Below are 53,877 nucleotides of genomic sequence, written 5' to 3' on the forward strand. Positions count from 1 at the left end.
CCTCGCCCGTGTTCGGGTTCATCACGTCGCCGTAGCGGCCCGAAGCGCCCACATACACGGCGCCGTCGATGAAATGGCTGATCTCTCGCACTACACTCGGGCTCCTGGCCTTGCGGACGTTCCGGCTACGCCGCCCCGCGATGGCCGTCCAATGACGTTGGAGGTCCGCGCTATTCCCGGCCGGAATTCTAGCTCCCGACGACAAGAGGCGCCGAGAGACGGCGCAGCGAGGCGACCAGGCTCAGCGCCGCAAGCCGGCTGGTTGCGGGATTCTCTTCACTGGGCTCGCATTCGATCTCGAGCGTGAACCGCGCGCTGTCGGCCTCGACGGCGAGCCGATGGACGTTCCGCATTCGCGCCGGATCCGCCCAGAGTTCGTATGTCGTCGCGTCCGGTCCGATGCCCGCGAGCGCCAGCGCGGCCACGACATTGGCGTTTGCCGGGAAGAGCCGGGCGCCCTCGCCCGCACTGCCCGCGAAGAGCTGCAACGGCACGGCCAGGCCCGACAGATCGAGGCCTTGCTCACGCACATAGGCGGACATCGCCAGCGAGCCCGGCGGCTTGCTGCTGACGAGTTCCACCGACCTGAGATCGCCCTCGGCGGCCGCGCGCAACGCATCGAGCCCTCCGATCGCGCCGCTGGCGAGGACAATGGCGGCATCCGACCGCCCGGCCAGATCGACAAGGTCCGGATGCCGTAGCAGCGCCGCGCCGCTCAGCGTCAGGAGCGTGCGGCCCAGCGCCAGCGCGGGTTCGACGATCTCGCGGAACGCGGCCGCCGGCGCGCAGTCCACGACGACGTCGCAGGTGTGCGCGATGTCCCGGGGGGTGAGGATCCGAGGCGCGCCCGACAGCCTCGAGCAACAGGCCGAGGCGCTCTGCGCGCGCCTGGACGCCACAGCCTCGAGGCGCAGGCCCGGCAGTCCGGCGTCGAGGGCGCGCGCGACGGCCATGCCCACGGCGCCGAGACCAACGACCCCTACCGTCCGCTCCATCGGCGTCCTCCAGGCCGGGCAACTTAGGGGCGTCGTCACCCCACGGATAATTATATTCGCTTCCCCCATTATTCCTGACAGCGATATCGTTCGCACGCCGCCACGCTGGCGGGACCTTGGGGTGATCGCAGATGTCTCTCGTGCCGCTCGACCGCCGGATCACGCGCAAGCTGCGGCTGCGGCACCTGGAGCTGATCTCGGCCATCTACGACTACGGGGGCATCCTCAAGGCCTCCCAGAAGATGAACCTGACGCAGCCGGCCGTCACGAAGTCGCTGCAGGACATCGAGGAGACGCTGGGCCTCCAGCTCTTCGTGCGCAGCAGCCGCGGCCTTGCGCCCACGCACTATGGCGAGATCTTCGTGCGGCACGCCAAGACGGTGCTGGCCCAGCTCCGGCACTCGGCGGAGGAGCTCGAAAACGTGCGCGAGGGGTTCGGCGGCCATGTCACCGTCGGCACCCTGCTCGCCGCCTCGTCCGGGCTCCTGCCCCGGGCGGTGATCGAACTCAAGCGCAAGCGCCCCAACGTCGCGGTCACGGTCTTCGATGGCACCTACGACATCCTGATCCCGCGCTTGCGGATGGGCGACCTCGACATGGTGCTCGGACGCCTGCCGGAAGGACCACAGAGCGAAGGCCTGCTCTACGAGGAGTTCTACCTGGAACGGACCTGCCTCGCGGTTCGCAGCGGCCACCCGCTGACCTCACGCGCGCGGCTGAAGCTCCATGAGCTTCTCCACGAGCCCTGGCTGCTTCCGGTGCCGGAGTCCCAGTTGCGGCGGCAGTTGGAGCGGCTCTTCGCCGCCGAGAAGCTGCGCCTGCCGCAGAACATCGTGGAGTCGATGTCGGCGCTGACGAACCGCGTCCTGCTCGAGAAGTCGGACGTCATCGGCGTGTTGCCCTATCATGTCGTCCGCAGCGAAGTGCTGGACGGACGGCTCGCGATCCTCCCGGTCCGCCTCCCGGGCACGGAGAGCCCGGTGGGCGCGATCATGCGGGCGCCAGGCGACCTGCGGCCCTCCGCCGCCGCGCTCCTGGAGGACCTTCGCAGTGTGGGCCGGGACATGGCGACCGACGCCTGCGAGTGATCGCAGTCATATTCCGATCCGTAATATTGAAGCGCATTAAATCGAATCGGACCTTATGTGCCGCCTTGCTACGCTCCCGTCCGGGTCGTCAGGAATGAACGCCTGGGCCCCAAGGCGAACAGGTCCGAGGGAGTTGGCGTGTGAAGTACGACAAGAAGGACGCCAAGGACTTCGCCCGCGCACACCTGCGCGGCATCTGGGCCGCGGCCCTGACCCCGTTCGGCGATGACCTGCGGATAGACGAATCGGGCTTCCGGCGGAACATCCGCCACTGGACGCGCGACCTCGGCATCGACGGGCTCTTCATCTCCGGCAAGCAGGGCGAATTCTTCTCGATGTCGGTCGAGGAGCGCAAGCGAACCTTCGAGATCGCGGTGGAGGCGACGTCGGGCGTGGCCGGGACGATCATGTCGTGCTCGGATCAGAACCTGGACACGGTGCTGGAGCTGGCGCGCCACGCGCAGGACATCGGCGCGGACTTCATCGTGGTGCATGCCCCGGTCCTGCACTTCGTCTCGCCGCCGGACGACACCGTCTACGAGTACTACCGCCATCTCAGCGAGGCGCTCGACATCGGCATCGCGATGTGGAGCCACCCCGACAGCGGCTACCTCATGACCCCGGAGCTCTGCGCCCGGCTTGCCGACCTGCCGAACATCGTGGCGATCAAGTACAGCGTGCCGCGCGAGATGTACGCGCGCCTCACACAGCTCGCCGGCGACCGGCTCATCGTGAGCACGTCCTCCGAGGAGGAGTGGCTGGACAACATCGTGGAGTTGAACTGGCAGGTCTATCTCTGCTCGACACCGCCCTATCTGCTCCAGACCGCGGCCGACCGGAGGATGCGTCAGTACACCGACCTCGCCATGCGCGGCGAGGTCGGCCGGGCCCGCGAGGTCAGCGCGAGCCTCGATCCCGTGCGCCGCGCCCTGCGCTCGACACGGCCGGGCGGGAAGTCGCACGCGCACCAGAAATACTGGCAGGAACTGCTCGGCCAGGTGGGCGGGCCGGTTCGTCGGCCGCTGCTCGGGCTGACGCCCGAGGAGAAGGCGGCGACGCGCGCCGCGTTCGAGGCCTGTGGGCTGACACCCGCCGCGACGTCCGTGGCGGGCTGACACGAGACCAAGGGGGAATCCGAAATGGTGGCCGGTCTAGGAAAGCCGTTCTCGTTCCAGGGATGGATCGACGCCAACGCCCATCTCCTGAAGCCGCCCGTGGCCAACAAGCTGGTGTTCGAGGACACCGGCATGATCGTCCAGGTGATCGGGGGCCCCAACCAGCGGGTCGATTTTCACGACGATCCGGTCGAGGAATTCTTCTACCAGCTCAAGGGCGACATGATCCTCAAGGTGATCGACGACGGGCGGATCGTCGACGTGCCCATCCGCGAGGGCGAGGTCTTCATGCTGCCGCCTCGCGTGCGGCACTCGCCGCAACGCCCTGTCCCCGGCTCGATCGGCCTCGTGGTCGAAGGGACCCGGGCGCCCGGCGCCCGCGACGGGTTCGAGTGGTTCTGCTTCGAGTGCAGCGGCCTGGTCCATCGCGTCGAACTGGAGATCAGGGACATCGTCGAGGATCTGCCGCCCCTCTACGATGCGTTCTATGCCGACGAGGCGAAGCGGACCTGCCCCTCGTGCGGCGCGCTGCATCCCGGCAAGACTCCGCCTCCGGGATGGGTGAAGATCTGACCCGCGTCGTTGTTCGGAGGGCGCTGTGGGATTCCGGGACGTCTTCAGCCGACCGGTGACTCTCCTGGTCGTGGTGCATGCGGAGACGAGCGGACAGGTCCTGCGCAACGTGGAGCGCGCGCTGAGCGCCGGCGCGGACGGCGTCTTCCTGATCAATCATGCGATCGCCGATGATGCGCTCGTGGCCGCCTATCGCGCGGCCCGCGCGCGCTTTGCGGACGCCTGGATCGGCCTCAGCTTCATGCGCCTGTCGGCGACGAGCTCCCTCGGCCTGGTTCCCGCCGACGCCTCGGGGCTGTGGGTCTCCGACGCCGGAACGCACGAAGTCGCTCCGCAGCCGCCGGCGGTCACGGGGTTCGCGGACGCGCGGGCGGCGGCCGGATGGGGCGGCCTCTACTTCGGCGGCGTGGCGTTCAAGCATCAGCGGCCCGTCAGCGATCCGGCCGCGGCCGCCCGCGCCGCCGCACCCTTCGTCGACGTCGTCACCACGAGCGGATCGGCCACCGGGTCCGCTGCACCCCTCGACAAGGTGGCCAGCATGAAGGCGGCCATCGGGCCGCATCCGCTGGCCCTGGCCAGCGGCGTGTCGGCGGAGAACTTCGAGCTGTATCGGCCGCATGTCGATTGCGTGCTGGCGGCCAGCAGCGTGAGCGACAGCGAGGCCGAACTCAGCCCGACCCGCCTCTCCGAACTGGTCGCCGCGATGCGTTAGCGCGGGGACCGCCGCAAGCCGGGCCTCAGAACGGGAAGAACATGGGGATGGCGACCATGGCGGCGGCCCAGGTGACGAGGTTCAGGGGCAGGCCGACGCGGACGAAGTCCATGTAGCTGTAGCCGGCCATGTTGAAGACCAGCACGTTGGTCTGATAGCCGAACGGCGTGGCGAAGGCCGCCGATGCGGCCATCATGACGGTCACAAGGAAGGGCCGCGCATCGACGCCCAGGCTCTCGGACACCGCCACGGCGATCGGGGTCATCAGGACCGCCACCGTCGCGTTGGACAGGAGCTCGGTGGCGAACAGGGTGACGCCGTAGAGCACCGCCAGGGCGCCGAACGGGCCGAGCGGCCGGATGAAGCCGATGAGCTGGTCCGCGCCCGCCTTGGCGAGCCCGGTGAGTTCCATGGCCGTGCCGATCACCACCATGCCGGCGATCAGGAGCAGGATCTCCGGGCGCAGGCCGGAATAGGCCTCGTCCGGCGTGATGACCTTCAGGAGGATCAGCAGCACGGCGCCGGCGAAGGCGGCGGCGGCGATCGGCGCCCAGCCCAGGGCCGCCGCACCGATGACGCCCAGGAAGACGCCGAGCGAGATCAGCGCCGGCCGCAGGCGGAATCGCCGGTCGGCGGCGCTGTAGAGCGCCACGTCGCCGAGGCTCGCATCGCCCGAGCCGTCGGGCTGGTTGCGCGCTTCGCCGAGCGGCGCGGGCGCGCCGTGGCCGCCGGCGCCCGCCTCGGCGGACGCCGCGCCGGCTTCCTCGGCGGTGGCGGACCGGCGAAGCTGGCGCGCGCCCACGACATAGAGCCACAGGCCGCCGACGGAGGCGATGACGAGGCCGACGGGCGTGATCTCGAAGAGGGTGAAGACCGGCTGGCCGGCGTTGCGGGCCATGTCGTTGACGAGCAGGTTCGTCGACGTGCCGATCAGCGTCAGCAGGCCGCCCATGACGGTCACATGGCTCAGCGGCATGAGGAAGCGCTTGGGAGACAGGCCGAGCGAGCGGGCGACGTCACGGATGACCGGCGCGGCGAGCACCACCACCGGCGTATTGTTCAGGAAGCCGCCGACCGAGCCGCACAGCCCGATCACCATCCAGATGCCCAGCGCGCCGATCCGCGAGGAGAGCCGGGTCGCCTGGCGGATCATCAGGCCGAGCAGGCCCGACAGTTCGATGGCGTAGGCGATGACGAACAGGCCGGCGAGCGTCAGGATGGCGGGGCTGGCGAATGCGCCCTGCACCTCCACCGGACGCACCACCCCCAGGACGAGCAGGACGGCGGCGCCGAGCAGGGCGACGACGTCCGCGCGCATCCGCCCGTGGATCATCAGTCCGACGACGCACACCAGGACCACGAGGGCGACGATCTGATCGAAGGTCATGACGCCTTGCACGCGATGGATTGCTTGCGGGTCAACTGACATCCTCGTGGGGTCGCGCCGACGGCGAGACGGATGCTAGGGTCCGGGGATGCGTGCGAGGCCCGCCTTCTCCCGCCTCTCCGTCGCCCTCCTGGCGACCGCGCAGGTCCTGGCGGCCTGCCAGCGTCCGCCGCCGGCGCCGCCGGCGGAACCGCCGCCCGCAGCAGCCCCGGCGGTCGCGCCGGCGCCGCTTGTTCCTGCGGTCATGGACCGCGCCGAGTTGCTCCGCGCCCTGGACCGAGCTGCGTCCGCCTACGCCGCGGGCCGGCCGGACGGCGCCGCAGACCTTTCGGACCGCCGCTTCGTCGTGCGACAGGTGTTCGGCTGCGGCGGGCCCGCGGCCGCAGCGACGCCCGGCCTCGCCCGCTGGACCTGGACCCGCGACCGCAAGGCGATCGAGATCTCCCTCGCGCCCGCGGACTGGGCGGCGCATGACGGGTTCACCGGCAAGAGCGAAGGATGGGAAGCGGTCGAGGGTTTCTGGATCGCCCGCCCCTGGCTGCGCGAGGAGGGCTGTCCTCCGACCACAGTGACGGATGCGCCGGCCGTGGCGGCGGCAGCGCCCAACGCGGGAGACGCCAAGGCGCCGGCGCATGCGCCACCCGCCGATCCGCCCGCGCCGACCGCCGACCGCCAGGTCGCCGGGCTTGCCGCCGTATTCGCACAGGGCGGGTCGCGGCTGGGCCGGCGGGACGGCAAGCCGTTCGCCTTCACGCGCCGCGCCGAGGGCGACACGCCGCTGAAGCCGCCGACGGGCGGCTATCGCCTCGTCATCGAGGGCCGGCTCTCGGCATTCTCGGACGGCGGCGCGATCCGCTGCCACGCCCCTTCGCCCGACGTGCGCCCGGTCTGCATCGCAGCCGCCGAGGTCGACCGCGTGGCGTTCGAGGAGGCCGACGGCAAACTCCTGCGCGAGTGGCGGCCGGGATAGCCGCAGCCCATGGCCCGGTCGGCGCCACGCCTCGCCGCCGACACACCTCCCATGTGCCCGGACACGCGCCGGCAACACTGCCGCCGCACCGCCGACCTATCCCCCGGCGCGCGGGCCGGACGGGCCGGTCTGGGGACGCCTGGTGCGGAAAGCGGCTCGATCTTCAAGTTCCGTCGCGCTGGCCGCGGCGGTGGCGCTGCACGCCCTGCTCGCGGGCCTGCTGGTCTCCAGGATCGCCCCGCAGGAGGCCGAGTCTCCGACCATGACGGTGACGCTCGTCCGGCTGCCGCCGCGCGCCAGGCCGCCTGCGCCGCCGCCCACGCCGACTTCCGCCCGCGCGACGGTCGCATCGCCGGCCGCGGCGCCCCATCCGTCGCGAACAGCCGCCCGGCAGGCGGACTCGCGCATCGACTGGCGCGTGCGCCCGTCCGAAGGGGTGGTTGCGGAGAACGCGCCCGCAGCGCTGCGCGGCAAGCTGGGTTGCCGCCATGCCGACCTGCTGGCCCTGACAAAGGCCGAACGGACCGCCTGCCACGAGGCGCTGGCGAAGGGATCGGAAACCGCTCCGACCTATGCCGTGGTCAGCCCGAAGCTCGAGAAGGCGTTCGACGGGACGTTCGAATGTCCCAAGGGCGACGTCTGGTGCGAGTACCGGATCGGCAAGGCGCCCTACCCCGGCCTGCTCGCCCCAAGGAAGCCGCCCCGCGACAAGTCCTGGGACGGCAACTGACCGGCCTCAGCCGCCGCCCAGCCGCGCGGTGCGTTCCAGCGTGAGATCCGCCGCGTAGAGATAGCGCAGGCGCCACTCCTGCCGCGAGTTCAGGCGGGGCTTGGGCGACCCGGTGCGATTGAGTTCCGGCAGCGGAGACGCCCAGGGCGCCATAGTCCGCAGCGCGGCTTTCAGATCCGGCAGCGCCACGAGCCGATCGACCGCGATCGCACCCTGGCGGTCGGTGATGTACCAGGCCTGCGGCCGGAAGATGTGGTCGACCCCGTAAGGCCAGTCCGCGGCCTCCAGGTGGTCCAGGGCCTCGTCCACGTCGCGGAACGCGGCATAGATCGACCGGAAGGGTTCGGAGACGCGGTTGTCGCGGCTGCCGGCGGCGCGGGCGTAGGCGTAGGCCGACCGGAAGCGGTCGATCGGATCGCGCACGACGGCGAGGCTGGGGACGCCCTTCGTCAGTTCGAGGGCGACGGCGCGGTAGTAGCGGATGGTGGCGTGCTGCACCTGCTCGCCGTAGAGCGCGTGGCTGACCGCCATCCCCGCCGCCTTCGGCACATGGATGAACAGGAGACCCCGGCCCCGGAACAGATCCAGGCGCCGGCTGCGCCGCGGCCCCAGCGGCGGACGCAGGCCCATGTCGCAGAGCCGCTCCGCGACGTCGCCGTTCAGTTGCACGCCGAGGGCGCGCTTCACCAGCTCCCGCCCGGCCGTCCGGCGGTGCAGGAGCGTCAGGGGACCGGCTCGCGTCGGAAGGCCGGCGACAGCGGCGGATGGCTCGGCGAGGGGCGACGCGAGCGCTTCGCCTGGACGATGGCGTCGACCACGGCTTCAGCGGCGCGTTCGGAGCACGGGCGCTGTTCCAGAGCGAAGGTGTGGGCGAAAGCCGCCTGCTGCCGGGCGCGATGGTCCGGGAACGTCCGCAGCGCGTGGTCCACCAGCGCCAGCACGTCGTCCCCGTGGCGGCCGACCGGCCCCAGGCGCACATGGGCCGCGTTCGGATCGCCGGGGTCGAGCCCCTGGCCGGCATCCAGGAAGGCGCACGGCCGCGGCGTCTCGATGAACTCGTAGACCTGGCTGCTCACGTCGCCGAGGTAGACGTCCGCGGCGCGCGGATAGGTCATGTCGCAGCTCCGCGCGCTGCCCAGGTCGACGTGGACGTTCGGCAGGCCGGCGAACGGTGCGACCTGCGCCGCCAGCCCGCGGACGCGCTGGGCCAGCCGCAGGTGCGGCGCGAAGATGAGGTTGAAGCGGGTCTGGTGCGCGAAGGCATGCAGTACGTCGAGCCCGCAGCGGTCCCACGACCCCAGTTCGGGATCGAAGTGCGGGTTGTAGAGGACGGTCGGACGGGGCTCGGCGAAGAGCGCCGGCCGGCCAGCCCCGCCCGCCCCCGCGGCCTCGAACTTCGGGTAGCCCACGACGCGGTAGCGCCCAGGCCGGATCAGCCGCTCGCGCAGCATCCGGTCTTCCTGCTTCGCACCCGCGACGAGCGCGTAGTCGAACTGCGCGATACGCGCCTCGTAGCCGACCGCGCGGTCGCCGGCGCCGTGGTCGGAGTGGATCATCAGCGGCCGGCGCACGCCGATCCGCTTCAGGAACAGGGACGTGCGTTCGGGCGCCACCAGGGCGTCGCATCCCGCGAGGAAAGGCGCGGCCGCGGCGAGCATGAGCCGCTTCGGCGGATGGCCGGCCTCTCCGACCAGCCCGTCCAGCGGCCTCGGCCATAACGCCCGGAAGCTGAGGCGCCGCGCGCCCAGCCGCTCGCACAGCGCCCTGGCGGCGCCGAGCGACGACGAGCGGGCCACCGCGACGTGGACATCGACGTCGCCCCTGCGGCTGAGCGCGGCCGCAATCGGCAGCACATGCAGGGCCTGGTGCCACTGGGCGATGTTCAGCAGACAGACGGTATGCAGCACGGTCGGAGCACGCCTCGTGAACTAGTAATTATAAGTTTCATATTAACTGGACTTGGAGCCGCCTTTATTTCAGTTCGGTGTCAGTCGTCCGCGGTTCGCGCCGGGTCAGCACGGCGCCGGAAGCCCGGCGCCGAGCCGATCCGCATCGGGCGCGCCGAAAGCAGCGCGCAGGACGGCGAACGGGTGTGGCGGCGCGCCAGAGGGCGGCTATGGTCGGCGGATGACGACCGGCGCCGTGCTGACCCTCTCGAACCTGACCGTGGATTTCGACACCAACGACGGCGCGGTCCATGCCGTGCGCGGCGTCTCGCTGGAGGTGGCGCGGGGGGAGACCCTCGGCGTCGTCGGGGAGAGCGGATCGGGCAAGAGCCAGACCTTCATGGCCGTCATGGGCCTGCTGGCCCGGAACGGGCGCGCCTCGGGCTCGGCGAAGCTGCACGGACAGGAGCTGCTGGGCCTGAAGCCCCGCGAGCTGAACAGGGTCCGCGGTTCGAAGATGACCATGATCTTCCAGGACCCCCTGACGGCGCTGACGCCGCATGTGCGCATCGGCGAGCAGATCGCCGAACCGCTGCGCCTGCACCTGGGCCTGTCGGCCGGCGAGGCGGACCGGCGCGCCCGCGAGTGGCTGGAGCGCGTGCGCATCCCCGACGCCGCGCGCCGCCTGCGCCAGTACCCGCACGAACTCTCGGGCGGGATGCGCCAGCGGGTGATGATCGCCGCGGCCATGGCGCCGGGCCCCGAACTGCTGATCGCGGACGAGCCGACCACGGCGCTCGACGTCACCGTGCAGGCCGAGATTCTCGACCTGATGGCCGAGCTGCAGCGCGACACCGGCACGGCGCTGGTGCTGATCACCCACGACATGGGCGTCATCGCCCGCCTGGCCGACCGTGTCTGCGTCATGAAGGACGGAGCCTACGTCGAGGCCGGCCCGGCGGCGCGGATCTTCGCCGAACCGGCGAGCGGCTACACCCGCGCCCTGCTGGCCGCGATCCCGCGCCTCGACCGCGCCGACCGCGGCGGACGACCCGAGATCGCACCGGTTCCGGAGGGCGCCGAGCCGGTGGTCGAGGGCCGCGACGTCAAGGTCCATTTCCCGATCCGCGAAGGCCTGTTCGGCGCGGCGAAGATGCTGCGCGCCGTCGACGGCGTGTCGTTCGCGGTCCGCCGCGGCGAGACGCTGGGGGTCGTGGGCGAGAGCGGCTCGGGCAAGTCCACGCTGGCGCGCGCGGTGCTCAACCTGTGGCCTGCCACGGAGGGCGCCGTCACCCTGCTCGGCCGCGACATCACCCACGCGGACCGCGACGCCATGCGCGCGGCGCGCAGGGATCTGCAGATCGTCTTCCAAGACCCGTTGGCCAGCCTGGACCCGCGGATGACCATCGGGACCTCGATCGCCGAGCCGCTGACGGCGTTCCGATCCGACCTCTCCCCCGCCGCGCGCGAGGACGAGGCCCGCGCGATGATGCGCAGGGTCGAGCTCGATCCCGGGCTCATCAACCGCTACCCGCACGAACTCTCTGGCGGCCAGAACCAGCGCGTCGGCATCGCCCGCGCCATGATCCTGAAGCCCCGCCTGGTCATCTGCGACGAGGCCGTCTCGGCCCTCGACGTCGGCGTCCGCGCCCAGATCATCGACCTGCTGATCCAGCTCCAGAAGGATATGGGGCTCTCGATGATCTTCATCAGCCACGACCTGGCCGTCGTGCGCGAGATCAGCCACCGGGTGCTGGTGCTCTACCTCGGCCGCGTCATGGAGGTCGCCGACCGCGACCGCATCTGGCAGGCGCCGCAGCACCCCTACACCAAGGCGCTGCTCTCCGCCGCGCCCATCCCCGATCCCGCGGTCGAGCGAACCCGCCGACGCCTGCGCATCCCCGGCGACCCGCCCAGCCCGCTGGATCCGCGCGCCGCCTTCCGCTTCGCCCCCTCGCGCCTGCCCGTCGACGGCTCCACGCCCGTCCTGCCGCCGGCGCTCAGGGAGGTCGAGCCAGGGCATCTCGTCGCGGAGTTCGACAGCTAGGGTCGCGCCGCTTCCGCGCCGTCCCAATGTGTGCGACAGCCCACGCGGGGCGCGGGCGCACGGTTGCGACACTAGGGCTTGAGATGAAGCAGTTCCTGATCACGGCCGCAGGGGTCTTCGCGGGCCTGGTGATCTTCCTCGTGGGCGTCCCGATCGTGCTGATCGGCATGGCGCTGAACAGCGCCGCCCCCGCGCCGATTCCCGGCAAGACCGTGCTCGAACTCGACCTGCGCCAGCCGCTCACCGACCAGGCGCCGCACAACCCGCTCTGGGGTATCGGGCGCAACTCGACCTCGGTGATGTCGATCATCGAGACCCTGCGCCGCGCCGAGGGCGACGACCGCGTGAAGGGCCTCCTGGTCCGCCTACCCGAGAGCGGCGTCGAGCCGGGCATGGCCGACGAGATCCGCCTGGCCCTGGCCCACTTCCGCGCCTCGGGCAAGCCCGTCTACGCCCACAGCCAGGGCATCTATCCCGCGGGCATCGTGACCACGACCTACATGCTGGGCCGCGCGTCCGACCAGTTCTGGATGCAGCCGGGGGCCTCGCTGCAGGTGACGGGGATCGCCACCGAGGAGATCTTCTTCAAGCGCTTCTTCGACAAGTACGGCGTCACCCCCCAGTACGAGCAGCGCTACGAGTACAAGAACGCCGTCAACGGCTACCTCTATTCCGACTTCACGCCCGCCCACCGGCAGTCGACACTGTCGTGGATGGGCTCGGTCTACGCCTCGAACCTGGCGTTTGCGGCCGCCGACCGGAAGGCCGATCCGGCCGCCCTGAAGCGGACGCTGGAGGCCGGGCCCTACATCGCCGGCGACGCGCTTCGCCTGAAGCTGATCGACCGCATCGGCCAGGTGCGGGAGGCCGAGCAGGCGCTCCTCGACAAGGCCGGGGACGGCGCCCGCGCGGTCGACTTCGACGACTACGTCGACGACCGCAAGTCGGGCAAGCCGATGGGCGACTCGATCGCGCTGATCGAGGCCGAGGGCCCGATCGTGACCGGCAAGGACCAGGGCTCGAACCCGTTCACCCGCGGCTCGACCATCTATTCCGACGACCTGGCCGAGGCCATCGTGCGCGCCGGCAAGGCGGACTCGGTCAAGGCCATCGTCCTGCGCGTCAACTCGCCGGGCGGCGCCGACACCGCGTCCGAGCAGATCCTGGACGCCGTCCGCTTCGCCAAGTCCAAGGGCAAGCCCGTCGTGGTCTCGATGAGCACCTACGGCGCCTCGGGCGGTTACTGGATCGCCTCGGAGGCTTCCGCCATCGTCGCCCAGCCCACCACGCTCACGGGCTCCATCGGCGTGTTCGGCGGCAAGTTCGCCGTGGGCGACGCGGCGTCGCGGTTCGGGGTCGATCTGCGGCCGGTCGGCGTAGGCGGCGACTACGCCGGGGCCTTCGGCCTGGGCCAGCCGTTCACGCCGGCGCAGCGCGCGGCGTTCGCCGGCTGGATGGACCGCATCTACGGCGAGTTCGTCGTCCGGGTAGCGGAAGGCCGCAAGCTCTCGCCGGACCGCGTGCGCGAGATCGCCAAGGGCCGCGTCTGGACCGGCGCGCAGGCCAAGGGCCTAGGCTTGGTCGACGAGGTGGGCGGCTTCTACCAGGCGATCGACAAGGCCAAGCAGCTCGCGGACCTCAAGGGCGACGTGCCGATCCGCCGCATGACGCCGACCGAAGGCACGTTCGAGGCCCTGCAGAACGTGCTGGGGGTCTCGGCCCAGTCGGCGCGCACCCTGGCCGCGGCGGCCTGGATCTTCGGCGACCCGCGCGCCCAGGGCATCCTGGACCGCGTCGCCGAAGCGAAGCTGCGCGGCGAAGGCCACGGGACCGTGCTCGCCCCCATGCCCATCCGCTAGAGCATTCGGCGGCCCGACCTCGGACCAGCCCAGCGCCGAATGGTCTGGCGGGTCAGACCGCCGGCCGCCGCCGGAGACGGATGAAGGTCACCTCGCGGCGGCCGAAGTCGAGGGTGATCTCCTCGAAATGCCGCAGGACGTCGATGCCCACCAGCATCGCGGGCCGCTCGTTCAGACCCCAGAGGTTGAAGATGTGCAGCGGCGCAAAGGCCGCGCGCACGTTGTCGAGCCCCATCCCGCCCAGCCGCAACCGCGGCAACACCGCCAGCGTGGCCGGCGAGGTCTGGCCGGTCGCGCTGATCAGCTCGGTCCGGACCATCCGCTCGGCCAGCTCGGGCCGCAGACGGACCAGGGCGTCTTCCAACGCCTGGTTGCCGCAGGTCACCTGCGAGCCGGAGTCCAGGAACGCCCGCACCGGGATGCCGGCGACGTCGGCGTCGAAGATCACGAGCTGGCCCGATCGGTACTGCGCCGGCACCACGATGCCCTTCGACGGATCGGGGATGCGCGTGTCGATGGCGCGGCCGATCTGCGCGCCGACGCCGGACGGCCCGATCTCGAAGGTGTTGCCGCGGAAGTTGAGGCGCATGCGCCGGTTCTTGAGCACGTCGACGCCGAGCAGGCCGTCCGCGCCCAGCGCCGCCTTGGGCAGGGCGGGCAACCGCAGGTTTCTCGACTGCACCTGACCCACGCGCAGCAGCGGCGTCTTCACCAGCGGCGCCGGCTGCGCGCCGGCGATCCCATGCACGTCGGCTGTCCCGTCGCTTAGCAGGCCGCACCGCTCGGCGGTCTCGACGCCGATCACCGTGTGGTTGGCGCCGGTGTCGACCACGAAGGCGAACGGCCCGCGCTTGCCGAGATGCACCGGCACGGTCATCCGCAACGCCTCGTCGAAGGCGGTCTCCAGGCGCGTGCCGGTGGCCGCCTGCGCCTCGGGCTGCTGGGCGGCGAGGTTGATCGAGAAGACCGGTTCGCGCCGCGGGGACCCCGCGCACGCCGCCGCGAAGCCGCCCAGGCTCAGCGCCATCGCGCCCTGGACCGCACCGCGGCGCGAGAGGGTCATTCGCTCGGGTAGCCGAAGGATTCGACCCACGGCTTCAACTGCGGCTGCACGGCCGCGAGTTCGGTAGCGTAGCGCCGCCAAGCGCCAACGCCCTCTGCCGAGAGCCCGCGGCTGAGCTGGGCGCCGCTGGGCGTCGCGACCGCGCGGTCGCGGGCCCTGTCGGCGAAGTTCCGCATCTCATCGGCCCAATCGAGGCCGAGGAAGGCGCAGATCTCGCGCACGGCCGGCTCGAAGTCTTCGACGAGCGACTCGTGGCGGACCACATGGGTGCGGGCGGCCATCGGCCCCTCGAGGCGATCGGCGAGCTTCATGGCGGCATCGTAGTGCCCGGCCGCGCCGGGAAGTGTCAGCAACTGGTAGGCTGACCCGCTCATCGTGAACCGGCGACGGAAGCACGACAGCACCACGTCGCGCGGGTCGCGGCGGGCGAACAGGATCCTGGCGTCGGGGAACAGCTTGAGGATCAGCGGCAGGCGGAAGGTGTTCAGCGGGTGCTTGTCGACGAACACCTTGCCCGCGGGGTTCGCGCCCTCGGCCTTCACCCGAGCCCAGTAGGCCTCGCGCAGGGGGGCCAGTTCGGCCTCGCCGGCCCTGGCCAGCCGGATCAGGTCCTGCGGCTGGCTCAGGAACGCGCGCTGCGCTTCCTCCAGCGTCTCGCGCTCCTCCAGGGCCTCCACGTCGGGATGGCTGGCCAGCACCTGCTCCAGCAGCGTCGTGCCCGAGCGCGGGAAACCCAGCAGGAAGACATGCGCCTTCGGCGCGTCGTCGCGCACGGCCCCGCCGCCGGACGTCCAGCTATCGGGCGCGATGTTGTCGAGTTCCGCGATCATGGCGCGGGCGAAGTCGAGCGCACTCGTCCGCTGTCCGTAGACCGGGGCATAGGCGCGCCAGAGCTCCATGTTGCAGGCGGTGTAGGCGGCGAACGCCTCGGCCGGCAGGTTCATCGTGTCCAGCACGTCGCCCAGCAGGCCCTGCGCCAGCGCCCGCTGCACGGGCGTCACCCGCTCGTCGGCGATCAGCAGGTCCAGCCGCTGCTTGGCGCGCTCGCCGGCGCCTTCAGCCGCGTCGGCCGCCGCCAGCACCATCACCGCGTCCGGGAAGTTGGGCTGGGCGTCCAGCACGTCCTCGGCCAGCGGCCGCGCCTCGGCGTGCGCGCCCCTGCGGCTGAGCAGATTGGCGAGACCCTGCACGGCGCCCAGGTTCTCCGGCTGGAGTTCCTCGGCGCGGCGGTAGGCGGCCTCGGCCTCCTTGAGCCGCCCCAGCGATTCCAGCGCCGCGCCGCGCGCGCAGTGCGCGCCAGCAAACTCGGGGGCCATCGCGCACACGCCCTCGAACACCGACAGCGCCTCGCGGTAGCGCTCGATGCGGGTGAGCACGAGACCCAGCGCATTGCGCGCGCCGATATCGTTCGGCGCGATCTCGACGGCGCGGCCCAGGGCCCGCAGGGCGTCGTCGAAGCGCCCCTCCTGCTCGCACTTCAACGCGACGAGGTTCAGCAGCATCGGATGCTCGAGCCCGCCTTGCAGCGCCTCCTCGGCCATGGCTCCGGCGCGCGCGAAGTCACGGCTCTGGGCGACGGACTGGATGGCCTGCAGCGTCCGCCGGTCGGCCTCGGCGTCACGCACGCCGGACGGCGCCGGAGCCGCCTGCGCGGGCTTCGCGGCGGGCGTGTAGCCGCCCACCTTCACCTTGATCTGTCCGACCTTCCACTCGCTCAACGCCGTATTCCCCAGACTGCAGTCACGCGGCGTCAGCCTAGCAGGATGCGGGCCACAAGGCGCGCCTCAGAGTGCAACCTTCCGGCGTGTCTAGGAGGACGGCGCGTCCGGGTAGGCGTCGAGGACAGGGCCGAGCGCGGCCTTCATCGGGCCCAGGAACGGCTCGAACCGGCGCCAGTGCCCGGCGGCGTCGGTGAAGATCGGCCGGCGCACCTGCTCGGAGCTGGCGGTCCGCACCGCCCGGTCGTTCTCATAGAACTTCAGGCAGTTGGCCTCGAACGGCAGGCCGCAGTAGTCCAGCAGGCGGCGCACCTCCGCCTCGGGATCGGCCACCATCCGCTCGTAGATCACCCGATGGACCCGGCCCGGCAGCACCGCATCGACGTGCGCCATCAGCTCCACATAGTCGCGGTAGTAGCGGCCGAGGTCCGTCTGGTCGTAGCTGAACGCCTGGCCCGCCGCGAAGTACTGCTTGAAGCCCGAGAAGCAGCAGCCCAGCGGATGGCGCCGCGCATCGACGATCTTCGCGCGCGGCAGGATCAGGTGGATCAGGCCCGCGTGGATCCAGTTGTTGGGCAGCTTGTCGATGAAGAACGGCCGCTCCAGCTTGCGATGGATACGCGCACGCTCCAGGTACGCCTCGCCCAGGGGCCCGAGTTCGCCTGGCGAGAGCGCGGCCAGCACGTCGGGATAGGCGCCCTCGGGCTCGCGGCGCGCCGGCCCGGCCAGCGTCGCGGCGAGGTTCGGGATGTGCGGCAGCTCGTGGGTGCCCTCCACCTGGCTGTGGCTCGCCAGGATCTGCTCCACCAGCGTGGAGCCCGAACGCGGCAGGCCGACGATGAAGATCGGATCGGGCCGCGGGCTGCCCTGCCCCGCCCGCGCCGCCAGGAAGGGGGCGCTCAGCACCGCCTTGGCGCGCCGCATCTGGATCGTGGTCTCGTCGGCGACGTAGTCCACGCGCGAGCGCTGGAGCGCGTTGCCGCGCTCGTAGTGCGCGAAGGCCTCGGCGTCGCGGCCGGCGTCCTCGTGCGCCTTGCCGAGCGCGAAGTGCAGTTGCAGGCGATCGGTCGCCGCCAGCTCCCCGCCCAACGCGCGGTCCATGGCGGCGACGTCGCCCGCCGAGAAGGTCACCGTCTTCAGGTTGGCGAGGCTCCACCACGCCTCGCCCAGGCCTGGCGAGAGCGCGAGCGCGCGGCGGTAGGCGTCCACCGCCTCCGCCTGGCGCCCGATCGTCTTCAGCGCGTGGCCGTAGCTCATCAGGGTCAACGGCTGGTCGGGATCGGCCTCCAGCACCGAGGCGTAGGCCGCCGCCGCGCCGGGGTCGTCCCCAAGTCGCAGCAGCGAGGAGGCCTTGAGGTGGCGATAGACGGGGTTCGCGGGATCGGCCGCCAGCAGCGTCTCGGCCTCGGCCAGCGTCTCCGCCACCTTGTTGCGCCAGTTCAGCACCATGGCGTAGGCGTAGCGGGCCGAGGTGAAACCGGGCGCCAGCGCCAGGCAGCGGGCGAGCAGGTCCTCGGCCTCGGCGTTGCGGCCGGCCCGGGCGCAGAGGTCGCCCAGCATCCAGAGCGCGTGGACGTCGTCGGGCCGTCGGGCCGCCACGTCGCGCAGCGCCGCGTGGGCCTCGGCGAAGCGGCCCGCAAGCATCGCGTCGGCTGAGCGGACGAGTTCCGGGTCGGACACGGTCGCCCGCATTTCCCGCGCGTAGGCCGCGTCCGCGCCGGCCACGTCACCCGCCAGCCGCAGGCGGTCGCCCTGTATCCGGTAGCGCGCCGCCGCCGTCGCGTCGGCCGCGGTCGCCACCGGGGCGGGGGTGGCCGCCCGGGCCGGCGCCGGGGCGAAGCCGCCGCCGACGCGGACGGTGAACTTGCCGCTCGACCAGTTGCTCATGCGCCTCCTTACCAGCGGGCGGCCCCAAAAACCAAAGGGGCGGCGGATCGCTCCGCCGCCCCGAAGGCCGTCCTTTCGTGGTCTGTCGCGCGACTAGAAGTCGGCGGTCAGGCCCAGGAAGATGTAGCGGCCGAACGAGTCGTACACTTGCGGCCAGGTGTTGCCGCTGCACGAGCCGGTCGGGCAGTTCGACGAACCCGTCAGCGGCGGATCCTTGTCGAACACGTTGTTGACGCCGAAGCGGAAGTTCAGGCTGTCCTTGACGGTCCACGTCGCCGTCAGGTCGACGTAGTCGCGCGCGCCGAGAACCCGGTCCGACTCGTACTGGATGCCCGTGTTGTTGAGCTGCGGGTCGTTCGAGTAGGCGTCCAGGGTCGCCTTGTTGAAGTGACGCCACTGGATCGACAGGCCGAGGCTCTTCACCCAGTCGCCGTACTCGAACGGGGTGTTCCAGGTCAGGCGGACCTTGTGACGCCATTCCGGAGCCGGGACGCCGCAGACGGTGCCGTACAGGCCGGCGCAGTCGTAGTAGGCGTCGCCCGGGAGCGGCTTGGTCTGCAGCTTGTCGAGGTAGGTGCCGACGAACGACAGCGAGATGCCGCCCGCGTTCTCGAGACCGAGATTCTCGAGGTCGGTGCGATAGCCCGCGTTGATGTCGATGCCCTTCGTGCGGAGCGCACCGGTGTTCAGCGTGGTGTCGACGACGTAGCCTTGCGGCGACAGCCAGATCGAACCGGCCGAGTCACGCTTCACGAGCGAGCAGAAGAACGGATCCAGGGTGTTGACGCAGCGGTTGATGATGACGTCCGCGCCGATGCCCGAGATGTAGTCCTTCACCTTGATGTCGAAGTAGTCGGCCGAGAAGTTGAAGCCCGGCAGGAAGGTCGGGGTGGCGACGAAGCCGAACGAGAAGGTGTCCGAGGTTTCCGGATCCAGGTTCGGGTTACCGCCGGTCTGACCGTTGTACTGGTTGGCCGGGTTCGCTTCGATCGCCAGGACCTGCGCGGTGGTCAGGTTGAACGCCTGGGCGCAACGGGCCACGAGCGGGTTGGCCGCCGTCAGGCCGGCGCAGGGGTCCTGCGTGCCGTCCAGGACGACGTTCTGCGGCGAGAACAGCTCGAGGACGTGCGGCGCACGAACCGCGCGCTGGTAGCTGGCGCGGACGCGGATGTTGTCGTCGAACTGCCAGTCACCAGCGATCTTGTAGGTGTCGGTGGTGACGCTCGTCGAGTAGTCCGAGTAGCGGTAGGCCAGCTCGACCTGCACGCGCTTGGCGAAGGCCATGTCCGTGATGATCGGCAGGCGGGCTTCGGCGAAGGCTTCATACACGTCGAACGAGCCGTTCACCGGCGGAGCCGCGCCGCCCGAACCGTTCAGCAGGCCGGCCGACGACACGAAGTCGGCGGCGGAGTCGAGTTGTTCGCGACGGTATTCGGCGCCGAACGACACGCCCACGCCTTCTTCCGACCAGGGGCTCTTCACACCGTAGTCGGTGAGGTCGCCGCCCATCGAGAAGTTGACCACGCGCTCGAAGGTGTTGCCCGTCGAGAAGCTGGGCGTCTCGAGGTAGTCGAGCTGGGCGCGGGTCACGCCGCCGTTGGCGAAGATGTTGTAGGGCACGCAGGCCGGGTCGGAACCGTTGACCACGCTGGTGCAGGTCGGCACGCCGTTCACCGACACGACGTTCAGAGCGTTCTGAATGGCGCTGGTGCGGAAGAAGCCGGTCTGGACCTGCTTAAACTTCACGCGGCCGTACTGCATGAAGAAGTCGTAGTTCCAGTTGTCGTTCAGGTCGCCGCGCAGACCCACCACGTAGCGGTACTGAGTGTGCTCGGTGGTGCCCTGACGGCCGCCGCCTTCCACGTTCCGGCGGGCCACGACGCCCGTGAACGTGCCGTTCGGGTTGGTGGCGCAGGTGCCGCCGCCCGACGCCGCCGTGGCGGCGAGCAGGCCGCGCTGTTGCGGCGAGAGCAGCGGGTTGGCGCAGTTGATCGAGAAGTTGCCGGCGAAGATGCCGCCCGGCGCGATCTGGTACGTGGACGTGTCGTCCATGAACATCAGGTCGGCGTAGGCCGTGGCCCAGGGGGCGATCTCGTACTGGGCGAAGGCGCCCATCACGTAGCGGTCGTCCGGACGCTGGTAGTAGTTCGACGGGCCGAAGTTGTAGACGTCGCGGGCCGCGACGCGCGGGCGGAACTGCTGGGCCGCGCTGGTCACGTCGACGACGAAGTTGCCGACGCGCGCCGGGAAGGCCGTGCCCGAACCGCCGCAGGCGCTGAAGCTGGCGCCCGAGTTCAGCGTACAGGCCGAGAAGTCGCGGTTGCCCTGCAGGATCGGCTCGACGTGACGATAGCCGGCGTAGGCGGTCACGTTGCCCTTGCCGTCCGGCGCGTTGACGCCGAGGACGAGGGTCACTTCCGAGCTTTCGCCGTCGCGCACGTTGTTCTTGGGCAGGGCGAAGAACTGCGGGCTGGCCGCGGCCGCCGCGGCCCGGTTCACCACGTCGGCGATCGGGCTCGAGTTGTCATGCTGATAGAGGCCGTACTGCGCGTCGACGCGCACGCCCTCGAAGTTCTTCTGCATGATGAAGTTGACGACGCCGGCCACGGCGTCGGCGCCGTACACGGCCGAGGCCCCGCCGGTCAGCACGTCCACGCGCTGCACGAGGGCGGCCGGGATGAAGTTGATGTCGGCGGCGAGAGCGCCACCGCTCGTGTTGGGCGTGCCGGGCATGAGGCGGCGGCCGTCAACCAGGACGAGGGTGCGGGTCGCGCCCAGGCCGCGGAGGTTGATCGTCGCGGTGCCGGTCGAGCCGTTGGAGAGCGCCGCGCCCTGGGCCGCGAAGGCCTGGGGCAGCGTGTTGATCATGTCTTCGACGCGGGTCACGCCCTGGGCCTTCAGCTCCTGGGCGCCGATGGCGGTCACCGGGCTGACGCTTTCCAGGTTCGGCGACGGAATGCGCGTACCCGTCACGACCACTTCGGACACTTCGTCCGACGAGCTGGCCTGGGCCATCGCCTGCGACGAGATGCCCATCAGGGCCACGCCGCCAATCATAGAAGACGCCAAAAGGCGTTCCCGCATGGACTTGAATTTCACGGTCTGGATCCTCCAGCGGGCCGCCCCTCGGGACGGCCGCTCCCCACAAAAAGAGTCGGTCCCGGGGACGATGACGCCTCCGGTTACGGCGGAGTTACGAGGGTGAGCCTTTGGCGGTCAACGAACATTAGCTATCAGCAATGTTTCGGGCGCCCACCTGTCGCATTCTGGTCACAGATTGCCACAGCCAAGGCGAAATCCGGCAAGGTTTCGTCAAGGATTGTGACAGGAAGGGCCGGCTCCGACCGCCCGCCGGGGGCCGCGGGGGCGAATCCCGGCCCGCATCCGAACGAGGTCGGCCGCAGGCCGTTGCACGGGCCGCCGGACGCCGCTTAATGAGGCGGTGCGTCAACCGGGGTCTGGTCCATGAAGCGCTTTGCGGCGGCCGCGTTCGGCCTGGTTCTGGCGGCCGTCCTGGGCGTCGCGTCGTCCGGGGCGCAGCCCAAGGCGGAGGGCGGCCGCGCGGCGATCGTCCAGAAGCTCGTGGACTGCCGCAAGCTCACCGAGGACGGCGCCCGCCTCGCCTGCTACGACCAGGCGACCGCCGCACTCGACCAGGCCGAGGCCAAGGGCGACATCGTCGTCGTCGACCGCGAGCAGGCCCGCAAGGTCCGCCGCCAGGCCTTCGGCTTCTCGCTGCCCTCGATCACCCTCTTCGAGAAGGGCGAGACCCAGGAGGACCTGGAGAACGTCGCCGGCGCCGTCATGGCCGCGCGCCAGGACAGCATGGGCCGCTGGATCATCAAGCTGGAGGACGGCGCGACCTGGGCCCAGATCGACGCCACCGAACTCTTCAAGACACCCAAGCAGGGCATGCCGGTGAAGATCCGCAAGGCCTCGCTGGGCAGCTTCCTGATGACCGTCGACAACCAACGCGCCTTCCGGGCCAAGCGGACGGACTAAGGCACCTCCCCCATCGCGATGGGGGCGGTTCATCACCCGCTGTAGAACGCGTTCCGGGCCGCCATCATGGCGTTGATGCGCTCCCGCTCGCCGGGCTCCAGGTAGGGGTTCCAGACGTCGAAGATGAGGATGACCCGCAGGGCGTCCGCGTCGTTCCAGGCCTCGTGCTCGATGGTGTCGTCGAACACCCAGGCCTTGCCCATCTCCCATTCGCGGGTCTCGTTGCCCACCCGGAACCCTGCGCGCCCCGGCAGCACCAGCGGCAGGTGGCAGAGCAGGCGCACGTTCGTCGAGCCGGTGTGCGGCGGGATCCGGGTGTTCGCCTCCAGCGCCGAGAACATCGCCGTGGGCGCAAAGCCCGGCTGGTGCGCCATCGGCAGCTTCGCCAGCAGCGCGGCGGTCTCGGGACAGGCCGCGCAGACCGCGTCGTTGCGCACCCCGTCCTTCCAGAGGAAGAGCGAACTCCAGCGCGGCGAGTGGTTCAGCTCTTCCCACTGGTTCACCGGCGCGTCGGCCGGGAACTGGATGTAGGGCGAGAACGCGTCCATCTGCGTCGCCAGCGCCGCCTCGAGCTCGGCCTGGATCGTCGACGTCGCGGCCTCGATCTCGGGCAGCCACGGGAAGAGTTCGCGCGGGTAGAAGGGAATGGCCGGCAGGCGCGGGTAGTGCAGCAGCAGCGGCTCGTGCTGGTAGACCTTGCGGACGCCCGCGTAGACGCCGATCGCCTCCTCCAGCCGTTTCTGCGCCAGCTCGCTGCCGGCCGCGTCGACCGAGCCCACCTGGTCGGCGAGATACCTCGCCAGCGCCTCCCGCGTCTGCTCCACCACCTGGCGCGCGCGGGCGAGCGGGCTCTTCAGGTTCGGCGGCAGGCTGGCCTCGGCCGGGGCCAGCTTGATGGCGTTCTCGTAGACCTTGGCCGCGACCCGCTCGCCGTCCAGCTTCTCAATCACCGCACCCTTCGAGAGCAGGGCCAGGAAGTTGTACGGATCCAGCGCCAGCGCCTCGTCCAGCGCGGCCAGCGCGGCCGGCAGCGCGCCGCTCACGCGGTAGATCAGCGCCTTCTGCATCTTCACATGCGGATCGTGCGGGGCCATCGCCTCGGCCTCGGCGACGCACCGAAGCGCGCCCGCGGAGTCGCCCCGCCGCATCGCCGCCACGGCGTCGGCCAGATGCTGCTCCGGCGACTGCGGCCCCCCGACCACGTTCACCGGTCCTTCGGGTCGATGGCGTCGCGCAGGCCATCGCCGATGAAGTTGAAACACATCAGGGTCACGACCATCACCAGCGAGGGGAAGACGAGCAGCCAGGGCGCGAGCTCCATGTCCGAGGCGCCCCCCGCGATCAGGACGCCCAGCGACGCCATCGGCGGCTGCACCCCCAACCCGAGGAAGCTCAGGAAGCTCTCCGCGAGAATGACCGCTGGTATCGTGAGCGTCACATAGACGACCACCGGTCCCAGCAGGTTCGGGACGATATGCCGCGCGACGATCGCCGTTCGCCCGAGCCCCGCGGCGCGGGCGGCCTCGACGAACTCCTTGTTCTTCAGCGTCAGCGTCTGGCCGCGCACGATCCGGCTCATGGTCAGCCACTCGACGGCGCCGATGGCCACGAAGATCAGCACGATGTTCGACCCGAAGGTCACCATCAGCAGGATCACGAAGAAGATGAAGGGCAGCGAATAGAGGACGTCGACGATCCGCATCATCGCCTCGTCCAGCTTGCCGCCGACGTAGCCGGCCGTCGCACCCCAGGCGACGCCGATCACCAGCGAGACCAGCGTCGCCACCAGTCCGATCGCGAGCGACACGCGCAGGCCGGTCAGCAGGCGGGCGAGCAGGTCCCGTCCGAGAGCGTCCGTGCCCAGCAGATGGCCGCCCGTGAGCGGCGGCAGCCAGACGTCGGCCTTGTTGACCTGGTCGTAGGTGAAGGGAACGAGGTACGGCCCGACCGCGGCGGCCGCCACCAGCAACGCCAGCGCCGCCACGCTCGCCACCGCGGCCCTGTTCCTGAGCAGCCGGCGGCGTGCGTCGTCCCACAGGCTGCGGCCCTTCACGGCCGGCGCGGAAGCGGTGGCGGAAAGGCTCATGCCGAAGCCTCCCAGCCAGACTCACCGCCCTCCTCCTCGACGGAGGAGGGTTGGGTGGTGGTGTGGCCTCCAACGCCGGTCAGAAGGCGCAAGGAGCCGTCGCGCCGAACGCGCACCGTCGCCTTGGTCCTGCGCACACCACCATCCCCTGCCCTTCCTCCGTCGAGGAGGAAGGGAGGTAGAGCTATGAAAGTTCGCCTCATGCCAGCCGCACCCGCGGATCGAGGACCGCGTAGAGCAGGTCGGCCAGCAGGTTCAGCACCAGGATCAGCGCCGCGTAGAAGATCACCATGCCCATGACCACCGTGTAGTCCCGCTGCAGCGCGCTGATGACGAAGAACTTCCCGAGACCCGGCAGGTTGAAGATTTTCTCGACCACCAGAGAGCCGGTGATCAGCCCCGCGCACGCCGGGCCGAGGTAGCTCACCAGCGGCAGGATCGCCGCGCGCAAAGCGTGCTTCCGGACGATCAGGCTCTCCGGCAAGCCCTTGGCGCGGGCGGTGCGGATGTAGTTGGCGCTCAGCACCTCGATCATCCCCGCCCGCGTCAGCCGCGAGATGATGGCGATCTGCGGCAGGGCCAGGACGGTCACCGGCAGCACGAGGTTGGCCAGCGCCCCGTCGTTCCACCCGGCGGTCGGCAACCACCCCAGCTTCGACGCGATGACCAGCACCAGCAGCGGCGCGGTCACGAAGGTGGGGATGCAGACCCCCAGGATCGCCACCGCCATCACCACGTTGTCGGCCATGCGGTTCTGCCGGAGCGCCGCGATCACGCCCAGGCTCACGCCGACGATCGACGCGATCAGGATCGCCGACAGGCCCAGCTTCAGCGAGACGGGATAGTTCTCGTTCAGGATGTCGAGGACGCTCTTGTCCCGGTACTTCAGCGACGGCCCCAGGTCGCCTTTCGCCACGCCCGCCAGATAGTCGACGTACTGCTGCCCCAGCGGCTTGTTCATGCCGTATTGCGCCAGCACGTTGGCCTCGATCTCGGGCAGCAGCTTGCGGTCGGAATCGAACGGGCTGCCGGGCGCCGCGCGCATCATGAAGAAGGCCGCGGTGATCACCAGGAACAGCGTCGGGATCGCCACCAGGAGCCTGCGGCCGATGTATCGCAGCATGCCGCTCGGGAAGCCTTGCGCGAGAGGAGCCTGACGCGGCCCGGACATTGCGAAACTTCCACCCACCCCCGATGATGTCAACGAAACCCCCATCCTTCCGCAGGGCCTGCCCATGAGCGACTTCCGACGCGTCACCGACGACTTCACCGCCGCCCCGCAGATCAGCGTGGCCGACGTGGCCGAGGCCGCACGCCAGGGCTTCCGGACCCTCATCAACAACCGTCCCGACGGCGAGGCGCCGGGCCAGCCGACCAGCGCTGAGATGGAAGCCGCCGCGAAGGCCGCCGGTCTCGCCTATCACCACATCCCGGTCTCCGGCGGGCCGACGCCGGCGCAGGTCGCCCAGACCCAGGCGCTGCTGGCCGTGGCCGAGGCCCCGGTGCTGGCCTTCTGCCGTTCGGGCACCCGCTCGATCGTGACGTGGTCGCTCGGCCAGGCGCAGTCGGGCGCCCGCGCGCGCGACGAACTGGTGAGCCTGGGCCGCGACGCCGGCTACGACCTCTCCGGAGTCCTGGGCGGATGATCCTCCTACGCCAAGGCTTCCGAGGATTTATCCTGAGAATCTCCTTCAGGAGCGAAGCAGGATGAGCATTCCCTACGTCCGCGAGATCGCCGTCGAGTACGGCCGCTGCGACCAGGTCTCGCCGCTGATCCGCCGCGTCACCGCCGACAATCCCGGCCCGTTCACCTTCAAGGGGACCGGCACCTACATCGTGGGGCGCGGCCAGGTGGCGGTGATCGACCCCGGCCCCGACGACCCGGCCCACCTCGACGCCATCCTGAGGGCGGTGCAGGGCGAGACGGTCAGCCACATCCTGATCACCCACCACCACTCCGACCACTCGCCGCTGGCCGGACCGCTGAAAGCCAGGACGGGCGCGCCGATCTACGGCTGCGCCGTCGCGCCCCACGACGACGATGACGACCATGCGGGCGGCGTGAGGATGGAGGCCGGCCACGATCTCGGCTTCGCGCCCGACATCAGCCTCTGCGGCGGCGGCCAGGTGATCGAGGGTGCCGGCTGGACGATGGACGCCATCGCCACGCCGGGCCACACCTCCAACCACATCTGCTTCGGGCTGCGCGAAGAGAACGCGTGCTTCACCGGCGACCACATCATGGGCTGGTCGACCACCGTCATCACCCCGCCCGACGGCGACATGACCGACTACCTGGCCAGCCTCGCCGACATCCGACGCCGCAGGTTCGACGTGATGTGGCCCACCCACGGCCCGCCGATCCGCGAGGTCGACGCCTTCATCGCCGCCTACGCCGCCCACCGCCAGGAACGCCTGGACCAGCTCACCACGGCGCTGAAGGCCGGTCCGGCGCGCATCAACGACCTCGTCCCACGCCTCTACGCCGACGTGGACTCGCGCCTCCACCCCGCCGCCGCCCGCTCCATGCTGGCCGGCATGATCCACCTGGTCCGCGAGGGGGCGCTGGCCACCGACGGAGCTCCGGGGCCGGACAGCGTCTACCGGCTGGTCTGAACACGCCGGCGGCGGACGCCGGCGCCCAAATCGAAGCAACCCGCCCGCTCCGTCTGGAGGCCGGCGCGCGAAGGTGCTTTTCTCGGGGGACCTCCTCCTCATCCAGGAACAGCACCCATGGCGGACGACAAGGTCCGGTACGAAACCTACCGCAGCCCCGCCGGCGGGTGGGGCGCCGCGGCGGCGACGGCCAGGGTGCTGATGCAACAGAGCGTCCTCGGCAAGGGCTCGCGGGCGCTCCTGGCGATGAACCAGCCCGGCGGGTTCAAGTGCCCCAGTTGCGCCTTCCCCGACGCGGACTGCCGCAAGACGCTGGAGTTCTGCGAGAACGGGGCCAAGGCGCTGGCCCACGAGGCGACGAAGTTCCGGGTCACGCGCGCGTTCTTCGAACAACATACCGTCACGCAACTGAGGCAGCAGTCCGACTACTGGCTGGAGATGCAGGGCCGCCTGACCGAGCCCGTGCGCTACGATGCATCCACGGACCGCTTCGTCCCGTGCGCCTGGGACGAGGCCTTCGACCTCATCGGCCGCCATCTCCGCGCGCTGGCGAGCCCCGACGAGGCCGAGTTCTACACCTCGGGCCGCACGCCCAACGAGGCGGCGTTCCTCTACTCGGTCTTCGCGCGCGAGTTCGGCACGAACAACTTCCCCGACTGCTCGAACATGTGCCACGAGCCGACCAGCCGCGGACTGCCGCCGTCGATCGGCGTCGGCAAGGGCACCGTGATCCTGGAGGACTTCGACCACGCGGAGGCCATCTTCGTGATCGGGCAGAACCCGGGAACCAACTCCCCGCGCATGATGACCAACCTGGTCGAGGCGCATCGGCGGGGCGTTCCCATCGTGGCCGTCAATCCGATGCCCGAGCGAGCGCTGATCCGCTTCGCCGACCCGCAGGATGTCGTCCAGATGGCGACTTTCGGCTCGACGCCGATCGCCAGCGAGTTCGTCCACGTCCGGATCGGCGGCGACATGGCGCTGCTGAAGGGCATGATGAAGGTGATGTTCGAGCAGGACGCCGCCGGCGACGCAGTGCTCGACCACGAGTTCATCCGCGATCACACGGCCGGCCTCGAGGCCCTGCGCCAGGACGTGATCGGCACGGAATGGACCGACATCGTCCGTGCGTCGGGCGTCGAGGAGGCGCAGATTCGCCGCTGCGCCGAGATCTACATCCGCTCCCGCGCGACGATCATCTGCTACGGCATGGGGCTGACCCAGCACCAGCTCGGGTCGCAGTTGCTGCAGCAGGTCGCCAACCTGCTGCTTCTGCGCGGGAACTTCGGAAAGCCCGGCGCCGGGATATCGCCCATCCGGGGCCACTCGAACGTCCAGGGCGACCGCACGGTAGGCATCGACGAGAAGCCCTCGCAGGCCTACCTCGACCGTCTGCGCGACGTCTTCGGCTTCGAGCCGCCGCGTCAGCCCGGCCATCACACGATCGCGTGCATCGCGGCCATGGAGGCGGGGACGGCCAAGGTCTTCGTCGGCATGGGCGGCAACTTCGCGCGCGCCGTTCCGGACACGGACAGGGCCTACGCCGCCATGCGCCGCCTGGACCTCACGGTCGGCATCGCCACCAAGTTGAACAAGGGGCACCTCATCCACGGACGGGACGCCCTGATCCTTCCGGTGATCGCGCGCTCGGAGGTCCTGCGCACGGCGGCGGGCGAGCAGTTCGTCACCATCGAGGACTCGATGTCGAACGTGACCGCGTCGCGCGGCGTCCTGGAGCCGGCCTCGCCCGATCTCCTGGGCGAGGTCGAGATCGTCTGCCGCATGGCCATGGCGACGCTTCCGCAAAGCAAGGTCCCCTGGGACAGCTACATGCGGGACTACGGGCTGATCCGCGAAAAGATCGCCGAGGTGTATCCGCATATCTACGAAGGCTTCGCCGAGCGGATCAGGTCGCCGAGGGGCTTCCACCTCGACGTGCCGCCCCGGCGGCGGGTCTGGGACACGCCGAACGGCAAGGCGAACTTCCTCGTGGCGCCGGGGGTCGAGGTCAACACGCCGGTCGACGACGCGGGGATGCTGCGCCTGGCCACGATCCGCTCGCACGACCAGTTCAACACCACGATCTACAGCTACAACGACCGCTACCGGGGCGTTTACAACGACCGCATGGTGATCTTCGTCAACGCCGACGATCGCGTCGCGCGCGGGTTGCCCGAGCGCGCCAGGGTGACGGTCGAGACGATCACCACGGATGGCGTGGTGCGGCGTGTCGAGGGGCTGACGCTGGTGGACTATCCGATGCCCCGCGGCGCCCTTGCAGGCTACTATCCCGAACTCAATCCCCTGCTGCCGCTCGAACACCACGACAAGGTCAGCGGAACCCCCGCGGCAAAGTCCATTCCCGTGCGCATCGTGGCCGGTTCCGAGACCGCGCCGGCCCAGACGCCGGCCTGATCGGCCGGCCTTCCTCAGACCACCGTGCGAACCGATGGCGCAGCGCTGACCAGGGCGGCGACGCCCTCCAGCGCACTGCGCAGCACCGCCTGCTTGCCCGGGCCGCCCAGCGAGATGCGCAGGCCGTTCCCGTGGTCCGGGCCGGCCGCGAAGGCGTCGGCGGTGACGAGGGCCAGGCCCTTCTCCTGCGCCAGGCTGTGGACACGGTGGGCGCGCCAGTCGGGGGGCAGGTCCAGCCAGACGTGGACGCCCTCGGCGGCGCCCCGCGCCTCGGGCAAGACCTCGGCGGCGATCGCGCGGCGCGCGCGAGCTTCCCGGCGCACCGCCGCCAGCAGGCGCTCGGCGGTCCCCTCGCGGATCCACGCGGACACCACCGCCGACACCAGCGGCGACGGCATCAGCGCAAGGGCCCGCAGCGCCTCGGCCGTCCGCGCGGCCATCGGCTCCGGCGGGACGAGGAAGGCCGTGCGCAGGCCCGGGGACAGGCACTTCGAGAGCGTCGCCAAGTGGAAGGTCCGCTCGGGCGCCAGCGTTGCGACGGCGGGCGGCGGGCGGTCGAACAGCCGCGCGTAGGGGTCGTCCTCGACGATCCAGAGATCGGCTCTGCGCGCCACTTCGGCGAGGGCGCCGCGCCGTGCCGGATCCATCGTCACCGCGGTGGGGTTGTTCGTCGTCGGCGTGACATAGAGCGCGGCGGGTCCGCGCCCGGCGCAGAGCCGCGCCAGCGCCTCGGGGTCGGGCCCGCCCGGGTCGGCCGGGCAGACCGCGACCTCCAGTCCGAACTGCGCCGCCGCCGTCAGCACGCCGGGATAGACCAGCGGCTCCATCACCAGCGTGCGCACGCCCGTCCCGGCGATCGCCGCCAGCACCGCCGCCAGACCCGTCTGGGCGCCCGGCGTCAGCAGCACCCGCTCGGGCGCCACCTCGCCCAGCACCGGCGCCAGCCACGCCGCCGCCGAGGTCCTCTGGCCCAGGCTGCCGCCGCCGGGGTGGTACGACATCAGCGTCGCCGCATCGGCCCGGTCCAGCACCGCCGCCATGGTCTCGCCGATCAGCCCCGCCAGCGACAGCCCCTGCGGCGGCGGCGGCAGGTTCATGGAAAGGTCGATCAGCCCCGCGTCGTCCTCGGCCGCCCGGGCGCGGACGAACGTGCCGCGCCCGACCGTCCCCTCGATCAGCCCACGCGCCCGCGCCGCCGCATAGGCCCGGGTCACGGTCGTCAGGTCGACGCCCAGTCGCCCGGCCACCGCGCGCTGCGGCGGCAACTGGTCGCCGGCCTGCAACTCGCCGTCACGGATCGCCGCCTCCAGCGCCTCGACCAGCCGCGCGTGCAGCGGCCCGCGGCCCTGCGGCAACCGCGCCAGCCAGCGCGCGGACGGATGAGTCACGGAGTCCATTGCGGTTTCCACTTCGAACGCATACATTACATATAGATTGTATGCGTTCAATATCTGCATTGTATGGAGATCGCGCTGTGGACGCCACCTTTGTTCAACCCACCTCGCTCAGCGCAGGCCTGCGCTGCCGCTGCCCCCGCTGTGGCGAGGGCCGGCTGTTTTCCGGCTTCCTGAGAATCGCGCCGTCCTGCGAGCGCTGCGGCCTCAGCTTCGCCTTCGCCGACCCCGCCGACGGGCCCGCCTTCTTCGTGATGAGCGGCGTCGGGATCGCGGTGATCGCGCTCTGGGCCTGGGCCGTGGTGGTCTTCCAGCCCCCGCTCTGGGCGCAGTTCGCCACCGTCTTCCCGGCGCTGATCGGCCTATGTCTCGCGACGCTGCGGCCCATGAAGGCCTGGCTGGTGGCCGAGCAGTACGTCCACAAGGCCGAGGAAGGCCGCTGGGCCAGCACCGGCGTCCACGGCGAAGGCGGCTTCGCCTTCGACCGCCGCAAGGCGTGCGGCGGGTGATCGCCCGGACGCGCTAGAAGTCGACCTTGCCGAAACGCGGGACGCCCTGGTTCCGGCCGGGCGGGTCCATGACCGAAAGGTCGAGATCCAGCGGCCCGCCCCCGAGCCAGGTCCCCAGCGCCGTGTGGTCGGCGAGGTCGTCGTCGGTGAGCGGATGGATCAGCGCCCGCAGGCCCGACGCCGCGATCAGCGCGGTCATCTCGGGCAACGCCCGCTTCAGGAAGTGGACTTCGAACTGCGGCAGGGGATGCGGGCCGACCGGCCCCTCGCGCAGCTTGCCGACCATGCGCAGGTCCGGCCGGGCCGCCTTCAGCACCGTCAGCTCCGCGTGCAGCGCGTCCGACGCCGCCCGCTGGCCGGCCTCATGGTAGATGTGGGCGTGGTAGGGCGCGTCCCCAGCGTCCGCCTCGTCGCCGCTCACAGCGTCTTCTCCAGCACGTCGAAGTAGAGTCCCGGCTGCGTCGGGGCGCCGAAGCGGGCGTCGCCGTAGGGGAACGGCACGGTCTCTCCGGTGGCCGCGTAGCCGCGGCGCGCGTACCAGGCGATCAGTTCCGGCCGCTGGTGGACCACGGTCATGTGCATGCGGCGAGCGCCGCGGGCGCGGGCGAAATCCTCGGCCGCCGACAGCAGCGCCCGCCCGAGGCCGCCGTCCTGGCGCTCGGGATCGACGGTCAGCATGGCCAGATGCCAGACGCCATCCGCACCCGCGTCGAGCCGCACATGGCCCAGATGCTGGCCGCCCTCGCGCCAGATCAGCAGCCGCGCGCCGGGCTGCGCCAGGTCGTCCGCCAGCAGCGAGGCGTCGATCCGCTGCCCGCCGACCAGCGTCTCGACCTTCCACGCCGCCTGCCCGGCCGGCGCGCGGAACGCCCGGTTGGTCATGGCGATCACGGCCGGGTGGTCGGCCGGCGCGGCCTCGGTGAGTTCGACCATCGTTCCTCGGGAGGCGCTACGCCTTCTCCGCCACCTTCGCGGTGGGGAGTTGGTAGTCCTTCATCCGCTCGCGGATCAGCTTCTTGTCGATCTTGCCGGTGGCGCCCAGCGGGATGTCGTCGACGAAGACCACGTCGTCGGGGGTCCACCACTTGGCGATCTTGCCTTCAAGGAAGCCGAGGTACTCGTCCTTCGTCGCCGTCTCGCCGGGCTTCAGTTGCACCAGCAGCACGGGCCGCTCGTCCCACTTCGGGTGATAGGCGCCGATGACCGCGGCATTGGCGGCGGTCGGGTGGCCCACCGCGATGTTCTCGATCTCGATGGTGGAGATCCACTCTCCGCCCGACTTGATCACATCCTTCGCGCGGTCGGTGATCTGCATGTAGCCCTGCGCGTCGATGGTCGCGACGTCGCCGGTGTCGAAGAAGCCCTCGGCGTCCAGGATCTGACCCCCGTCGCCCTTGAAGTAGCTGCCGGCGATGGCCGGACCCTTCACCAGCAGGCGGCCGAAGGTCGTCCCGTCGTGCGGCAGGCGCTTGTCGGCGTCGTCCTCCAGCTTCATCTCCACGCCCAGCGGCGGGCGGCCCTGCTTCAGCTTGTAGCGGAGTTGCTCCTCGTCGCTCATCGCCGCCACCTTCGCGGTCGGCGCCGACAGCGAGCCCATCGGCGACATCTCGGTCATGCCCCAGGCGTGGGTCACGTCGACGCCGTGCTCGTCGCGGAAGCCGCGCACGATGGCTTCCGGCACGGCCGAGCCGCCGATCACCACCCGCTTCAGCGTCGTCAGCCTGCCGTTCGTCGCGCGCAGGTGCTGCAGCAGCCCCAGCCACACCGTCGGGACCGCGGCCGAGAAGGTGACGCCCTCGGTCTCCAGCAGTTCATGCACCGACGGCCCGTCCAGCTTCTGCCCCGGCATCACCATCTTGCAGCCCGCCGCCGCGCAACTGAACGCCAGGCCCCAGGCGTTGGCGTGGAACATCGGCACCACGGGCAGCACCGTGTCGGCCGCCGACAGCCCCATCACATCGACGCCCAGGGTCACCAGCGTGTGCAGGAAGTTCGAGCGGTGCGAGTAGAGCACGCCCTTCGGATTGCCGGTCGTGCCCGAGGTGTAGCAGAGCGCCGCCGCCGTGTTCTCGTCGAAGCCGCCCCACTCGAAATCGGGCCCGCCGCTCTCGACCAGGTCCTCGAAGCAGAGCGCGCCGGGGAGGTTCACGCCCTCCATGCCCGCCCGGTCGGTCATGACCACGACGTGTTCGACGCTCGTCATCCGCGCCCGATTCTCGGCCAGCATCGGCACGAACGTCAGGTCGGTGAAGATGATCCGGTCTTCCGCGTGGTTGACGATGTAGCAGAGCTGTTCGGCGAAGAGCCGCGGGTTCAGCGTGTGGCACACCGCGCCCATGCCCATGATCGCGTACCAGGCCTCGAGGTGGCGGCCGGTGTTCCAGGCGAGCGTGGCGACGCGGTCGCCGTGCCGCACGCCGAGACCCTTCAGCGCGTTCGAGAGCTGCTTGGCCCGCCCATGCACGCCGGCCCAGGTCGTGCGGACGATCGGCCCCTCGACCGAGCGGGTCACGATCTCGCGCTCGCCGTGCCAGTTCCTCGCGTGATCGAGGATCTTGTCGACCGTCAGCGGCCAGTTCTGCATCAGCCCCAGCATGGGCCCGCCTCCCGAAGCTTATTGCTCTTAAGTTACTGACTACGCTTAGAGAGCGGATGCCGGTTGCGCAACGCCCGCCCCCACATGGCGACGCCGTTCCGCGGCCGTCCGCGGGATGACGTTCAAGGGGCGGACCTGAGCCACGCGCGCGCCGCCGCGTCCCTGGGCCCCTCGGTGGAAACCTTCGGCCAGGTGAGCGCCTGGGCCTTCAGGCCCGCGACCTGCTGGCGCAGCACCTCGACGGTGGCGTCCGAGGCGTCGCCCTCGCGGCTCGCCACGCGCGCCTCCAGAACCGCCAGCGGCGCGTCCAGCCATGCGGGGCGGAACGGCGCGCCGCATTCGGCCGCCAGCGCCTCGGCGCGGGCCCGCAGGCCTTCGTCCAGGAACGTCGCGTCGAGCACCACCGCCCGGCCCGCCTTCAGCAGCGCGCGCGCGTTGTCCATCATGGCGTCGTAGGTCCTGGCGTGGAGTTCCGGCGTGTACGCCTCGGGCGGCAGGGTCCGCGTCGGCGGGATGTCCATCAGCCGCTTGCGGATCTCGTCCGTGCGCAGGATCACGGCCCCGGGCGAGGCGCCCAGAGCCGGCGCGATCGCGCGGGAGAACCGCGACTTGCCCGAGCCAGAGAGCCCGCCCACCGCCGCCAGCACCGGCGGCTGCGGCGACAGGTGCGCGATCGCCGCCTCGACATAGGCCCGCGCCGTCTCGGGATCGCGCGAGTGGGCCAGGACGTGGGCCCGCACGCCCGCGCGCACCGACAGCATGAGGGGCAGCGACGCCAGCCCGGCCCAGATCTCCGCCGGGAACCGGCGCGCCGCCTCGTCCAGATAGCTCGACAGCGCCCGCACCGCCGCGTCGCGCCGCCCGCGGAAGTCGAGGTCCATCAGCAGGAACGCAAGGTCGTACTGGACGTCCAGGTCCGACAGCAGATCGTTGAACTCGATGCAGTCGAAGAGGACCGCCCTGCCGTTCTCCATGAGGATGTTGCCCAGGTGCAGGTCGCCGTGGCACCGGCGCGAGAATCCGCTGGCCGCCCGGTGCGCCAGCAGCGGCGCCTGCCGCTCCAGCTCGGCCTCGGTGAGCGCGATCATCGCCTCCACACGGTCCTGGTCCAGCCCCTCGCAGGTCTCGCGCAGGAGCTGCGCATTGGAGCCCACGGTGAAGCTGAGCGCCGTCAGCCCGCCCGCGGGCCGCAGGGGCGCCTCGGCATGGAAGCCGGCGATGGTGCGGCCGAGGCCCTCCGCGAGATCGCCGTCCACCGCCTCGGGCCGGGCCGACAGCACCTCACGCTCGTCGAAGCGGCGCATCTCCAGCACATGCTCCACGACCTGGCCGGCGCCGTCGATGGCGAAGCCGCCGTCCGGTTCGCGCGTGATGGCCCGCACGGCGCGGTAGATGTCGGGCGCCGTCGCCCGGTTGAACGCCAGCTCCCGGTCCAGGGCCCACTTGCGCCGCTCGTCGGTGGAGAAGTCGGCATAGCCCAGGTCGGCATGCCGCTTGATCTTCCAGGCGCTCTCCCGCCCCAGGAAGACATGGGCGCAGGCCGTGTCGATGGTGCGTTCGGTGCGGCCTCCAAACCAGGCCATCAGCTCGGCTTCCAGTCCGCTGGGCGCCTCGAAGCCGCTCAAGGAAAGAGCCTGCGCGTGGTCCAGCCGCCTGCCGCCGCCTCGAACACCAGCCGCTCGTGCAGCCGGAACGGCCGGTCGCGCCAGAACTCGATGGATTGCGGCGCGATGCGGAAGCCCGACCAGTGCGGCGGCCGCGGGACCTTCCCCAGCCCGAACCGCAGGCCCGCCTCGGCGATGCGCTTCTCCAGCGCGAGGCGATCCGGCAGCGTCCGCGACTGCTCGCTCGCCCACGCGCCGAGCTGCGCCGGCCGCGCCCGCGTCGCGAAATAGGCGTCGGCCTCTTCGTCGGTCGTCCGCGTGACGACCCCGCGAACCCGGACCTGCCGCCGCAGCGACTTCCAGTGGAACAGGAGCGCCGCCTTCGGGTTGGCCGCCAGCTCACGGCCCTTGGCGCTCTCCAGGTTGGTGTAGAAGACGAACCCAGAGGCATCGACGTCCTTCAGAAGCACCATCCGGACGTCGGGCATCCCGTCGGCGTCGACGGTGGCCAGCGCCATGGCGTTGCCGTCGTTGGCCTCCCTGGCGAGGGCCTCCGCGAACCAGTCCCGGAAGAGGGCGATCGGGTCGGCCTCGCTCAGCAGCGGCGGCGGCTCGGCGGCGGCCACCTGGCGGACGTAGTCGTCCTCGCTGGGCGACGCGGGGATGAAGGTCTTGTCGGTCACGCCCGCCCTATACCGCGGTCGCCCCCGAAGTTGCGAGGGGTCGTGCGCGGCGAAAGGGCCTTAACCGACCGTTGACGCCGTTCACCCTAACCTCCCGGCTCATGACTCGGCCGATGCCCGAGATGTCGATGAAGGACGCCCGCGAGGTGCTGGGCGTGACCTCGGCCGCGACCCCGGCCGAAGTCCGCGCCGCCTTCCGCGAAGCCGCCCGGCGGGCCCACCCCGACACCGGCGGCGACGCCGGCGCCTTCCGTCAGGTGGTCGACGCCTACAACCGCCTGCAGAACCCCGAGCGCCACGTCGCTCCGCCGGTCCGCCCGCGCGCAGCGCCCGACGCCGATCTCGAGATCACGCCGAGGCTCGCCCTCGAGGGGGGCGACGTCGATCACCGCTTCCCGGACGGCCACGCCATCCGCATCACCCTGCCCCCAGGCCTCCGCTCCGGCGACAAGGTCGCCGCCGGCGGGGCCGAACTCTGCGTCTACATCCGCGCCGACGAGGGCGTCCTGGTCCGTGGCGACGACGTCTGGATGACCGCGAAGGTCTCCGCCGCGACGCTCAGGAAGGGGGGTCGGGTCAGCCTCGACACGCCGCTGGGCCGACGCAGCGTCTGGATCGACGCCAGAGCCGCCGAGCGCGGTCTCGTCCGCGTCGAAGGCGAGGGGCTGCCTGCCCGCGGCCGCCGCGCCCAGGGTCACCTCTTCGTCCGTCTCACCGCAGCCCCCGGGGTCGCCGACAGCGCCGCCATGGCGCTCCTGCGCCGCTTCGCCGCCGCCTGGGCGGCGTAACCCCCGAGACACCGCTCATCCGCGCGTATGCGGGGACTGGTGTGGGCTCTGATCTGAGATACTGAGGAGCCGTTCGGAGGGCGCGATGAGGACGATTCTGCTGGCCTTGCTGGCCTCGCTGTGGGCGGTCGCGGCGTGCGCCTACCCCGTGGGCGAACGCCACCTCCAGACGACGAACCCGACCGCGGCTGTGCGCGACGCGCAGCACAAGGACGGCCTGCGCATCACCGTCTGGTATCCCGCCGACGACCTTACCCCGGAAGAGGACATCGTCCTCGGCCCGCCCGGCAATCCGCTGTTCTACGTGGGCGAGGCCGCGCCGAACGCCGGCTTCGCGGACGAGCGCCGCCGGCCCGTGATCCTCTTCTCGCACGGCTTCGGCGGGACGGCGCGGATGATGGGCTGGTTCGGCACGGTGATGGCCGCGCAGGGCTATATCGTCATCGCCGTCGACCACCCTGGGAACAACGGCATGGAGCCGATGACCATCGCCGGGGCGGTGCTGTTCTGGGACCGTCCGGGCGACCTGGCCGCCGCCCTCGCGAGGGTCCGCGCCGACCCGGATCTGGGCCGCCGGCTCGACATGGCCAGGGTGGGCGTGGCCGGCTTTTCCGCCGGCGGCTTCACCAGCCTGGTGGCGGCCGGGGCGCGGGTCGACGTCGCGCGCTTCAAGGCCTTCTGCAAGGACCGTCCCGACGACGGCATCTGCAAGCCGCAGAAGGAACTGCCGACGCTCACCATGGACCAGGCCGTGGCCTTCCTCGAGAGTCCCGAGGCGAAGCCCGCCGTCGACCGCGCCGCCGGCGACCTCAGCCTGCCCGAGGTCCGCGCCGCCTTCGCCATAGCGCCCGCCATCGTGCAGGCCCTGGATCCGCGGAGCCTGCAGGGCCTGCGGGTCCCCGTGGGCATCGTGCTGGGCGACGCCGACGAGGTGGCCCCGCCCAACACCAACGGGAGCTACGCCGCGCGGCAGATCCCGGGCGCCCGGCTGAAGGCGCTGCCCGGCGTCGGCCACTACGACTTCCTGTCCCGCTGCACGCCGGCCGGCGACGAGATCGTCAAGGACCTCTGCCCGGTCCGCGTCCCCCGCAGCGGCACGCATCGCGCGGCGATCGAACAGGCGCTCATGTTCTTCGGCCGCGCCTTCGGCCCGCCGCCTTGACGCCGGCAGCCCACCGGAGAATGTCGTTGCGTCAGGACCCGCTGTCCGGGCGATGACGAGCAGGAATGGATGAGAGCCCCTACAGCCGGTGGCGCTGGCGCCACTGGTCGCGGGTCATCTCCCAGTAGACCGAGCGGCGGATCGACCCGTCGGCTCGCACGGCGTCGCGCTCGCCCATGCGCACGAAGCCGGCCGCGTCGATGCCCTTCTGCGAGCGCACATTGTCCAGCGCCGCGGTCAGGCACATCAGCCGCACGCCCAGGGCCTCGAAGATCCAGCCGAAGGTCCGCGCCATGCCGACGCCGCCCTGGCCGCGGTTCTGCAGGTCGGCCCGGATCGCACCCGCGAGTTCAGCAGACGCGTGCTCGGGCCAAACCGTGATCCGCGAATAGCCGGCGACCTCGCCCGCCTCGTCCAGGGTGACCAGCAGGAGCGCCTCGCCCGCCAGCATCTGGGCCTGGTTCTCCACGACCCAGCGGGTGACGCTCTCGGTGGTGATCGGCCGCGGCAGGTCGTAGATCGGGCCCGACACGCGCTCGTCCGAGAGCAGCGCCACCAATCCCGGCACGTGCTTCAGTTCGGCCCGCGCCCGGCCCATGCCCAGGACGTTCACGTCGACGGAGCGCACGGCCTCGCGGATCGCCTCGGCTTCTTCGTCCGAGGCCTGGATGACGGTCTTCGGCGGCGCGCTCACGACGCGGCGAGGCGCCCGAGCGCCTCTCCGTCCAGCCTTCGCACGGTCCAGTCGGTCATCGCCCCGGCGCCGAGCGAGTCGTAGAACGCGATCGACGGCGCATTCCAGTTCAGCACCGACCACTCCAGCCGTCCGAGGTCGGCATCGACGCACCGCTGCGCCAGCCGCCGCAGCAGCGCCTTGCCCGCTCCCAGCCCACGGGCCTCGGGGCGCACGAACAGGTCTTCGAGATAGATCCCCGCCCGCCCCCGGAACGTCGAGTAGTTGTAGAACCAGAGGGCGAAGCCCACCGCCTGCCCGTTCGCCTCGGCGATCTCGCAGAAGCAGCGGGGGTTCTCGCCGAAGAGGTCGCGCCGGATGTCGGCCTCGGTGGCCTCCACCTCGTGCAGTAGTCGCTCGTACTCGGCGAGGTCCCGGATGAACTCCAGGATCAGCGGCGTATCGAAGGCCGTCGCCACCCGCACGGTGACCTTCGCCTTCACGCCGCTCCCGTCGCTCACAGCCGCGCTCCGGTGGTCTCTTCCGACACCGCCCACAGCCGCTCGGCCGCCTCCGCGTCGAGCGCGTGCGGCGCCACCCCCTCGAAGGGGGCCTCCTGGCTCCACGGGACCGCCTGGCTGCAATTCTCCAGGTAGAGCCCGCCCACGCCCTCCAGTTCGTCGCCGACGGCGGCCCAGACGGACGTCGCCGCGCCCTGCTCCGTGGTCTTGAAGCGGTCGTTCAGCTTGCCGTTCTCGTCCATCCAGCCGAAGCCGATCATCTCCTCCCGGCTCAGGTGGCGCTGCAGCGGCGTCATGATCCCGCCCGGCATCACCGCGTTGGCCGTCACGCCCAGATCGGCAAAGCGTTCATTGAAGCCCACCGCGAAGAGCGCGTTCGCGGTCTTCGCCTGTCCGTAGCTCTCCCACTTGTCGTAAGGCCGGCTGCGGTAGTGGATATCGTCGAACACCACGCCGCTGCGCCGGTGGCCGATGGACGAGAGCGAGACCAGCCGGCTCCCGCGCCCTTCGTCGGCCGCATTCATCAGTCCCCGGGCCAGCAGCATCGAGAGCAGGAAGTGGCCGAAGTGGTTCGTGCCGACCTGCATCTCCAGGTCCTGCGGCGTGTACGTCAGCGGGCACGCCATCACGCCGGCGTTGTTGACGAGGATGTCGAGCGGCTTGTCGCCCCATGCGGTGGCGAAGGCGCCGACCGACGCGAGGTCGGAGAGGTCGACACGGCCGACGCTCACCCTGCCCTTGCCCGCGGCGTTGATCTCGTCGGCGACCGCCTGGCCGGCGTCCGTGTTGCGCACCGCCAGCATGACGTCGGCGCCCGCTTCCGCCAGCGCGCGGGCCGTCTCCACGCCGATTCCGCTCGCCGCGCCGGTGACGATGGCGGCCGCGCCGGTCAGGTCGTGGTCCGCCACGACTTCGCGCGCCGTGCTCCTGGCCCCGAAGGCCGAGGTGATCCGATCCGCCATCTCAGCCCGCCTTCGAGAAGTCGGGGGCGCGCTTTTCGCGGAAGGCGGCGAAGGCCTCCTTGGCCTCCGGGCTCTTGAGCTGGTTCCCGAAGTGGCCGCCCTCCTCCTCGATCCGCGCCAGGTAGCGGGCCGACTCGCGCATCAGCGCCTTGGTGATCGCCACGGCCGCCGGCGGCTTGCTCGCGATGGCCTCGGCCACGGCCCGCGCCCTGGCCCGCAGTTCGCCGGCGGGCACGACGGCGTTCGCGATGCCCCAGGCCTCCGCCTTCTTCGCATCGACCGCCTCGCCCAGCACGAACATCGAGAACGCGCGCGCATGGCCGATCCGCGCGGGCAACGTGATCGACGACGCCGCCTCCGGCACCAGCGCCAGGTTCACGAACGGTGTCGTCAGGAGCGCGTTCTCGTCCACCAGCACCTGGTCGCAGTGCAGCAGCATCGTCGTGCCCACGCCCACCGCGCGGCCGTTCACCGCCGCCACGATCGGGACTTTCGCCGCCGCCAGCGCCAGGATCAGCGCGCTGCCGCCGCGCCGGTCGCCGGCGGGCGTCTCGCCCGAGTTCACCGCCGCGAAGCTCGCCAGATCGTTGCCCGAGGTGAACATGTCGCCGTTCGCCTGGATCAGCACGCAGCGGATCGAGGGATCGTCGTTCGCCGCGGTGATCGAGTCGCCGACCTTCGCGTACATCTCGCCGGTCAGGGCGTTCTTCTTCTCCGGCCGGTTGAGGGTGAGCGTCAGGACGCCCCCCGATTTCTCGACGAGCACGTGTTCGGTCATGAAGTCGCTTCCCCGGAAGGTGTCGTTGCGGCCCGCGCGCGAAGCCTTACGCCGTCGCGCGATACCAGTCGACGCCCGAGGCGTCCCGCTCGCGCACCGCCTGGCCGCGGGCCAGCAGGCAGTTGAGGTGCGCCAGGCCCTCGCCCGTCGCCATCCCCAGCAGGTAGTCGTCGATCTTGCGCCGGAAGAGCACGTGGAAGACGTCGACCGCCCGCTTCGGCTCGGCGATCAGCGCGTGCAGCCGCGTGAGCCCCCGCTCGTGCCCGCCGATCAGGTGGTCGATCCGCGCGTGAAGCCCGCGGAACGGGTCGTTGTGCGCCGGGAGCACCAGCACGTCGTCGGGGATCTTGGCCTTGATCCGCTTCAGCGACGTCAGCCAGTCGGTCAGCGGGTCGCCGTCCGGCTCGGTCGGGAACACCGAGACGTTCGAGGAGATCTTCGGCAGCACCTGGTCGCCCGAGATCATCAGCTTCAGCTCGGGGCAGTGGAGGCAGGCGTGCTCCGGGCTGTGGCCCGAACCCACCACGATGCGCCATGTGTGGTCGCCGATCCTCACTTCGTCGCCGTCGTTCAGCCGGTGGAAGCTGTCGGGCAGCGCGTAGAGCCCGCGCCCGAAGCCGCCGAACTTCGCACGGTAGTTCTCCAGCGCCTCGTCGTCCCATCCGGCGGCGCGGAAGAAGCGCACGGCGTCCTCCGGCGCCTCGCGCCCGGTGTCGGCCGCCAGCGAGCGGCACATCAGATACTCCATCCGCGTGATCCACAGCCGCGCGTCGAACTTGCGCGTCAGGTAGCCCGACATGCCGATGTGGTCGGGGTGCATGTGGGTGACGAACACCCGCGTCACCGGCTTGCCGCCCAGCGGTCCCGCCAGCGCCGCGCGCCAGGCGTTGCGCGTCTCCAGCCCGCTGATGCCGGTGTCGACGATGGCCCAGCCCTCCTTCCCATCAGGAGTTTCGTCTGCGAGCGCCCAGACGTTGATCCACTGCAGCGCCCCGCCCAGCGGCATGCGCAGCCACTTCACGCCCGGCGCGATATCGATCGCCTCGCCCAGCTTCGGCGCATGGTCGAACGGATAGGTCAGCTTCGGGCGATGGCTCTCCCACGCCCCCTGTTCGATCCCGTCCCGCACGCGCCCACTCCCGGATAGTCTCGTGGTCATTATCGGCCGGCGCCCGTACGGAGGGCAACGCTCCTTTCCCGGCGCAGCGCTCTGCCTTTCCCGCAAAGCGGGAGAGGCAGGTCAGGCTGCGAACTGGTCCACCCAGCGTCGGAAGAGGCCGGGGTCGGAGAGGCCGGCTTCCTGGGCCGCCACCTTGCCGCCGACGAAGCAGAACAGCGCCGGGATGCCCTGCACGCCATAGCGTGCGGCCAGGTCCTGATTGGCGTCCACGTCCACCTTCACGAACCGCGCCCGCGGCTCCAGTTCGGCCGCGGCGCGCGCGAAGATCGGCGCCACCGCGCGGCACGGCCCGCACCACGCCGCCCAGAAGTCCACGATCACCGGCAGGTCGCTCTTGCCCACGTGCCTGTCGAAACGGGCGCCCGACAACGCCACCGGCTCGCCGGCGAACAGGCTCTTGCCGCACTTGCCGCACTTCGGCGCGTCGCTGAGCCGCGCCGCCGGCAGGCGGTTGGCGGCGTCGCAATGGGGGCAGACCACGTGCAGGGCGTCGGACATCGCTCGTTCCTCCGGATTGACTAACGCCAGGGCGGCCCTTTGGTTTGGCGCAGACAACATCGAGGAACGCCCATGGTCCAGCTCGCAGAACGCCCCGACGCCACCCTCGCCGCCAGGCTGGACCCGCTGCTCGACGCCGCGATCGCAGAGGGCCGCCTGGCCGGCGGCGTCTGCCTCGTCGCCCGCGACGGCGCGCTGGCCTACGCGCGCGCCGCCGGTCACGCCGACGTCGAGACCGGCCGGCCGATGGAGAGGAACGCCATCTTCCGCGCCTCGTCGCTGACCAAGCCCATCGTCACCGCCGCGGCCCTGGCCCTTGTCGAGGACGGCACGCTGAAGCTGGACGATCCGGTCACCAGGTTCCTGCCCGACTTCAGACCGCAGTGGGACGGCCAGGCGCCGCCCATCACCATCTTTCAGCTCCTGACCCATACCGCCGGCCTCTCCTACGGCTTCATGCAGCCGGTCGACGGGCCCTACCTCCAGCTCCAGGTCTCCGACGGCATGGACCAGCCGGGCCTGGGCTTCACCGAGAATCTGAGGAGGATCACCGAGGCGGGCCTGATCTTCCCGCCCGGCGCGGCGTGGCTCTACTCGGTGGGCATGGACGTCCTCGGCGCCGCCCTGGAGCGAGCCGCCGGCAAGACCCTGGGCGAGGTCGTCGCCGACAAGGTGACGGGGCCCCTGGGCATGGCCGACACCGGCTTCCACGTCGCCGACAGCCGCCGCCTCGCCAAGGCCTACGCCGACGGACCGCCGCCCCAGCCCATGGGCGAGACCCACGTCGTCCCGTTCGCCGAGCTCTCGGGCATCCGCTTCGCCCCTGACCGCATCTTCGACAAGGCCTCGTTCCCGTCGGGCGGCGCAGGCATGGCCTGCTCGGCGCCCGACTTCATCGGGTTCCTCGAGACGGTCCGCCAGGGCGGCGCCCCGATCGTCTCGGGCGACACGGCCAGGGCCATGATGACCAACCAGACCGGCTCCCACGCCATCGTCATCAGCGGACCCGGGATGGGCTTCGGCTTCGGCGGCGCCGTCGTGCTCGACAACACCGCCTCGGGCTCCCCGCTGCCCAACGGCTCGTGGCTGTGGGGTGGCGTCTACGGCCACACCTGGTTCGTCGACCCCTCGCGCAACCTGACCTTCGTCCTCATGACCAACACCTCCACCGAAGGCATGAGCGGTCCCCTGTCCCAGGCCATGGTCGCGGCGGCGGCCGCGTAGCCTCCGATACCTGTCCCGCCTCGTCGGGACCGCTCGCGCTCAGGGCTCCCGGTCTTCGCTTCGCGAAACCGGGATGACAAACGTGGTTGAGCGGGTAGGACTAGGCCGTTCGTCGGGAGGGGTTATCAATGTTCAGGTTCGCCGCGGCGCTTGTCGCATCCACGCTCCTGGCCGGCGTCGCCCACGCCGCGCCCGCGAAGGCCCCGGCCGACACCGGCGAAGCCCAGTTCCGCAGCCTCTACAAGGAACTGGTCGAGACCAACACGACCTTCTCCGCCGGCGACTGCACGCTGGCGGCTCAGCGCATGGCCGACCGGCTGAAGACCGCCGGCTTCGCCGACAGCCAGCTCACCGTCTTCACCCCGCCCGGCAGACCCAAGGACGGCGGCCTCGTCGCGGTCTTCCCGGGCAAGGATCCCAAGGCCAAGGCCATCCTGCTGCTCGCCCACATCGACGTGGTGGAGGCCAAGCGCGAGGACTGGGAGCGCGACCCGTTCAAGCTGGTCGAGGAGAACGGCTACTTCTACGCCCGCGGCGCCAGCGACGACAAAGCCCAGGCCTCGATCTGGACCGACCTCTTCGTCCGCTTCAAGCGCGAGGGCTACCAGCCGCGCCGCACCCTGAAGGTGGCGTTGACCTGCGGTGAGGAAGGCGGCGGCCACGTCAACGGCGCCCGCTGGCTGGCCGAGAACCGGCGCGACCTCGTGGACGCGGCCTTCGGACTGAACGAAGGGGCCGGCGGCGCCCTCGACGCGCCCGGCGGCAAGCGCGTGGTCCACAACATCCAGGCCGGCGAGAAGAGCTCGTTCAGCTACCGCCTGGAGGCCACCAATCCGGGCGGCCATTCCTCGCGCCCCGTGCCCGACAACGCCATCTACCAGCTCGCCAAGGCCGTCGACCGGATCGCGGCCTACGGGTTCCCGGTGCAGATGAACGACACCACGCGCGCCTACTTCACGCGGATGGCGGGCGTGGTGGGCGGCGAGCGCGGTGCGGCGATGAAGGCCATCGTGGCCAACCCCGGCGATAAGGCCGCCGACGCGCTGCTCAGCAGGGACGCCAACGACAACGCCATCCTGCGCACGACCTGTGTCGCCACGCAGATTCAGGGCGGCCACGCCCAGAACGCCCTGCCCCAGCGCGCCACCGCCACCATCAACTGCCGCATCTTCCCCGGCGAGACCGCGGGCCAGGTGCGCGACACCCTGGTCAAGGTGGTCGGCGACGCCAAGGTCAGCGTCTCGACCGTCCCGCTCGACCGCGTCGACGCCAAGCCCGCCCCGCCGCTCACGCCGAACGTGCTGGGGCCCATCGAGAAGGTCTCGCAGGCCATGTGGCCCGGCGTCCCGGTGGTGCCGATCCTGCAGGCGGGCGGCACCGACGCCCCGGCCTTCATCGCCGTCGGCATCCCGGTCTACGGCGTCTCGGGTCTGTTCTACGATCCCGACCTCGGCCGCCTGCACGGCCTGAACGAGCGCATCGGCGTGACCTCCCTGATGGAGGGCCGCGAATTCAGCTACCGGCTGGTCAAGATGTACGCCGAGGCGAAGGACTGACGCTGAAGGTCTGGATCGCCGCCCACCACGACGCCGGGCTGAAGCACGGCGGCTGGGCTTTTGTGCGCGCCGGCGCGGGCGGGCCCGTCGGCTGGGCCGGGGGCGAGCGGCACACCACCCGCGCGCGGATGGCGCTCAGCGGCTTCGCCGCGGCGGTGAAGGACGTCCCCGCCGGCACGCCGCTCGCCGTCGTCGCGCCGCGCGCGGACGCGCTCGTCCTGCACACGCTCCTGAAGCCGCCGACCGATCCGCCAGAAGACGATCTCGACCTGCGCGCCGGGCTCGCCGCAGCGCTGGCCGGCCGCACCTGGACCCTGACGATCGGCGATCCCGCCGGCCCCACGCCCGCCGCCTTCACCGCCGCCTGGGCCGAGACCGCCGCCGCCAAGGCGCGGAGCGGAGGCGCCTTCGCCGTGGCCATTCCGAAGGCGAACCTCGCCAGGGCGAAGGGGCTGTAGACCAGCCGGGCGATCCGAAGGGATTGTTAGGCTTTCGAGCGCAACTTCACGGCGACCACGGTTCCACAGGAGCTTGCGCCCATGGCCAAGCTGATCGGCAATCGCCGCGCGCCCAGCGACCACTTCGAGCCCGACGACGACGTCGACCCCAAGGCCCAGCGGAACCTGCGTGGCCACCTCGAGCAGATCGACTACGCGGCCTACGCCGCCAACAAGAAGCTGCTGAGCGGGGCCATGGGCGCCGTTGAGGCCGAACGGATCCAGAAGCTGGCGTCCGCCGCGGCGCTCGCCCGCACCCGCTGGGTCGTGGCGGCGCTGGCCATCAGCGAAGAGGGCGCCGCGCCGTCGCGCGAACAGATCGCCGGCCTGACGCACCTGCGCGCCACCTACGACGAACTCGCCGCCGCCTACGACGGCCTGCGCCGCATGGTCGAGCGCGGCTACATCACCTACGAGGCGGTGGAATAGGCGCTCGCCGCGAGGTCAGCGCGCGCGGCGGACGACCAGGGTCCTTCCGGCGTAGGCGCCGACATCGACGTTCCGGACGGTCTGCGCCTTGCGGCCGCTGGCGCTCATGAACGTCACCTCGACGGTGACCTTCGCGGCGCCCGGCAGGCCGAAATGCACCGGCGTCGCGCCCAGGGCGCCGTAGCCGCCGCCCGTGGAGACCTGGCCCGCGCCCAGCAACTTGCCGCCGGCGCCGAAGACGCGCACCTCTGCGCCCTGCTGCGTGAACCGGCCCTCGGCGTCCAGTACGGTGACCTGCAGGCTCTGGCGCGCCCTGGCCTTGGGCAGCAGGTTGCGGAACAGGAAGTGGCCGCCGACCGGGCTGTAGCCGCGGGTCACCGAGAGGTCGACGGCGCCGTCCCTGTCGTAGTCCACCCAGGTCACGCCGTGGTCCCCGGCATCCAGCGGGCCGCCGGCCTTCAGCACGTTGACGAAGCCCTTGCCGCCCTCGTTGTGGAACAGGGCGTCCTTCGGCGTCTGCTGGCCGGGCGCCCCCTCGTACGACATCACCGAGAGGTCCAGGTAGCCGTCGTTGTCGTAGTCGCCCCAGGCCGCCCCGACCGCATGGTTCTCGACGCCCACGCCCATCGCCTGGGCGACGTTGACGAAGCCACCCTTGCCGTCCCCCTTCCACAGGGTGTTGTGGCCGTAGTTGGGGACGAAGATGTCGAGATTGCCGTCGTTGTCGTAGTCGCCGACCGCGCAGCCGACGCCCCCGTCCTCGGGACCGCGGGCGGGCTTGTCCATGCTCAGTTGCGGGGCCACGTCGACGAAGGCCGTTCCGTCGTTGCGGTAGAGGCTGTCGGCCTTGCCCGACTGGTTGGCCAGGAACAGGTCGAGGTCGCCGTCCTTGTCGTAGTCGAGCCAGCAGGCCCCGACCGTCGAGCGGAACACAGTGGGTCCGCCATCGGCGAAGACCTGCACGAACTTGCCGCCGTCGTTGCGGAACAGCCTGTTCGGTCCCATCCGGTTGGTGGCGTAGAGGTCCAGATCGCCGTCGTTGTCGTAGTCGATCCAGTTGTTCTGGCGCGAAGACCGGCCGGGGATCGTCAGCCCGATGCCGGCCGCGACATCGACGAACGACTTGCCGGCCCTGTTGCGGAAGACCGCGCTGGGCTTCTCGGGCAGGCTGGAGCCCGCCAGCAGGTCGATCCAGCCGTCGCCGTCGTAGTCGCCCCAGCTCAGGGCCCGGAACTCGCCGCCGGCGGTCGGCAGGCCCATCGCGCCGCCCACGCTGGTCAGCACGCCCCGGTCGTTGCGGTAGAGGCGGATCTCGCCGCTCTTCAGCGACACGGCCAGGTCCAGGTCGCCGTCGTTGTCCATGTCGGCCCAGGCGTTGGACAGCGACCCCGGCATGCCCAGGAGTTCGGGCTGGACAGGGGCGAAGGCCGGCTCGCCCACGGGCCCCGCGGCGGCCAGCATCAGGGCTGCGGCCGCGAGCATCGACAGCTTGGCGCCTCGTGACATCCTCATCTCCCCGAACTCAGTAGGCGACGCGTTCTTCGACGTGCTTCTCGACCTCGGCGCGCGTGGTCCACAACGTGCGGAACGTCTTCTTCGACAGGTGATCGAGCTGGTCGCTGCGATGGGGCGAGCCGGGCTGGGTCGAGTTGCCGTAGCTCATGAGGCCCAGCGCCTTGATGGGCGTCGAGAACTCCACCATCGACATCCAGGTCTCGCCGTGGACCGGCGTGCGCCGGCCGTCCTTCAGCGGGCTCCAGGTGATCACGTGGAAGACGCCGGTGTTTCCGAACCCGCCGTTGCCGGGCAGGTCCACCTTGCCCAGCGCAAAGCGGGAGACGTCGCCGAAGGGCCGGTCGAGGGCGCCGTAGGCGGCCTTGGCCTCCTGGGCCGCAGCCTTCAGCATCGCCACGGCCGCGGCCGGGTCCTTCAGGCCGGTGGGCGTGTCGATCGGCTTCTCGGGATCCCAGCGCACCCGGTAGTTGGCGTCGCTGATGTAGTTCGGCCCGGCGAACCTGCGCGCCCAGGCTTCGAACAGAAGCGCGCCCCTGGCGTCGGCGTCGACGCTCCGGTCCCAGGCCTTCAGCACGGCCGCGGCCTCGGCGACCTCGGGATCGGTGCTCCGGGCCGCGGCGGCCAGCAGCTCGTCCAGCACCCGGTCGGTCATCAGGACGTGGGTGGTCAGCTTGCGGGCCACGAAGTCGTCGAAGGTGATCTTCGCCGGGTCGGCCATGAGGTGAGACGACTGCTGGGCGCGCAGCGACATCGGCCCGGGGTTGGCGACATAGGCCGGATAGTCCTTCGCGTGGATCACCTGCGGCCAGGTGGCCACCCACGGCGGATCGTTGGTGTTCTGGACATAGCCGCTGGGCGGATCGGCGACCTTCGGCAGGTCCTCGTAGGGATGGATCCCGGTCCAGAGCGTGGCAGAGGTGTCGCCCGCGACGAGCCCGCCCCACTTGGCGACGTTGCCGTCGGCGTGCTTGGGCAGGATGCCGTTGTGCAGATACTGAACGTGGCCTTCCTTGTCGCCGTAGACGATGTTGAAGGACGGCACCTGCAGGCGCTTCATGATCGTCTGGTACTCGGCGAAGCTCTTCGCCTTGCCCATGTCCCAGTACTGGCGCACGCCGCCCGGCCGATCGAGGCCCGCCACGCGAACCGCGACCGTCTTGCCGTCCATGCGGGTGAAGACCGGCCCATGCACGGACGAACGCAGTTCCAGCGTCTCGGTCTTCAGCGTGCCGTCCGCCTGCCGGACCTTGAACGTCGTGGTGCGGGTCGTGAACGGCAGCACCTTGCCGTCGTAGACGTAGCCGCCCTCGGCCAGCTTCAGCTCGTAGTTGGTGGCGCCCAGGATGCCGTTGACGGTGTTGGTGAAGCCCATCCGGTCGTTGAACATGAAGCGCAGCACGGGCAGACCCACCTGGGTCGCGCCATACATCTTGAAGCCCGGCCCGTTCAGGTCGGCCTCGAAGTAGGTGAGCTGGCTGGGCGCCCAGGGCAGGTGGGGATTGGCCAGCAGCATGGTGTTCCCGCTGGCCGACTTCTTCGGCATCACCGCCCAGGCGTTCGAGCCCGCGTCGCCGTTGCCGCCCATCGTGCGCGCCTGGGGCGCCACGTAGACGTAGTTCATCAGGCGGTGCGCGTGGGCCATCACGTCGACGCCGCTGATCGGGAAGACCTGCCGCACCGAGGCGTCCAGTTTCTCCGGGTGGGCCTTGAAATAGGCGTTCATGCCCTCGGCGAAGGCGTCGAGGTTGGCGCGGAAGCTGGCCGGCTCCTTCGCGTACCAGGCCTTGGCGCGCTCATAGATGCCGTTGGCGATCACCCACTTGTCGGACTCGATCTCGGCCGGGCCCCAGTACTCGGCGGCGCGGCCGCGGGCCTGGCCGTACAGCTTCACCACCACGTCGCCGTGGTTCTGCGCCGTGGCGTAGCCGAAGCCGTAGAAGACCGACGCCTCGTCCTTCCCGTAGACGTGCGGCACGCCATAGGTGTCGTACAGGATCTCGCCCCTGACCGGCGCCGGCGCGGCCTGCGCCGACGACGCGAGAAGCCCCGCCGCCAGTCCGGCGGCGACCCAGAAGTTCCTGGCCAGGTACACGGGGCGCCTCCCTTACGCGGTCACGGAGCTTAGAAGTTGTACTGGACCCGGGCGTACCAGGAGCCGCCGGTGAACCCGAACGGCGAGGTGCCGGGAAACTGGCCGCTGCCGAGGGCGGCGTTGTAGAGTCCGTTCTTGTCCGGATACTCGTTGAAGAGGTTGTTGGCGCCGGCCGCCAGGGTCACGCTCTCCAGGACCTTGTAGCTGACCTCCAGGTCGGTGATCCACTTGGCCCCGTAGCTGCGGTCGTTGACCGGCAGGTCGGCGATCACCGTGTACTTGCCGTACCGCGTCGAGCGCAGGTTCACGTTCAGCTTGTTCCAGTCCCAGTTCAGGCCCAGCGCCACCTTGCTCTTCGGGAACGAGGTGGTGAGGAAGCCCTGGCTGCCACGCGCGAAGAGCACGAAGCCGGCGCCCAGGGCGGTCAGTTCGGGCGGGTTCGGGATGATGTTGGTGATCTTGGTCTTGCCGTAGTTGAACCCTGCGTTCGCCCGCAAGCGGCCCCAGTCGCCCAGGTCGTAGCGATAGGTCGCGACCACGTCGATGCCGCGGGTCCGGGTGTCGATGGCGTTGGTGTAGTACTGGGCCGACAGGTCGCCCGAGAGGCCCTTCGAGATCAGGATGTTGCTCACCGCCGCGCCGGTGAGGGTGCTGGTGATCGCGATCCTGTCGTCCACCTTGATCTGGTAGCCGTCGATGGTGATGTCGAGGCCGGCGACGGGCTGCAGCGTGAAGCCGCCGCTGATGTTCGTCGACTCCTCCGGCGTCAGGGGCTCGGCGCCCAGGGCGATGGCCTCCGGCGCGCTGACCGGCAGGGTCTTGATCAGCAGCAGTTGGTTCGGCACGCCGTTGACCGTCCGGAACTGGCTGGAGGTGGCGGCGTACTTCTGCTGGGCCAGCCCCGGCGCGCGGAAGCCGTTGCTGACCGCGCCGCGGATCGAGAGCCAGTCGGTCAGCGCGTAGCGGCCGGTCAGCTTGCCGGTCAGGGTGTCGCCCGAGGAGTCGCTGTAGTCCTCGTAGCGGACCGCCGCGCCGATGAAGAGCTGCTCCGTCGCGTCCCAGCCCAGTTCGCCGTAGACCGCCTTGGAGTCGCGATGACTGGTGCTGGCGTCGGCAGGCCGGAAGCCGGGCGTCGCCTGGGCGCCGGTCTGGGGCGCCACGCCGGCGAACGGCTGGCCGGCCGGGGCGCGATACAGGCCCTCGGCATAGCTGGCCGGCTCGCCTGCCAGGATCTTGTAGCCCTCGCGGCGATACTGGGCGCCGAACGACACCTGCAGCGTCGAGCCACCCAGGTCGAAGCCACGCGTCACGTCCAGGTTGCTGGTCACCTCGTCGGATTGCAGCGTGCCCACATAGAACACCCTGGGGCTCGCCGGCCCGAGGCTGGCGTTCTCGGTGTTGGAGGTGTGCAGGACGGCCCTGTTCTTGCCGTAGCCGGTGGACAGGTCCCAGTCCCAGCCGCCCAGGTCGCCCTTCATCCCGCCGACGAACTCGTAGTCGTCCTCGTTGACCACCTCGTTGGGGCGGTAGCCCAGCGGGTAGAGCGCGGGGGTCGTGTTGACGTTGTTGGGCGTGCGGTAGGTGAATGGCAGGTCGGACTCGCGCTTCGACCAGGTGCCGAAGCCATAGACCGCGATCTTGCCGAAATCGTACTCGCCGTTGAAGCCGACCGTGGTGTTGGTCTGCGGCAACTGGCCGAAGTTCTTGGTCACCAGCCGGTCGATGGTGGCCTCGCGCGGGTCGCGCTGGCCGCCGACCAGGGGAAAGAGCTGGACGCTGGGGTCGATCGGATAGGCGCGATTCGACAGCCGCTGGTCCTTGTAGTTCACCGAGACGTTCACGAAGCCCGCGTCGCCCAGCTTGAAGCCCTTGTTGAAGGCGTACTGCGTGAGGTCGCCGTCCTTGCGGTCGAAATTCAGGCCGTAGGTGGCGCTGAGCAGGCCGGCGTCGGTGTCGCCCTTCATGATGATGTTGATCACGCCGGCGATGGCGTCCGAGCCGTACTGCGCCGCCGCGCCGTCGCGCAGCACCTCGATCCGCTCGATGGACGCGGTGGGGATCATGTCGAGGTCGGCGGGGACCGAGCCGTTGTAGAGCGACGACACCGCATTGATCAGCGAGGTCTTGTGACGACGCTTGCCGTTGACCAGCACCAGCGTCTGGTCGGGGTTGAGGCCGCGCAGGCCGCCGGTGGCGATGATGGTGGACGTGCCGCCCCCGGCGCGGAACGGCAGGTTGAACGACGGCGCGAGCGTCTGCAGCGCCTGGAAGACCCCCGCCCGCCCCGACTTCTCCAGGTCGGAGGAGCTGAAGGCGTCGATGGGCGTCGGGCTCTCCATGACGGTGCGTGCGACGCCGCGCACGCCGGTCACGACGACCGCTTCGACGTCCGAGGGCGCGCTCGCCGCGGCCGACCCGCCGCCGGTGTCCTGCGCGGCGATCGTCGCGGTGGCGAACACCGGACCGGCCGACGCCGTGCGGATCAGCGTCGCCGACGGGGGCGTCGCCGCGGTCAGGGCGATCAGGTCCTTCTGCGAGATGGCCACCCTGAGCGGCGTCCCGGCGATGATCTGGCCGAGGGCCTCGCTCGTGGCCATCCGGCCGCGCACGCCGGGCGAGGCGAGGCCCGCAACCCGGTCATAGGGGTAGAGCAGGCGCACGCCGGACTGGGCCGAGAGCGCGTTGAGGGCGCCCTGCATCGGTTGAGGGGCGATGTCGAAGTTGGTCACCGCCTCGGCGGCGAACGACGGCGCCGCGGCCAATGCGACCGCCGCTGCGATCGGCGGAGCCCAGACGAGATGATTGACGTTCCGCGGCATGTTGCAGGTTCCCCGAGTGCGACGCCCTTGCCTCATGGAACGGGCGTCGCCGCCGCCACCGCCATGCCGGCGGCGAAAAAATTACGGCTGCGCCTTGCCGACCAGGAGCACGCCGCCGTCGGTCGTCGCGATGGCCTCGATGGGGAAGCTGCTCGTGAGCGCGGTCAGGAACCGGTCGGCCTCGTCCACCTCGAAGCGGCCGCCGATCCGCAGCGACTCCAGCCGTGCGTCGCCGATGACGATGGGCTGGCGGCGGTAGCGGTTGAACTCCCCCACCACCTGGGCCAGCGACTCGCCGTCGAACTCCAGAACGCCGCCCTGCCAGGCCGTGCGCTGGCGAAGGTGCTGCTCGTCCAGCGTCGTGGGCGCCACCGCGCCGGACCGCACGACGGCGCCGCCGCCCGCAGCGATCCGGGCGCCCGGCATCCTGTCGACGTCGGCCTCTCCGGCGACGACGGCGACGACGCCCTTGGTCACCGTCAGCTCCACCACGTCGGGCCGCACGCGCACGTTGAAGGCCGTGCCCAGCGCCCGGAACCGCGCGGCGCCCGCCTCCACCACGAAGGGCCTCCGAGGGTCGTGGGCCACCTCGAACAGGCCCTCCCCGCGCACCAGCCGCAGGCGGCGCTCGGCGGCGCTGAACGAGACCTCGACGGTCGAGGCGGTGTTGAGCGTGACGCGCGAGCCGTCGCGCAAGGCCACGATGCGGCGCTCTCCGACCCCGGTGCGGTAGAGTTCGACGTTGTCGAGCAGCCGCCAGCCGACGGTGGCGGCCGCTGCGGCGCTGGCTGCGGCCATCGCTCCGAACACGAAGGTGCGCCGGCCACGCGCGCGGCCCGCCTGCGCATCGGCGTCGCCCCACGCGCCGCCTTCCAGCGGGGGCGCCGCGGCGCGCAGGCGCTCGGACGCTTCCCAGGCCGCCTCCATTCGCGCGAAGGCGACGGCATGGCGCGGATCGGCGCCCACCCAGGCGTAGATCTCCTGGCGTTCCGCCGGGCTGACGCCGCAGGCGAGCCTAGCGGCGTGGGCGGCGGCCTGCTCTTCGATCGCCTGCCGGTTGTCGCAACTCTTGGGGGGCGGGTCGCCCAAACGCCTGATCCTCACGTTCCGCCCGCGCCTGAGCCACGAGCTTCAGCGCCTTGGCAAGGTGCTTCTCAACCGTTGAAACGGACAAGCCCATCTCTCCCGCTATGGTCGCGGGCGAAAGATCGTGGACCCGGCGCATCAGGAACACCCGGCGCCACTGCG

Annotated in this window: 48 protein-coding genes; 19 read left to right on the plus strand and 29 right to left on the minus strand. The window is 70.7% G+C overall.

Annotated features, from left to right (window positions below; translation table 11 throughout):
- The coding region (locus JNL41_RS07605; protein WP_293473728.1) for a hypothetical protein at window positions 1-91 on the minus strand (91 nt) is incomplete at its 3' end.
- Between the two features lie 97 nt (window positions 92-188).
- Window positions 189-995: an aspartate dehydrogenase gene (locus JNL41_RS07610; protein ID WP_293473678.1), complete on the minus strand. Its 807-nt coding sequence runs from the start codon at window positions 993-995 to the stop codon at window positions 189-191.
- Window positions 996-1,126: 131 nt separating this feature from the next.
- On the opposite strand from JNL41_RS07610, the gene JNL41_RS07615 reads away from it, so the two are divergent.
- The 4 genes from JNL41_RS07615 to JNL41_RS07630 all read left to right on the plus strand — a co-directional run bounded on the left by JNL41_RS07615 (window position 1,127) and on the right by JNL41_RS07630 (window position 4,483).
- Window positions 1,127-2,083 carry a LysR substrate-binding domain-containing protein gene (locus tag JNL41_RS07615; RefSeq protein WP_293473679.1) on the plus strand — a complete coding sequence of 319 codons (957 nt, stop codon included), beginning with the start codon at window positions 1,127-1,129 and terminating at the stop codon, window positions 2,081-2,083.
- A 140-nt stretch (window positions 2,084-2,223) separates the two neighbouring features.
- Window positions 2,224-3,198, plus strand: coding sequence for a dihydrodipicolinate synthase family protein (locus JNL41_RS07620; protein ID WP_293473680.1), 975 nt, complete (start codon window positions 2,224-2,226; stop codon window positions 3,196-3,198).
- Between the two features lie 24 nt (window positions 3,199-3,222).
- Window positions 3,223-3,771 (plus strand): 3-hydroxyanthranilate 3,4-dioxygenase, encoded by a 549-nt coding sequence (locus JNL41_RS07625; RefSeq protein WP_293473681.1) that lies wholly within the window; start codon window positions 3,223-3,225, stop codon window positions 3,769-3,771.
- Window positions 3,772-3,826: 55 nt separating this feature from the next.
- The gene (locus tag JNL41_RS07630; RefSeq protein WP_293473682.1) at window positions 3,827-4,483 is read left to right on the plus strand and encodes a hypothetical protein; all 657 of its coding nucleotides are present in this window, start codon (window positions 3,827-3,829) and stop codon (window positions 4,481-4,483) included.
- 25 nt (window positions 4,484-4,508) lie between these two features.
- Here JNL41_RS07630 and JNL41_RS07635 read toward each other — a convergent pair whose 3' ends face one another.
- Entirely contained in the window at window positions 4,509-5,870 is a 1,362-nt protein-coding gene (locus tag JNL41_RS07635) for an SLC13 family permease (protein WP_293473683.1), read from the minus strand.
- Window positions 5,871-5,958: 88 nt separating this feature from the next.
- On the opposite strand from JNL41_RS07635, the gene JNL41_RS07640 reads away from it, so the two are divergent.
- Both JNL41_RS07640 and JNL41_RS07645 read left to right on the plus strand, forming a co-directional pair.
- Window positions 5,959-6,840, plus strand: a complete 882-nt coding sequence (locus tag JNL41_RS07640; protein ID WP_293473684.1) for a hypothetical protein — start codon at window positions 5,959-5,961, stop codon at window positions 6,838-6,840.
- 142 nt (window positions 6,841-6,982) lie between these two features.
- Complete coding sequence (locus JNL41_RS07645) at window positions 6,983-7,570, plus strand: hypothetical protein (RefSeq protein ID WP_293473685.1); 588 nt, start codon at window positions 6,983-6,985, stop codon at window positions 7,568-7,570.
- Window positions 7,571-7,576: 6 nt separating this feature from the next.
- Here the strand turns inward: JNL41_RS07645 and JNL41_RS07650 are convergent, their stop codons facing one another.
- Window positions 7,577-8,257, minus strand: a complete 681-nt coding sequence (locus tag JNL41_RS07650; RefSeq protein ID WP_293473686.1) for a hypothetical protein — start codon at window positions 8,255-8,257, stop codon at window positions 7,577-7,579.
- Window positions 8,258-8,292: 35 nt separating this feature from the next.
- The gene (locus JNL41_RS07655) at window positions 8,293-9,477 is read right to left on the minus strand and encodes a glycerophosphotransferase (protein WP_293473687.1); all 1,185 of its coding nucleotides are present in this window, start codon (window positions 9,475-9,477) and stop codon (window positions 8,293-8,295) included.
- A 220-nt stretch (window positions 9,478-9,697) separates the two neighbouring features.
- Between JNL41_RS07655 and JNL41_RS07660 the strand changes: the two genes are divergently transcribed.
- Together JNL41_RS07660 and sppA are read left to right on the plus strand one after the other, a co-directional pair.
- On the plus strand, window positions 9,698-11,503 hold the full coding sequence (locus JNL41_RS07660) for a dipeptide ABC transporter ATP-binding protein (RefSeq protein ID WP_293473688.1): 1,806 nt from the start codon (window positions 9,698-9,700) through the stop codon (window positions 11,501-11,503).
- A gap of 83 nt (window positions 11,504-11,586) precedes the next feature.
- Window positions 11,587-13,362 (plus strand): signal peptide peptidase SppA, encoded by a 1,776-nt coding sequence (gene sppA, locus JNL41_RS07665; protein WP_293473689.1) that lies wholly within the window; start codon window positions 11,587-11,589, stop codon window positions 13,360-13,362.
- 52 nt (window positions 13,363-13,414) lie between these two features.
- Here sppA and JNL41_RS07670 read toward each other — a convergent pair whose 3' ends face one another.
- The 4 genes from JNL41_RS07670 to JNL41_RS07685 all read right to left on the minus strand — a co-directional run bounded on the left by JNL41_RS07670 (window position 13,415) and on the right by JNL41_RS07685 (window position 21,066).
- Window positions 13,415-14,425 (minus strand): aspartyl protease family protein, encoded by a 1,011-nt coding sequence (locus JNL41_RS07670; protein WP_293473690.1) that lies wholly within the window; start codon window positions 14,423-14,425, stop codon window positions 13,415-13,417.
- Window positions 14,422-16,143 carry a sulfotransferase gene (locus JNL41_RS07675; protein WP_293473691.1) on the minus strand — a complete coding sequence of 574 codons (1,722 nt, stop codon included), beginning with the start codon at window positions 16,141-16,143 and terminating at the stop codon, window positions 14,422-14,424. The genes JNL41_RS07670 and JNL41_RS07675 overlap by 4 nt, the downstream gene beginning before the upstream one ends.
- Window positions 16,144-16,233: 90 nt before the next feature.
- The gene (locus JNL41_RS07680) at window positions 16,234-18,030 is read right to left on the minus strand and encodes a tetratricopeptide repeat-containing sulfotransferase family protein (protein WP_293473692.1); all 1,797 of its coding nucleotides are present in this window, start codon (window positions 18,028-18,030) and stop codon (window positions 16,234-16,236) included.
- Between the two features lie 93 nt (window positions 18,031-18,123).
- Window positions 18,124-21,066 (minus strand): TonB-dependent receptor, encoded by a 2,943-nt coding sequence (locus JNL41_RS07685; RefSeq protein ID WP_293473730.1) that lies wholly within the window; start codon window positions 21,064-21,066, stop codon window positions 18,124-18,126.
- A 429-nt stretch (window positions 21,067-21,495) separates the two neighbouring features.
- Between JNL41_RS07685 and JNL41_RS07690 the strand changes: the two genes are divergently transcribed.
- On the plus strand, window positions 21,496-22,032 hold the full coding sequence (locus tag JNL41_RS07690) for a hypothetical protein (RefSeq protein WP_293473693.1): 537 nt from the start codon (window positions 21,496-21,498) through the stop codon (window positions 22,030-22,032).
- 32 nt (window positions 22,033-22,064) lie between these two features.
- On the opposite strand, the gene JNL41_RS07695 is transcribed toward JNL41_RS07690, so the two are convergent.
- From JNL41_RS07695 to oppB, 3 genes are all read right to left on the minus strand, one after another.
- Window positions 22,065-23,240, minus strand: coding sequence for an aspartyl/asparaginyl beta-hydroxylase domain-containing protein (locus JNL41_RS07695; protein ID WP_293473694.1), 1,176 nt, complete (start codon window positions 23,238-23,240; stop codon window positions 22,065-22,067).
- The gene (locus JNL41_RS07700; RefSeq protein WP_293473695.1) at window positions 23,237-24,118 is read right to left on the minus strand and encodes an ABC transporter permease subunit; all 882 of its coding nucleotides are present in this window, start codon (window positions 24,116-24,118) and stop codon (window positions 23,237-23,239) included. The genes JNL41_RS07695 and JNL41_RS07700 overlap by 4 nt, the downstream gene beginning before the upstream one ends.
- 199 nt (window positions 24,119-24,317) lie before the next feature.
- Complete coding sequence (oppB, locus tag JNL41_RS07705; RefSeq protein WP_293473696.1) at window positions 24,318-25,241, minus strand: oligopeptide ABC transporter permease OppB; 924 nt, start codon at window positions 25,239-25,241, stop codon at window positions 24,318-24,320.
- A 112-nt stretch (window positions 25,242-25,353) separates the two neighbouring features.
- Here oppB and JNL41_RS07710 point away from each other — a divergent pair, with 112 nt between their 5' ends.
- The 3 genes from JNL41_RS07710 (at window position 25,354) to JNL41_RS07720 (ending at window position 29,149) form a co-directional block, all read left to right on the plus strand.
- Window positions 25,354-25,764, plus strand: a complete 411-nt coding sequence (locus JNL41_RS07710) for a TIGR01244 family sulfur transferase (protein WP_293473697.1) — start codon at window positions 25,354-25,356, stop codon at window positions 25,762-25,764.
- Between the two features lie 61 nt (window positions 25,765-25,825).
- Window positions 25,826-26,734: an MBL fold metallo-hydrolase gene (locus JNL41_RS07715; protein ID WP_293473698.1), complete on the plus strand. Its 909-nt coding sequence runs from the start codon at window positions 25,826-25,828 to the stop codon at window positions 26,732-26,734.
- Window positions 26,735-26,851: 117 nt separating this feature from the next.
- Window positions 26,852-29,149 carry an FdhF/YdeP family oxidoreductase gene (locus JNL41_RS07720; RefSeq protein ID WP_293473699.1) on the plus strand — a complete coding sequence of 766 codons (2,298 nt, stop codon included), beginning with the start codon at window positions 26,852-26,854 and terminating at the stop codon, window positions 29,147-29,149.
- Window positions 29,150-29,163: 14 nt separating this feature from the next.
- Here the strand turns inward: JNL41_RS07720 and JNL41_RS07725 are convergent, their stop codons facing one another.
- Window positions 29,164-30,546, minus strand: a complete 1,383-nt coding sequence (locus JNL41_RS07725; protein WP_293473700.1) for a PLP-dependent aminotransferase family protein — start codon at window positions 30,544-30,546, stop codon at window positions 29,164-29,166.
- A 77-nt stretch (window positions 30,547-30,623) separates the two neighbouring features.
- On the opposite strand from JNL41_RS07725, the gene JNL41_RS07730 reads away from it, so the two are divergent.
- Window positions 30,624-31,052, plus strand: coding sequence for a DUF983 domain-containing protein (locus tag JNL41_RS07730; protein ID WP_293473701.1), 429 nt, complete (start codon window positions 30,624-30,626; stop codon window positions 31,050-31,052).
- Window positions 31,053-31,065: 13 nt separating this feature from the next.
- Here the strand turns inward: JNL41_RS07730 and JNL41_RS07735 are convergent, their stop codons facing one another.
- The 5 genes from JNL41_RS07735 to pdxH all read right to left on the minus strand — a co-directional run bounded on the left by JNL41_RS07735 (window position 31,066) and on the right by pdxH (window position 35,935).
- Entirely contained in the window at window positions 31,066-31,473 is a 408-nt protein-coding gene (locus JNL41_RS07735) for a DOPA 4,5-dioxygenase family protein (protein ID WP_293473702.1), read from the minus strand.
- Window positions 31,470-31,985 (minus strand): GNAT family N-acetyltransferase, encoded by a 516-nt coding sequence (locus tag JNL41_RS07740; RefSeq protein WP_293473703.1) that lies wholly within the window; start codon window positions 31,983-31,985, stop codon window positions 31,470-31,472. The genes JNL41_RS07735 and JNL41_RS07740 overlap by 4 nt, the downstream gene beginning before the upstream one ends.
- 16 nt (window positions 31,986-32,001) lie before the next feature.
- The gene (locus JNL41_RS07745; RefSeq protein WP_293473704.1) at window positions 32,002-33,648 is read right to left on the minus strand and encodes a long-chain-fatty-acid--CoA ligase; all 1,647 of its coding nucleotides are present in this window, start codon (window positions 33,646-33,648) and stop codon (window positions 32,002-32,004) included.
- 122 nt (window positions 33,649-33,770) lie between these two features.
- The gene (locus JNL41_RS07750; RefSeq protein WP_293473705.1) at window positions 33,771-35,273 is read right to left on the minus strand and encodes a bifunctional aminoglycoside phosphotransferase/ATP-binding protein; all 1,503 of its coding nucleotides are present in this window, start codon (window positions 35,271-35,273) and stop codon (window positions 33,771-33,773) included.
- Window positions 35,270-35,935 carry a pyridoxamine 5'-phosphate oxidase gene (gene pdxH / locus JNL41_RS07755; RefSeq protein WP_293473706.1) on the minus strand — a complete coding sequence of 222 codons (666 nt, stop codon included), beginning with the start codon at window positions 35,933-35,935 and terminating at the stop codon, window positions 35,270-35,272. Before pdxH ends, JNL41_RS07750 begins: the two co-directional genes overlap by 4 nt.
- 113 nt (window positions 35,936-36,048) lie before the next feature.
- Between pdxH and JNL41_RS07760 the strand changes: the two genes are divergently transcribed.
- Entirely contained in the window at window positions 36,049-36,723 is a 675-nt protein-coding gene (locus tag JNL41_RS07760) for a DnaJ domain-containing protein (RefSeq protein WP_293473707.1), read from the plus strand.
- A gap of 85 nt (window positions 36,724-36,808) precedes the next feature.
- A complete protein-coding gene (locus JNL41_RS07765; protein WP_293473708.1) occupies window positions 36,809-37,885 on the plus strand; it encodes a hypothetical protein in 1,077 nt (358 codons plus the stop codon).
- Window positions 37,886-37,964: 79 nt separating this feature from the next.
- Here JNL41_RS07765 and JNL41_RS07770 read toward each other — a convergent pair whose 3' ends face one another.
- The 6 genes from JNL41_RS07770 to trxC form a co-directional block, all read right to left on the minus strand.
- The gene (locus JNL41_RS07770; protein WP_293473709.1) at window positions 37,965-38,579 is read right to left on the minus strand and encodes a GNAT family protein; all 615 of its coding nucleotides are present in this window, start codon (window positions 38,577-38,579) and stop codon (window positions 37,965-37,967) included.
- Window positions 38,576-39,079, minus strand: a complete 504-nt coding sequence (locus JNL41_RS07775; RefSeq protein ID WP_293473710.1) for a GNAT family N-acetyltransferase — start codon at window positions 39,077-39,079, stop codon at window positions 38,576-38,578. Before JNL41_RS07775 ends, JNL41_RS07770 begins: the two co-directional genes overlap by 4 nt.
- The gene (locus tag JNL41_RS07780) at window positions 39,076-40,041 is read right to left on the minus strand and encodes an oxidoreductase (protein WP_293473711.1); all 966 of its coding nucleotides are present in this window, start codon (window positions 40,039-40,041) and stop codon (window positions 39,076-39,078) included. The genes JNL41_RS07775 and JNL41_RS07780 overlap by 4 nt, the downstream gene beginning before the upstream one ends.
- A gap of 1 nt (window position 40,042) precedes the next feature.
- Entirely contained in the window at window positions 40,043-40,819 is a 777-nt protein-coding gene (locus JNL41_RS07785) for an enoyl-CoA hydratase-related protein (RefSeq protein WP_293473712.1), read from the minus strand.
- 46 nt (window positions 40,820-40,865) lie between these two features.
- Entirely contained in the window at window positions 40,866-41,948 is a 1,083-nt protein-coding gene (locus tag JNL41_RS07790) for an MBL fold metallo-hydrolase (protein ID WP_293473713.1), read from the minus strand.
- A 111-nt stretch (window positions 41,949-42,059) separates the two neighbouring features.
- Window positions 42,060-42,497, minus strand: coding sequence for a thioredoxin TrxC (gene trxC, locus JNL41_RS07795; RefSeq protein ID WP_293473714.1), 438 nt, complete (start codon window positions 42,495-42,497; stop codon window positions 42,060-42,062).
- 72 nt (window positions 42,498-42,569) lie between these two features.
- Here trxC and JNL41_RS07800 point away from each other — a divergent pair, with 72 nt between their 5' ends.
- The 4 genes from JNL41_RS07800 to JNL41_RS07815 all read left to right on the plus strand — a co-directional run bounded on the left by JNL41_RS07800 (window position 42,570) and on the right by JNL41_RS07815 (window position 46,203).
- Window positions 42,570-43,721 (plus strand): serine hydrolase domain-containing protein, encoded by a 1,152-nt coding sequence (locus JNL41_RS07800; RefSeq protein WP_293473715.1) that lies wholly within the window; start codon window positions 42,570-42,572, stop codon window positions 43,719-43,721.
- Window positions 43,722-43,849: 128 nt separating this feature from the next.
- Complete coding sequence (locus JNL41_RS07805) at window positions 43,850-45,277, plus strand: M20/M25/M40 family metallo-hydrolase (protein WP_293473716.1); 1,428 nt, start codon at window positions 43,850-43,852, stop codon at window positions 45,275-45,277.
- A 62-nt stretch (window positions 45,278-45,339) separates the two neighbouring features.
- Entirely contained in the window at window positions 45,340-45,735 is a 396-nt protein-coding gene (locus JNL41_RS07810; protein WP_293473717.1) for a hypothetical protein, read from the plus strand.
- Between the two features lie 81 nt (window positions 45,736-45,816).
- On the plus strand, window positions 45,817-46,203 hold the full coding sequence (locus JNL41_RS07815; RefSeq protein ID WP_293473719.1) for a hypothetical protein: 387 nt from the start codon (window positions 45,817-45,819) through the stop codon (window positions 46,201-46,203).
- 15 nt (window positions 46,204-46,218) lie between these two features.
- Here JNL41_RS07815 and JNL41_RS07820 read toward each other — a convergent pair whose 3' ends face one another.
- The 5 genes from JNL41_RS07820 to JNL41_RS07840 form a co-directional block, all read right to left on the minus strand.
- Window positions 46,219-47,709: a CRTAC1 family protein gene (locus tag JNL41_RS07820; RefSeq protein ID WP_293473721.1), complete on the minus strand. Its 1,491-nt coding sequence runs from the start codon at window positions 47,707-47,709 to the stop codon at window positions 46,219-46,221.
- Window positions 47,710-47,725: 16 nt separating this feature from the next.
- Complete coding sequence (locus JNL41_RS07825; protein ID WP_293473723.1) at window positions 47,726-49,810, minus strand: acylase; 2,085 nt, start codon at window positions 49,808-49,810, stop codon at window positions 47,726-47,728.
- Window positions 49,811-49,839: 29 nt separating this feature from the next.
- Window positions 49,840-52,629 (minus strand): TonB-dependent receptor, encoded by a 2,790-nt coding sequence (locus JNL41_RS07830; protein ID WP_293473724.1) that lies wholly within the window; start codon window positions 52,627-52,629, stop codon window positions 49,840-49,842.
- Window positions 52,630-52,710: 81 nt separating this feature from the next.
- Window positions 52,711-53,718, minus strand: coding sequence for a FecR domain-containing protein (locus JNL41_RS07835; RefSeq protein WP_293473726.1), 1,008 nt, complete (start codon window positions 53,716-53,718; stop codon window positions 52,711-52,713).
- Window positions 53,645-53,863, minus strand: a complete 219-nt coding sequence (locus tag JNL41_RS07840; RefSeq protein ID WP_293473731.1) for a sigma factor-like helix-turn-helix DNA-binding protein — start codon at window positions 53,861-53,863, stop codon at window positions 53,645-53,647. Before JNL41_RS07840 ends, JNL41_RS07835 begins: the two co-directional genes overlap by 74 nt.
- Window positions 53,864-53,877 lie beyond the last annotated feature (14 nt).

The sequence above is a fragment of the Phenylobacterium sp. genome (assembly GCF_016793285.1).
Taxonomy (GTDB): Bacteria; Pseudomonadota; Alphaproteobacteria; order Caulobacterales; family Caulobacteraceae; genus Phenylobacterium.

Bases quoted from the DNA above. Each gene is read 5' to 3' on its own strand.
- JNL41_RS07670 (WP_293473690.1), bottom strand. From the start codon at position 14,425: ATGACCCTCTCGCGCCGCGGTGCGGTCCAGGGCGCGATGGCGCTGAGC.
- JNL41_RS07740 (WP_293473703.1), bottom strand. From the start codon at position 31,985: ATGGTCGAACTCACCGAGGCCGCGCCGGCCGACCACCCGGCCGTGATC.
- JNL41_RS07715 (WP_293473698.1), top strand. From the start codon at position 25,826: ATGAGCATTCCCTACGTCCGCGAGATCGCCGTCGAGTACGGCCGCTGC.
- JNL41_RS07700 (WP_293473695.1), bottom strand. From the start codon at position 24,118: ATGAGCCTTTCCGCCACCGCTTCCGCGCCGGCCGTGAAGGGCCGCAGC.
- JNL41_RS07660 (WP_293473688.1), top strand. From the start codon at position 9,698: ATGACGACCGGCGCCGTGCTGACCCTCTCGAACCTGACCGTGGATTTC.
- JNL41_RS07680 (WP_293473692.1), bottom strand. From the start codon at position 18,030: ATGAGCAACTGGTCGAGCGGCAAGTTCACCGTCCGCGTCGGCGGCGGC.
- JNL41_RS07745 (WP_293473704.1), bottom strand. From the start codon at position 33,648: ATGCTGGGGCTGATGCAGAACTGGCCGCTGACGGTCGACAAGATCCTC.
- JNL41_RS07805 (WP_293473716.1), top strand. From the start codon at position 43,850: ATGTTCAGGTTCGCCGCGGCGCTTGTCGCATCCACGCTCCTGGCCGGC.
- JNL41_RS07720 (WP_293473699.1), top strand. From the start codon at position 26,852: ATGGCGGACGACAAGGTCCGGTACGAAACCTACCGCAGCCCCGCCGGC.
- JNL41_RS07800 (WP_293473715.1), top strand. From the start codon at position 42,570: ATGGTCCAGCTCGCAGAACGCCCCGACGCCACCCTCGCCGCCAGGCTG.
- JNL41_RS07725 (WP_293473700.1), bottom strand. From the start codon at position 30,546: ATGGACTCCGTGACTCATCCGTCCGCGCGCTGGCTGGCGCGGTTGCCG.
- JNL41_RS07690 (WP_293473693.1), top strand. From the start codon at position 21,496: ATGAAGCGCTTTGCGGCGGCCGCGTTCGGCCTGGTTCTGGCGGCCGTC.
- JNL41_RS07820 (WP_293473721.1), bottom strand. From the start codon at position 47,709: ATGTCACGAGGCGCCAAGCTGTCGATGCTCGCGGCCGCAGCCCTGATG.
- JNL41_RS07830 (WP_293473724.1), bottom strand. From the start codon at position 52,629: ATGCCGCGGAACGTCAATCATCTCGTCTGGGCTCCGCCGATCGCAGCG.
- JNL41_RS07685 (WP_293473730.1), bottom strand. From the start codon at position 21,066: ATGGGCATCTCGTCGCAGGCGATGGCCCAGGCCAGCTCGTCGGACGAA.
- JNL41_RS07815 (WP_293473719.1), top strand. From the start codon at position 45,817: ATGGCCAAGCTGATCGGCAATCGCCGCGCGCCCAGCGACCACTTCGAG.
- JNL41_RS07785 (WP_293473712.1), bottom strand. From the start codon at position 40,819: ATGACCGAACACGTGCTCGTCGAGAAATCGGGGGGCGTCCTGACGCTC.
- oppB (WP_293473696.1), bottom strand. From the start codon at position 25,241: ATGCTGCGATACATCGGCCGCAGGCTCCTGGTGGCGATCCCGACGCTG.
- JNL41_RS07710 (WP_293473697.1), top strand. From the start codon at position 25,354: ATGAGCGACTTCCGACGCGTCACCGACGACTTCACCGCCGCCCCGCAG.
- JNL41_RS07610 (WP_293473678.1), bottom strand. From the start codon at position 995: ATGGAGCGGACGGTAGGGGTCGTTGGTCTCGGCGCCGTGGGCATGGCC.
- JNL41_RS07615 (WP_293473679.1), top strand. From the start codon at position 1,127: ATGTCTCTCGTGCCGCTCGACCGCCGGATCACGCGCAAGCTGCGGCTG.
- sppA (WP_293473689.1), top strand. From the start codon at position 11,587: ATGAAGCAGTTCCTGATCACGGCCGCAGGGGTCTTCGCGGGCCTGGTG.
- JNL41_RS07625 (WP_293473681.1), top strand. From the start codon at position 3,223: ATGGTGGCCGGTCTAGGAAAGCCGTTCTCGTTCCAGGGATGGATCGAC.
- JNL41_RS07780 (WP_293473711.1), bottom strand. From the start codon at position 40,041: ATGGCGGATCGGATCACCTCGGCCTTCGGGGCCAGGAGCACGGCGCGC.
- JNL41_RS07765 (WP_293473708.1), top strand. From the start codon at position 36,809: ATGAGGACGATTCTGCTGGCCTTGCTGGCCTCGCTGTGGGCGGTCGCG.
- trxC (WP_293473714.1), bottom strand. From the start codon at position 42,497: ATGTCCGACGCCCTGCACGTGGTCTGCCCCCATTGCGACGCCGCCAAC.
- JNL41_RS07640 (WP_293473684.1), top strand. From the start codon at position 5,959: ATGCGTGCGAGGCCCGCCTTCTCCCGCCTCTCCGTCGCCCTCCTGGCG.
- JNL41_RS07760 (WP_293473707.1), top strand. From the start codon at position 36,049: ATGCCCGAGATGTCGATGAAGGACGCCCGCGAGGTGCTGGGCGTGACC.
- JNL41_RS07635 (WP_293473683.1), bottom strand. From the start codon at position 5,870: ATGACCTTCGATCAGATCGTCGCCCTCGTGGTCCTGGTGTGCGTCGTC.